Below are 55,676 nucleotides of genomic sequence, written 5' to 3'. Positions count from 1 at the left end.
AGGACGACGGGGGCTCGGCATGGGTCCAGCCTACCGAGGGCTACCGACGCTGCGCCGCCGTAGCGGGAGGATGCGGGACAGCGCCCACACCGCAGCACCCGCCGCAAGGAGCATCGCCAAGAGCCCGAGGCTCGTGAGGACGAGCGCTCCGAGCCCGCGACTGGGCAGAAGAAACCCGTAGGGCACCCAGCCGTCGGTCTGACCACGCAGCAAGACGACCACCAGCCAGACGATCGGGTAGGGCAACACGAGCCACAGGTTGCGCCACGGCAGGCGCGGCCGGTCGCGAACGAGCGTCCAGTCGAGCACCACGTAGAGCGGCAGCACGATGTGCAGGACGGCGCTCACCCACGGCGGTGCGGAGCCCGTGCCGGGGACGAAACCGTTGTAGACGACGGCCACCACGATGAGACAGGCGACCACGACGCCGCGCGCAACGGTCAGCCACGTCGGGACGACCCGGTTGCGGAGCAGAAGGATGCCGATGGCGCCGAGCACGAGCGCGCTCCACAGCGCCGTCTGGTTCGTGAAGTAGCCGAAGAAGTCGAAGGGGTTCGCGCTCCCCCGCTGCACGGAGCGAGCGTAGGTCCACCCCAGGACGGCGAGAACGCCAACGGCCATGCCGAGTCGCACACCGCCGATCTCGGTGAGGGAAAGAGGCGTGCGCGTGGGAGGCATCCGGTCAGCCTACGAGGGTCAGCCGTCTTCCCCGCGGGACCGCCACAGCCGGATCCCGTCACCGTCGCGCCAAAGAGCGACGTCACCGGACCTGTCGGTGCGGGCGATGATCGCGTGCTCCTCGCGGAGGAGGTCGAGGATCTCGTCCCGTGGGTGGCCGTAGGTGTTCTCTCCGACGGTCACGAGGGCGACGGCCGCGTCGAGCCCTTCGTAGAGGCTGTGGTTCTGATCGGCGCTGCCGTGGTGCGCGACTTTGACCACTGAATAGGTGCGGTCGATCGCGTGGGAAGCGAGCAGGGATCGTTGCGGCTGCGCCGACAGGTCGCCGAGGAAGATGGCGTCGGGGACGCGGCATCCGGTGATGTCGATGACGACGCTCGCGTCGTTCCCGGAGGGGTAGACCGGGTCGCGCGGCTTGGGCCACAGGGCGCGCCAGCGGCACTCCCCCAGGGCGCCGCTCTGGCCGGCGGACACCTCGAGCGCACGCGCACCGGCCACGGTGAAGCGGGCGATCACGGTGGCCGCTTCAGGATCGGGGATCGGACCGTGCAGGACGAGGTCGGCGCGGCCGACCATGACGTCTGCACCTCCGCGGTGATCCATGTCGAAATGCGTGAAGACGAGGACGTCGACACGGTCGATCGCGAATCGATCGAGGCACGCGCGGAGGGGCGCCGGCTCCGGCCCCGTGTCGATGAGCATGACCGCGTCGCCGGCCCGGACGAGGACCGCGTCGCCTTGGCCGACGTCGCATGCGACGATCGCCCACTCGTCCGGGGCACGGGTCCGGTCGATGAAGGTCCGGAACGGCCCCGCCCCCACCACGACGACGATGACCGCGACGAGCGCCCACCCCGCCCACCGCCGCAACCGATGCCGACGCGCCACGAGCACGATGCCGATCGCGGCTCCTGTCGCGGCGAGGGCGATAAGACCCGGCATCCCTTCCAGCCATCCGATGGATGCCCCGGGCAGCCGCGCGGACACGTCCGCCGTCCCCGCGATCCAGGCGGCGGGCAGCCAGGCGATCGCCGCGAGCCCCTGCGCGAGGACGGGAAATGGCAGCGCGAGGCATGCCACCAGCCCGAGGACGGTCGCGGCGGGCGCCGCGGGTCCTGCGAGCAGGTTCGCAAGCACGCCGACGAGAGGCACGGTCGGCTCGATCAGCACGAGCAGCGGGCCGCAGGCGAGCTGGGCCGCGAGCGGCACGGAGAGGGCGAGCGCGAGGGGCGCCGGCATCCATCGCGACATCCCGTCGGCGAGCGGCCCGGCGAACAGCAGGAGCGACCCGGTCGCCACCGCCGACAGGGCGAAGCCGAGGGAGGCCGCGAGCCAAGGGTCGAGCACCAGCAGCACGCACACCGACGCGGACAGGATGGACATGCCCGCGCCGATCCGCCCCAGCAGGACGCCCAGCATGGCGATCGCCGCCATCACGCCCGCTCGAACGACGCTGGGTTCGGGTGAGACGAGCACGATGAACGCGATGAGCGTCGCGAGTCCCGCCGTGACGCGGGTGCCGCGCCGCGCCCCGCAGAGGGCAGCGAAGCCGAATGCGATCCCGACGACGAGCGCGCAGTTCGCCCCGGAGACTGCGGTGAGGTGCGAAAGCGACGATGCCTTCATCTGCTGGTCGAGGTCGTCGGTGACCGCTGACGTGTCGCCGACGGCGAGCCCCGGGACGAGCCCCGCACCGGGGTCAGGGAGGCCGTCGACCGCGTTCACCAGGCCCGTCCGCAGCTGGGCCGCCGCGGCGAGCGGGCCCGTAGGCGGACGCTCGAGCTCGAGCGACAACGCCTCGACGACGAGGACTTCCCGGTCCCCGGCATCCGCTCGGAACGCGGTCCCCGTCACGACCGCACGCGCCCCCAGGTCGAGCCCGGGCGGCCTCTCCTGCGTCCGGACGAGGACGGGAGCCGAGACCGGAGTCGTGTCGGGGCCGATCGTGACGGCGCGGGTGATCGCGTCGAAGCGGAACCCGGTGGCGGACCGTTCGACCTTGCCGACGACATCGACCTCGAACGTGGCGCTACGCCCCCCGGTGATCGGCAGGTCTGCGACGGCGTCCCGCGCGGGCTGAGCGAGCGCGACATGGGATGCCGCGCCCCCGGCGACAGCGAAGGCCACCGCGATCAGTGCCGCCGTCGTCGGCCGGGACCCTCGCGCCGCGATCACCAGAGCAAGGACGGCAACCACCCACAGTGCGACAGCGAGAGCGGTTGCATGCTCGGGGAAGACGATCGCGGCGCCTGCACCGGCCCACGCCACGAGAGCGACCGGCAGCAACCGAAGGTCTCGACGCCGCGCGGTCCGCACACTCATGCCGCAAGCGTCGTCGAGACGTGCCGTGGCCGGCTGAGCTCGAGGACGATCCGAGGATCCGTGCGCTGTGCGAGACCTCGTGGAGAAAGCAAGGTCGCCGCTCAGACGGCAGTCAGCAAGCTTCTGGCCCGCGCTGAATACTCCTCATCGAGCGAACCAGCGCGGCTTCCGCGACAGCTCACCTGCGCTGACGCCGTACCACTCCAACAAAGACAGGTCATCCGACGACCATCTCTCAGAGCGGATCTCGTCGTAGACCTTCTCTGCCAGCGCGTTGAGGCCGAGTCGGTCAGCGGACTGCCAGGCCCCGCCCAGACTCGTGGCGCGCCCGGTGCCCGGCTGATCCCAATGGCCGTCGAGGTACCCAGCGATGACAGCCTCAGCGTCGGGATGTGCCTCGATCGTCGGGAGCAGTGTCCTGTCCAGATCGAACGTCAACATCTCCACCGATTTGTAGAGTCGGGAACGACGAGCGACCTGCGATAGCGACGAGGCCACCAGTACTTCGTCCTCAGTGCCAGCTCTCCACGCGAGTGACACCGCCCGGAACGCGACGTCGAACTCGGCGCCCGCGTCCACCCGATCGACGCTCAGGAACAGTTCCCAGCGCACGCCGCCTTGGGTTCTGAACCAGTCGGCTCCGTCCCTTTCGAAGTGTGCGGACGCGAGATGCGTCGCCATCACTTTCGAGATCTCATACTTCGATGAGCTCGACCCGGTTCGACGTTCCACAGTCGTCAACCTAGCCTCGATACCCCTCCAGTTGGGCCGAGCCGATTTCAGACTCTGCTGCGCGACGAAGCGGAGAGAACTGCCGTGCCGAGCCCGCCGCGACCAGAGTTGCGGCCGCGCCGCCGGAAAGATGCGGGCTGAAGAAATCACCGACAGCCTGGCCACGATCGTCGACAAACCGACCGCCATCCATCCATCCCCGGCCGCGCGGTCCGAACACTCACACCGTCACCAGGTCGCGGATAGACGCGAGCATCTTCTCCCCGATCCCCGGCACCGCCATGAGATCGTCGACGCTGGTGAAGCGGCCGTTCTCCTCGCGCCAGTCGAGGATCCGCTGCGCGATCGCCGGACCCACCCGCGGAAGCGTGTCGAGGGCGGCGAGGTCAGCGGTGTTGAGGTTCACACGACCGTCCCCCTCAGGGGCGGCCGAGGCGCCGGCATCCGTCTGCTCGGCTCCCTCGGCCGGGATGTGCAGCTGTTCACCGTCGCTCACCGGCCGCGCCAGGTTCACGCCCTCGCGGGAGGCCTTGTCCGAGAACCCGCCCGCGGCAGCGACGGCATCGACGACGCGGGCGCCCTGGTCGAGGCGATAGAGGCCGGGGGCGCGGACCTCACCGGAGACGTGGACGTAGACCGCGGCGGGCGCGACCGTCTCGGCCACGGCATCGGGGACCGTCTCGACGGCGGACTCGGCGCCGGTGCGCACGATCCCGATCGCGATGGTCACCGCGGCCACCACGACGACCAGGACGATCGCGGCTCCGATCCCCAACCGGCGTCGAGATCCCGGCACCGCCTCCGCACCCATGACCACGATCATCGCGGCGACGACCGCTGACGCCGGCCGCAGGCCGAGGACGGTGGAGGAACGATTGCCGAACGGTCGCCGTGGAGAAGGCGACCGTCCTCACCGAGTCAGGCGACGGTGAAGCTGACGACCTTCGGCGCCCGCACGACGGCGCGGGTGATCTCCTTGTCGCCGATGGCCCGACGCACCTTCTCGTCGGCGAGGGCGAGCTTCTCGAGCTCGTCGCCCGAGATCTTCGCCGGGACGGTGAGCGTGCCGCGCACCTTGCCGTTGACCTGCACGACCGCCGTCACCGACTCCTCGACGAGGAGCGTGGGGTCGGCCTGACGCCACGGCACGACGCCGACGAACGGCTTGTAGCCGAGGATCTCCCACATCTCCTCCGCGGTGTGCGGGGCGAAGAGGTCGAGGATCATCGCGACGGCCTCGGCGGCCTCGCGGACGGCGGGGTCGGCGGCGCCTGCGCCCGAGTCGATCGTCTTGCGCGTCGCGTTGACGAGCTCCATGAGACGCGCGACCACCACGTTGAACTTCGACTGCTCGACGAGCCCGACGACATCGGCCCACAGGCGGTGGGTCACGCGGCGGAGCGCGGTGTCCCCCTCGGCCCAGACGACGTCCGACGGGCTCGCGACGTCGGAGGCGACACGCAGTGCGCGCGACAGGAACTTCTGGGCACCGGTCGTCGAGACGTCCTCCCAGTTGATGTCGTCCTCGACAGGCCCGGCGAATGCGATAGCGACACGGACGGCATCCGCACCCGGGTCGTCCATGCTCGACGCGAACTCGACGAGGTTGCCCTTCGACTTCGACATCTTCGAGCCGTCGAGCAGGACCATGCCCTGGTTGATCAGGCTCGTGAACGGCTCGGTGAAGTCGACGAGGCCCATGTCGAACAGGACCTTCGTGATGAACCGGGCGTACAGCAGGTGGAGGATCGCGTGCTCGACGCCGCCGATGTACGAGTCGACCGGCGCCCACTTGGATGCCTCGGCGCTCGGGAACGGCTCCGTCGCCCAGTTCGGGGCCAGGAAGCGCAGGAAGTACCACGAGCTGTCGACGAACGTGTCCATCGTGTCGGCGTCGCGGAGAGCCGGCTCGCCGGTCTCGGGGTCGACCGTCGACATCCACTCCGTGGCGCCGCCCAGCGGCGACGTGCCCTTGGGCTTCAGGTCGAGACCCTTGGCGTCGGGGAGAATGACGGGCAGCTGCTCGTCGGGAACGGGGACGATCCGCCCGTCCTCGGTGTGGATCATCGGGATCGGTGTGCCCCAGAAGCGCTGGCGCGAGATCAGCCAGTCGCGCAGGCGATAGGTCTTCGCGGCGCGACCGGTCCCCGCAGACGTGAGCTCCTCGATCGCGCGGGCGATCGCGTTGCGCTTGGACAGGCCGTTGAGCGACCCGGAGTTGATGAGGCGTCCGTCGCCCGTCAGGGCGGTGCCCGTGCGGGCGGGGTCGATCGACTCGAGGTCATCGCCGATCGGCACGCCGTCCTCGTCGACCTCGATGACCGGGATGGCACCGGTGACCGGAGCGGTCGTGTCGACGACGACCTTCACGGGCAGGTCGAACGCGCGGGCGAAGTCGAGGTCGCGCTGGTCGTGCGCGGGGACGGCCATGACGGCACCGTGCCCGTAGTCGGCGAGGACGTAGTCCGCCGCCCAGATCGGCAGACGCTCGCCGTTGATCGGGTTGATCGCGAAGCGGTCGAGGAAGACACCGGTCTTGGGGCGATCAGCGGTCTGGCGCTCGATCTCGCTCGTTTTCTGCACCGTGTCGAGGTAAGCGCGGAAGCGCTGCTGGACCTCGGGCGAGGCGCCCTCGGCCAGTTCGGCGGCGAGGTCGGAGTCCGGCGCGACGACCATGAAGGTCGCGCCGTGCAGGGTGTCGGGGCGGGTGGAGAAGACGGTGATCTTCTCGGCGCGCCCCTCGATCTCGAAGTCGATGTCGGCGCCGATGGAGCGGCCGATCCAGTTGCGCTGCATCTGCAGCACCTTGTGGGGCCAGAAGCCCTCGAGCTGGTTCAGGTCATCGAGCAGACGGTCGGCGTACTCGGTGATCTTGAAGTACCACTGCGTCAGCTTCTTCTTGACGACCTCGTACCCGCAGCGCTCGCAGTGTCCGTCGACGACCTGCTCGTTCGCGAGCACGGTCTGGTCGTTGGGGCACCAGTTGACGGCGCTCTGCTTGCGGTAAGCGAGCCCGCGCTCGAACAGGCGCTGGAACAGCCACTGGTTCCAGCGGTAGTACTCGGGGTCGCTCGTGTGGAGCACGCGGCTCCAGTCGTACGACGACCCGAACGCGCGGAAGCTGACCTTGTGCTGGTCGATGTTGTTGTAGGTCCACTCGCGCGGGTCGGACCCGGCGCCGCCCTTGATCGCGGCGTTCTCGGCGGGCAGGCCGAAGGAGTCCCAGCCGATCGGGTTCAGCACGTTGTAGCCGCGGTGACGCCAGAAGCGTGCGACGGCGTCGACGTAGGCGTAGTTCTCGGCGTGGCCCATGTGCAGGTCGCCCGAGGGGTACGGGAACATTCCGAGGACGTACTTGCGCGGACGGGTGTCTTCGTCGCCGCCGGCCTTGAACGGGTCGGACTCCGCCCACCGGGCCTGCCACTTCGCCTGGATGGCGCGGGAGTCGAAGCCGGTCTGCTCGGGAGCCGATGCGTCGGAGGAGGTGCTGGATGACACGGTGAACCAATCGTGCAAAGTCGGGAGGGCGCGCGAAAACGCCTTTTCAGCCTAGCGGACCAGGACTTTCACCATCCCGGTGGCAGTTCCGCACCCAGCGCGCGAAGCGGCGCTCGGGCTTTGATCCCCACCTCCGCGACCTCGTCGGCCGCTATCGAGCCCCACGTGATACCGCCGCCGGCACCGACGTAGGCCCCGCCCGGATGGGTCACGATCGAGCGGATCACCATGGCGAAGTCGAGTCCCCCGTCCGAGCCGACCCACCCGAAGCACCCCGCGAAGACACCGCGCGGCGCGCCCTCCAGCCGGTGGAGGATCTGCATCGCCGAGAGCTTCGGCGCGCCCGTCATGCTCCCGGCCGGGAAAGCGGCATCCCACAGGTCGCCGACCGTCGTCCCCGGGCGCACCCGCCCCGCCACCGTGCTCACGAGCTGGTGCACCGCGGGGTAGGACTCGACCTCGAGCAGTCGCTCCGCCGCGACCGTCCCCGTCTGGCACACGCGCTGCAGGTCGTTGCGCATGAGGTCGACGATCATGACGTTCTCGGCCTGCTCCTTCTCACTCCCCCGCAGCTGGGCGGCGAGAGCCGCGTCCTCGACGACGTCGACAGAACGCGGTCGCGTGCCCTTGATGGGGCGCGTGCGGACGATCCCCTCCGAGACCGAGAGGAACTGCTCGGGTGACGCACTGACGAGCGCCCACCCGCCGCTGCGGATGAATCCGCCGTGGTGCGCCGGCGTCGCGGCTCTCAGCCGCAGGTACGTGTCGACCGGGTCGACGGATGCCTCCGTCTCGAACCGCGTGGTGAGGCACAGCTGGTACGCACGCCCCTCCCTGATCTCTTCGCGACACTGTTCGATGAGGGCGATGTACCCCGCAGGATCGTGCCGGGCGACGACCTCGACCACGGGCGGTTCCGCGGGGCTCGGGGCCTCTCCCGTCGCGATAGCCCGAGCGACCGACGCGGCCAGCCCGTCGAGGACGTCCTCCGCACCGAAGGCGACCATCCGCCGTGCAGCGTGATCGAACCCCAGCATCCGATCGACGCGGAGCCAGACCTCTGCGGGCCCGACGTCGTCCACGGCAGGCGCGCCGGCGCGGCGGGCCGCCGCGTCGTACCCCGACCAGCCGACCCAGCCGCCACGGAAGGGTCCCGCAGCGGCATCCGTCCCACCGGAGAGGCGGACCTCGCGGGGAGGAGACGAGGGGATGCCGGTGCCCACCCAGCTCCATCCGCTCAGAGCGTCCGGGCCGGCGTCCAGCCAGAACCCGTCCGAGGCATCGCCGACGACGGCGGCGAAAGCGACAGCGGGATCGAGCCAGCCGTCGAGAGCGCAGGAGGCGAGGTCGCTGGACACTCCCTCAGGGTAGACGGCGGATAATCTGAGGTCGTGAACGAGATCCTCGACTGGCTGCTCGATACCGTCCAGGCGGTCGACCCGGTCGTGCGCGTCATCGTCGCCGGACTCGCGATGATGCTCGAAACGAGCGTCCTGGTCGGGCTCATCGTCCCCGGTGACACGATCGTCATCGTGGCCGGCACGGCCGTCGACAACCTCGCCGAGGGCACCTGGCTCGTCCTGGCCATCCTCATCGGATCGCTCATCGGCGAGAGCATCGGATTCGCGCTCGGACGCTGGCTGGGACCGCGCATCCGGTTCTCGCGCGTCGGGAAGCTGATCGGCGAACGCAACTGGATGCGCGCGGAGCTCTATCTGCGTCGACGCGGCGGGCCCGCCATCTTCCTGTCGCGCTTCCTCCCGGTCCTCCACTCCCTCGTCCCGCTCACCGTGGGGATGAGCGGATTCGCGTACCGCAGGTTCCTCGCGTGGACCGTGCCCGCGTGCACGGTCTGGTCGGTCGCGTACGTCTCCGTCGCCGCGGCCGCCGCCGAGGGGTACCGCGAACTCTCCGACAGCCTCCACTACGCGGGCTACCTCTTCGTCGCCGTCATCGCGGCGTTCGTCCTGCTCGTCTACATCGCGAAGCGCGTCATCAGCGCCCGGGAGGCACGCCACCTCGAGCTCGACGATGCGCCGGAGGCTCGGGCCGACGACGTGAAAGACTGAATCGATGTCCTCCTCCCCCCGCGACGCCAAGGTGCTCTGGCTGGCACGCCTCGAATACCGGTTCCACGCCTGGCGCGAGAAGCGCGCCCGCGCGAGGGGACAGCGTCCCACCGTCGCCGCCTTCCCCGGTTACGGCAGCACCGAGTGGGTGCGCGTCCTCGGCCGCGTGCTGATCCCGCCGAAGGCGAAGCGTCGGGAGCGAGGCGACTACGCGGGCGTGCGGGGGTGGCGCAGCTTCGCTGCCGTGCCGATCGCCCACGCCACGGTCACCGTGGTGATCGACGGTGTGAGTCACGAGGTGACGGCGGATCGCGGCGGCGTCATCGACGCCGTCCTGCCCGCGACGCTCTCCGCCGGCTGGCAGACGATCACGATGAGCGTCGAGAAGGCCGACCCCGTCGACGCCCGCGTCTTCATCGTCGGAGACGACATCCGGTTCGGCGTCATCTCGGACGTCGATGACACGGTCATGGTCACCGCGCTCCCCCGGCCCTTCGTCGCCGCATGGAACTCCTTCGTCCTCAATGAGCACGCCCGCCAGCCCGTCCCCGGGATGGCTGTCCTGCTCGAGCGGCTTGCGCGCGAGAACCCCGGGTCGCCCATCCTGTACCTGTCGACCGGGGCGTGGAACGTCGCTCCGACGCTGGTCCGGTTCCAGCGTCGGCATCTCTTCCCGCTCGGGGCCATGCTCCTGACGGACTGGGGTCCGACCCACGACCGGTGGTTCCGCAGCGGCAAGGAGCACAAGAAGGAGAACCTGCGCCGGCTGGCGGACGAGTTCCCCGACATCGACTGGCTGCTGATCGGCGACGACGGTCAGCACGACGACGAGATCTACACCCAGTTCACGATCGAGCATCCAGAACAGGTAGCCGCTGTAGCGATCCGGCGACTGACCCCGGCAGAGGCAGTCCTCGCCGGTGGACGGACGGCCGTAGACGATCACAGCGCGGCCGGCGTGCCCTGGGTGACCGGCGACGACGGAGCGGAGCTGCTCGAGCGTCTGACCGACGTCGACATCGTCCGCGATGTCCCCACCTCCTCCTAGGCTGACAGCCATGTGCGGTCGCTTCGTCGTTGCCAACGTCGCCTCGGAACTCGTCGGCGTACTCCGTGTCGATGTCGAGAGCGACGATCTCCCCGCGCCGTCGTACAACATCGCCCCGACCTCGCGGGTGGGTATCGTCCTCGACTCGGCCAAGACCGACCCGCCCACACGGCGGCTGGAGCCGGCGCGCTGGGGCCTCGTCCCCTCGTGGGCGAAGGACGTGAAGGTCGGCGCGCGGGCGTTCAACGCGCGTTCGGAGGAGCTCGAGGACAAGCCGATGTTCCGGCAGGCCCTCATCAAGCGCCGCGCGATCGTGCCTGCCACCGGGTACTACGAGTGGCAGACGACCGACGAGGGCAAGACGCCGTACTTCATCCATCCCGCCGACGGGTCCCCGCTGCTGTTCGCGGGACTCTACGAGTGGTGGAAGGACCCGGCGAAGGCCGAGGACGACCCCACGCGCTGGGTGCTGTCCTTCACGATCATCACGCGCGACGCCGTCGCGCCGCTCGGATCGATCCATGACCGGATGCCGTTGTTCCTCGACGCCGACTTCGCCGACGCGTGGCTCGACACCGAGGTGGACAACGTCGGCGACCTCCTCGACGCCGCCGTCGACGCAGCCCCCCAGGTCGTCGCCGGCCTCACCGACCACGTCGTCTCCAGTGCCGTCGGCAACGTCCGCAACGATTCCCCCGAACTCATCCAGCCCCTCTGACCGGCCTGCAATGCCCACCCTGACGAGCGACGTCCTCGCGCGGACCGACTGGACCGAGCGGATGCGAGCGCATGCCGAGCGGGCCGATGCGCTGACCGCCGGGCGCCGCCGTCGCGCAGCGAGAGCCGAGACTCACCCGGTCGACGACTTCCTCTACACCTACTACTCGTACAAGCCGTCGCTCCTGCGCCGGTGGCACCCCGGCCGCGATGTCCGACTGGCGGATGCCGCCGACGCACCGCACATCGCATGGCGGTGGTACCGAGTCGATCGCGATGCGGTCATCGCCGACGCCGAGGCGTTCCTCACGGAGAAAGCGCCTCTGGTCCGAGCGATCCGCGGCATCCTGTCGAGCACGCTCGGGCGGACGGGCTCATACGGGTGCTTCGGCCTGCACGAATGGGCCATGGTCTACCGTGACGGCGAGACGCGGCATCCCGTGCCGCTGCGGCTCGGTGGGGATGGCACAGATGCCGTCGTCGAGGCCCACGACCTGCGGTGCACGCACATCGACGCATTCCGGTTCTTCACTCCTGAAGCGACGCCTCGCAATCGCTTCACGCCCACGCGCGAGACCCAGGCGCAGAACGAGCAGCCAGGTTGCCTGCACGCCGGAATGGATCTCTACAAATGGGCGGTGAAGCTCGGCCCGCTGGTTCCCGGCGAGTTGCTGCTGGATGCGTTCGTGCTCGCCCGCGACATCCGGGAACTCGACATGCGAGCCTCGCCGTACGACCTCAGCGACTGGGGCTACTCCCCCGTGCCCATCGAGACGCCGGCGGGCAAGGCCGAGTACGTCGCTGGGCAACGACGGTTCACCGAGCGGTCGCAGCCGATCCGCGCGCGGCTCCTCGCGCTGATCGACGTGGCGAGGGAGAACGAAAACGTCAAGACCCTCGACCCGCTGTCGTGGGAAGGTCACTCTTGAAGAAGCGAGAGGATGACACCAATGAGCACCAACGACACGCCCACCACGCCCGACCTGGAACGACTCGTCGGCGGCGAGCAGGATGGCCTCCCCCCGGCGCCAATGGGGGCACCAGACGATGTGGACACGATCGCACCCGAGGACCGCTTCCACGCACCCCGAGGTGGAGACCTCGAGGTGGACGATGCCTCGGACACATGAGGTCGTCACTGCATTGAGCGCCGCGCCGGGATCGTCTCGACGGCCTGTTTCGCGGCCCGAAGTCGCTGGTACCGGCCGAGGGGGGTTGACGAATCATCGAACGCGATGAAAGCCCCATCAACGCGGACGACGTAACCCACACGTCGCGCGTGGTCGTCGCAGACGTGCAATCCCGGCTCGGTTACCTTCCACTGGAGCGCGTCCTTCTGTGGTCCGAGGTACGTCGGCATCACGGTCCTCTGCTCTCGTTCTGATGGTGAGCCGGGGTCCGGGGCAACGTGCTGCCACTGTAATGCCACCCCGGAGACCGGCACAAGAAGATCGATGCGAGCTCGCGGACTCCCTACAATGGGATCAGCGTCCCTGGACCTAGGCCGCCTCGGGATACCCAGGTCTGGAGGAAACGTGCTCGGTTCCCACTCAGTGGACGATGACCCGATTTGTGCCGTCTTTCTGACGATGCTTCCGGTTCATCATGTGGGCGTCTCGACGCTGGGCGACCCGTTCGACGTCGAGACCGTGTGTGCGAGCGACGGCGCGGCTGCGGCTCTCGAAGACATTCAGCTGAGTTCCGGGGTCGGGCCAGGCTGGGACGCCCGAGTCGCGCGCACCCCCGTCCTTCTGCACGATCTCCGCGACGCGGCGACGACGGACTGGCCGATGCTCCAGTCCGTCGCCGCGCATCACGGTGTTCGCTCCCTGTACGCGTTCCCGATGACCGTCGGTGCGCTCGAGGTGGGAGTCGTCGATCTGTACGCCGACGGCCGAGGAGCACTGAAGCAGCGGGACGTTGCCCTTGCCTCCCTGATGGCGGATGCGGCCGCCCTCCGCATCTTCGAGCGGGTTCTGGCCGGCAACGCTGCCGACGCCGGTTTCGGTTCATCGTCTCGACGGATCGTCCATCAGGCAACCGGCATGGTCTGCGCGCAGTTGCGAGTGAACTCCGATGACGCGCTCGTGGTCATCCGCGCCCACGCGTTCGCATCTGGACGGTCAGTGACGGAGATCGCCGAGTCCATCATCAGTCGCGAGATCGATTTCACCGCCTGAGACCAACGTGATTCGGAGGAGGTTGGAGACATGAGCAGGGAACCGCGGGAAAAGCAGCTCATCGAGACGTTCGTGGAGATCGCGGACACCATGGTGGGTGGATATGACGTCGTCGATCTGCTGTATCGCCTGGTGTCACGGTGCTCGGAGATCTTCTCGGCGGCGGATGCCGGCATCCTTCTGCGCACCGGAGGGCAACCGCTCGAAGTCGTCGCCTCGACGACGGAGCGAAGCCAGCTCATCAGCCTCCTTCAGCTCACCGCGGATGAAGGTCCCTGCGTCGATGCCTACCGATCCGGCGAACCGGTGAGCGTCGACGACATCTCATCCATCCGGGAACGCTGGCCGCTCTTCGCTGAAAGCGCAGGGGCGCTGGGTTACAACTGGATGCACGCCGTGCCGTTGCGTCTCCGCAACGAGGTCATCGGCTCTCTCAACCTCTTCGGCGACGGTTCGGAGAGCCTCAGCCCCGAAGACTCTCTCGCAGCGCGCGGACTGGCGGATATCGCGACCATCGGCATCCTCCACGAGCAGGCATTCCGCGAGGCGGATGTCGCGCGCACGCAGCTGCAGCAGGCGCTCGACAGTCGAGTCGTGATCGAACAGGCGAAGGGCGTCCTGGCCCACACGCACAACATCGACATGGACGAGGCATTCCAGCGTCTGCGGGCGCACGCACGGACGAGTCAGCAGCGCCTCGCCGACGTCGCCCGCGACGTCGTGGCGCATGCCAGCGACCGGACGCGTGACCTCGAGGATTTGTGACCGGCGCGCGCGGGTCTACAGGAACCCGCGGAGTGCGCTCCGGACCTCGACGAGCACGTGACACCCGCACCTTCCAGAAACACAAAAACCCCGGCGAACCGGGGTATTTGGTGGACCTGAGGGGACTCGAACCCCTGACCCCCTGCATGCCATGCAGGTGCGCTACCAGCTGCGCCACAGGCCCTTGGTCGCCGCTCGCGGCAACTCATCCAGCTTACTACACGCGGAGGAGTGCTCTGAACACGCGGCGACGACGTCACTCGCTGCGCGTGGGCTCCGCGATCGTCACGGGGATGATCGGGCAGTCCTTCCACAGGCGCTCGAGGCCGTAGAACACGCGCTCCTCTTCGTGGAAGACGTGGACGACCAGGTCGCCGAAGTCGATCAGCACCCAGCGCGATTCGTCGCGTCCCTCCCGGCGCAGGCGCTTCTGGCCCGCCTCGAGCATCTTGTCCTCGACCTCGTCGGCGATGGCGGCGACGTTGCGCTCGCTGTTACCGGTGACGAGGAGGAAGGCGTCGATCAGCGGAAGCGGTCCCGACACGTCGAAGGCGACGAGATCGGTTCCCCCCTTGCTGTCGGCGGCGGCCGCGGCCACCTGGACCAGTTCGTGCGTGTGCTCTGCAGCAACCATTAAAAGACTCCGTTCACAACGGTGAAGATGAGCACCGTCGCGAGAGCCAGCCCGAGGGCACCGGCGCAGATCGCGAGGGTCATGATGAGCCGGCTTCCCTTTTCGGGAGCCGGGGGGCGGATGATCTCATCCGCACTCTTGATCGTACTGATCGCCGCCGATGCGGCGATCGGGGTCGGTGAGGATGCCGGCGGCAGTTCGCCGTCCATGAGGGCGGCGTCGGCATCCTTACCGTCGGATTCAGGGGACGTCCCCGTGGACCCGAAGCTCTCCGGCAACGCGTAGCTGCCGGTGATGATCAGTTCTCCCGTGCCGAGGATCGGGACCGAGAGCGATCCGGTCTCGGGCGTCTGCGACAGGATCAGCGCGTTAGGCGCCGACGACGAGCCGCTGCCGCCGCGCGTCAGCAGGTGGTCGAACGACGGCGGAACGTCGACGGGCGCCGCACCGTCTGCGAGGAGTTGCGCGCCGAGCTCGGGAGCGACGACCCGCGCGGGCTCCGGCGCGTCGGTGGGCTCGTCGGCTTCGGCGTCCGCGTCGGCGGGGGCCGCGTCGAGGGGAACTTCTGCGGAGTCGGCATCCGGCTCGACAGTGTGCTCCGGCGCGTCCGAGACGGGTTCCGCAGATTCGTCCACCGAGGTCGATCCCTCAGCGTCCTCCTGCGGCGTCTCGGCGTCGTCGGCGGAAGCATGGTCATCATCGTGGTCCCCATCGGCGGGGATCCCATCGACCGGCTCACCATCGTCCGTCTCGTCCTCAGCCGTCTCGTGCTCGGTCGCCGCGGCGTCGCTTGTCGAGACCTCGTCCGTTACGGGAGCGGACTCGACGACGTCGACCGTCCCGGTGCGCAGCTTCGCGAGATGCCGCGCCTGGCGTCGCGTCACGGGGTGGGCGTCAGGGTCGAGGTCCACGTCGTCCGCGAGAACGGCCGGAGTGCGCTCCGGGGCGACCTCGGACTCGTGCTCGACCTCGGCGAGAGCAGCCTCCACGGCAGCGGCGTCCGACGCGTCGGCATCCGCTTGCGCCTCTTCGGGCGTGATGATCGGCGTGGATGCCGTGTTGCGCAGCTCCCGCAGCTGCCGCCGTGTCAGGGGCGGGGTGCTCGGCTGGTCTGGTGTGCTCATGCCTTGCTCCGATACAGGTGATGCTTCGCAATGTATTGGACGACGCCGTCGGGCACGAGGTACCAAACGGGGTGCCCACGGCTCACGCGAGCGCGGCAGTCGGTGGACGAGATGGACAGTGCCGGGATCTCGAGGACGCTGACGTCGTCTGAGGGCAGCCCGTCGACGCTCAGCGTGTGGCCCGGACGGGAGACCGCCACGAAGTGCGCGAGGTCCCACAGTTCGTCGACGTCCCGCCAGCCGACGATCTGTGCGATCGCGTCCGCACCGGTGATGAAGAAGAGCTGCGCATCGGGCCGCTGCGCTTTGAGGTCACGCAACGTGTCGATCGTGTAGGTTGCCCCGGTGCGGTCGACGTCGACACGACTGACGGTGAACATGGGGTTGGATGCCGTGGCGATGACGGTCATCAGATAGCGGTGCTCAGCCGACGACACGCCGGACTTCTGCCAGGGCTGACCGGTCGGGACGAACACGACCTCGTCGAGGTCGAACGACTGCGCGACCTCGCTCGCCGCCACGAGGTGACCGTGGTGGATGGGGTCGAACGTGCCGCCCATCACACCGATACGCGGTGCCCGCGTGGTTGCCATGAACGCGGCCTCAGTGGTGGCCGTGGCCCGCCTGCTGCACGGGGTTCTTCGCGGCGTACGCCTCCGCCTTGTGGGCGTGACGGTTGGCCACGTTGCGGTACGACAGGCTCACGAGGCCCAGCAGCATGAACAGCGCGAAAGCCACGATGCCGTACCCGTAGGTCGTGGCCATGACGTTTCCACCGTGGTGCTCAGTCTCGGCTGCGGCGAGGACGATGGTCGTCGCGAAGTTCATTCGGGCTCCGTTCGAGGGGTCGGGTGCAGGAACAGTTTAGGCGGTCAGGACCGGATCTGCCCGGCGCCCCGCGCCAACCACTTCGTGGTCGTCAGTTCGGGCAGCCCCATGGGCCCTCGGGCGTGGAGCTTCTGGGTCGAGATCCCCACCTCGGCGCCGAAGCCGAACTCTCCCCCGTCGGTGAACCGGGTCGACGCGTTGACCATCACGACGGCGGCATCCACTTCGGCCAGGAACCGTTCGGCGACGTCGTCGTCGGTCGTGATGATCGATTCGGTGTGCTGCGTCGAGTAGCGCCGGATGTGAGCCAGCGCGTCGTCGAGGTCGTCGACGACGCGGATCGAGATGTCGAGGCTCATGTGCTCGGTGGCCCAGTCCTCGTCGGTCGCGGGTACGACATCCCGCCCGAAGGATGCCGCGGCGGCATCGCCGTGGACGGTCACGCCGCGTTCCTGCAGAGCCTCGATGACGGAGGGCAGGAGACGGGATGCCGCATCGCGGTGCACGAGGACGGTCTCCACCGCATTGCAGACACTCGGACGCTGCACCTTCGCGTTGACGACGATGTCGGTCGCCCAGTCCAGCGGTGCGGTCGCGTCGAGGACGATGTGCACGACGCCGGCGCCGGTTTCGATGACGGGGACGGAGGACTCGGTGACGACGGTCTCGATGAGCTGCGCGCTCCCCCGCGGCACGAGGACGTCGACGAGGCCGCGCGCCCGCATGAGGGCCCGCGCACCATCGCGTCCGAAGTCGTCGACGGTCTGGATCGCCTCGGGGTCGACGCCGGCGTCGGCGAGAGCGCCCCTCATCACCGAGATCAGCGCCGCATTGGTCGACTGCGCAGCACTCCCCCCTCGCAGCACCACCGCGTTCCCCGAACGGAGCGCGAGGGCGGCGATGTCGACGGTCACGTTGGGACGAGCCTCGTAGATCGACCCGATCACACCGAACGGCACGGAGACCTTCTGCAGGTGCAGCCCGTTGTCGAGAACGCGGTCGTCGAGGACGCGTCCGACGGGGTCGGGCAGCTGGGCGACGTCGCGCACCGCCGTCGCGAGGGCCGCGACCCGACTGCCGTCGAGGGTGAGCCGGTCGATGAGCCCCGTCGTGAGGCCGTCAGCTCGCCCGCGCGAGACGTCGTCCGCGTTCGCGGCGACGATCTCGTCGACGTTCGCATCGATGGCCTCCGCGATCGAACGCAGGAGAGCGGTCTTGGCGGCATCCGTCAGCAGTCCCAGCGACCGCGAGGCGGTCCGCGCCGAATGCATGCGCTCCTGGGGCGTGGCAGCGGTGATCGTCATCCGCCAAGTCTAGGGCGGCGGATGCCGGGCCTCAGCGTGTCAGGTGCCGTCGACCCGCACCGGAGCGGTAGTCACGGGAGCGGCGGGCTGGGGGTTCGGTGCGAACCAGGTGCCCACCTGTTCGCCCCGCAGCGCGTCGTGCACGAGGTCGGCGCTCGTGACGAGCACCGCGATCCCGGCGGATGCTGCCAGCCGAGCGGCCGAGGCCTTCGTCGCCGCTCCGCCCGTGCCGACACTGTTCACCACGACGGACCCGAACTGATAGCCCGACAGATCGTCGCCGTACGCGACGTCGATGATCGGGGTGGCGCCCGGCTCGTCCGGCGGGCGCGTGTAGAGAGTCTCGATGTCGCTCAGGAGCACGAGGGCGTCGGCGCCCACGAGCTGAGCCACGAGGGCCGCCAATCGGTCGTTGTCGCCGAAGCGGATCTCGTGGGTCGCGACGGTGTCGTTCTCGTTGACGATCGGGAGGATGCGCAGGCCCAGGAGGCGTTCCATGGCCCGTCGGGCGTTGGAACGGTGCGTCGGGTTCTCGAGGTCCCCCGCGGTCAGGAGCACCTGCCCGGCGACGATGTCGAAGGGCCGAAGGGCCTCCTGGTAGCGGTAGATCAGGACGTTCTGCCCGACGGCGGCCGCGGCCTGCTGCGTCGCGAGGTCGCTCGGACGGGCGTCGAGCAGCAGGAACGGCATCCCGGTCGCGATCGCACCCGAGGACACCAGGACGACCTCGGTCCCGCGGGCGTGCGCCTCGGCCAGGGCATCGACGATCGGCCCGATCTTCTCCGCGTTCTCACCACTGATGGACGACGAGCCCACCTTGACGACGACGCGGCGTGCGCCCGCGAGCCCGGCACGGTCCTGCAGCGTCACGACTCGTCCTCGTCCTCCCCGCGCGTCGCAGCGATCCGCTCGGACTCGAGCTCGGCGCGCGCCTCGGCCTTGGCATCCATCCGCTCGTGATAGCGATCACGGCGCTGCGAGGTCGTGCGACGGGGGTTCAGGTCGAGTCGGGGATCCGTGCCACGCGGCGCGGTCATGAGCTCGGCTGCGGACCCGAGCGAGGGGTGCCAGTCGAAGACGATCCCGTCGCCGGCGCCGATGACGACCGTCGACCCGGCCTGCGCACCGGCCTTGAAGAGGCCGTCCTCCACGCCGAGCTTCTCGAGGCGGTCGGCCAGGAAGCCGACGGCCTCTTCGTTCTGGAAGTCCGTCTGCTGCACCCACCGCACCGGCTTGTCGCCGAGGATGCGGTAGATGTTGCCGTAGGTGCCACCCTCGACGCGGATCTCGAAGTCCTTCTTCGTTCCCTGCGGGCGGATGACGACGCGCTCGGGAGCGGGCGCCGCGGCCAGCGCCGCACGGTGCTCCTCGACGATCTCACCGAGGGCGAACGTCAGCTGACGGAGGCCGTCGCGGCTGACCGTCGAGATGTCGAAGACACGGAATCCGCGCTGCTCGAGCTCAGGGCGAACGAGATCTGCGAGCTCCTTCGCCTCGGGCACGTCGAGCTTGTTCAGCGCGACGAGCTGCGGCCGTTCGAGCAGTGGAATCTGCCCCTCGGGAACGGGGTAGGCGGCGAGCTCGGCCAGGATCACGTCGAGGTCGCTGATGGGGTCGCGACCGGGCTCCAGCGTCGCGCAATCGAGCACGTGGACGAGGGCCGTGCAACGCTCGACGTGGCGGAGGAACTCGAGCCCGAGGCCCTTGCCCTCGCTCGCGCCTTCGATCAGCCCGGGGACGTCGGCCACGGTGTAGCGGGCATCGCCGGCCTGGACGACACCGAGGTTCGGGTGCAGCGTCGTGAACGGGTAGTCGGCGATCTTGGGCCGCGCCGCCGAGATGGCCGCGATGAGGCTCGACTTGCCGGCCGACGGGAACCCGACCAGAGCCACGTCAGCGACGGTCTTCAGCTCGAGCTGAACGTCGCCCTCCCACCCCGGGGTACCCAGGAGTGCGAATCCGGGCGCCTTGCGCTTCGGGTTCGCGAGCGCCGCGTTGCCGAGACCACCCTGGCCGCCGGGGGCGACGACGAAGCGGATGCCGGGCGTCGCCATGTCGACGAGGACCTCACCGGTCTCGTCCTTGACGACGGTTCCGACGGGCACCTGGAGCTCGAGCGGCTCGCCCTGGGCTCCGGAGCGGTGGTCTCCCATGCCGAAGCCGCCGTTACCGGCGGAACGGTGCGGCGAGTGGTGGTACGAGAGCAGGGTGGTGACCTGGGGGTCGGACACGAGGATGATGTCGCCGCCGTGCCCCCCGTTGCCGCCGTCAGGACCGGCGAGAGGCTTGAACTTCTCGCGCTTCACGGACACGCAGCCGTTGCCGCCCTTGCCTGCGCTCAAATGCAGCGTCACGCGATCGACGAACGTCACCATGCGGTGTCTCCTGACGGGGAAGCCGACCACGGTCGGCGGGGAAAAAGCGAGGGGCGGGCCGCAGCCCGCCCCTCGTCAAGGATTGTGTGTGGTCACTCAGCGACCGGCACGATGTTGACGACCTTGCGGCCGCCCTTCGTGCCGAACTCGACCGCACCGGCGGCCAGAGCGAACAGCGTGTCGTCGCCACCGCGGCCGACATCGGCGCCGGGGTGGAAGTGGGTGCCGCGCTGACGGACGATGATCTCGCCGGCGAGGACCTTCTGACCACCGAACCGCTTCACGCCGAGGCGCTGTGCGTTGGAGTCACGACCGTTACGGGTGGAGCTTGCGCCCTTTTTGTGTGCCATCTCTCGTGTCCTCTCGGCTACTTACTTGATGCCGGTGATCTTGACGCGCGTGAGGTCCTGGCGGTGGCCCTGGCGCTTCTTGTAGCCGGTCTTGTTCTTGAACTTCTGGATGATGATCTTCGGACCACGCTCTTCGCCGACGACCTCGGCGGTGACCTTGACCTTGGCGAGCTTGTCGGCGTCGGTCGTCACGGCGTCGCCGTCGACGAACAGGACGGCGGGGAGCTCGATCTTGTCGCCGATCTTGGCCGACTGACGGTCGAGGACGACGATCGTTCCGACCTGAACCTTCTCCTGACGGCCACCGGCGCGCACAACTGCGTAAACCACTTCACACCTTGTTTCTTCTGTGGAGCGCACGGCTCCGATTGTCTGATGAGACTGGAAGTCATGGTGCGGAAGCCAGGCTCTGCATCGCAACTGCCTGCGACACGTGACGCACCAAGGGACCAGAATACCCGATCCCCGCAGTGAGGGCAAAAGCGACCTCCGGCGCGTCGCGCGCGGTCCCGCCCGGGACGCGCCCGCCTAAGATCGGCGGATGACCGTTCTCGTCGACTCCGCGATGTGGCCCGCCCACGGCAGGCTGTGGGCCCACCTGGTCTCGGACAGCGACCTGGATGAGCTGCACGCCTTCGCGGCGACCCACGGCATCCCGCCGCGTGCATTCGATCGCGACCACTACGACGTCCCGGAGGACGCGATCGCGCGCCTGGTCGCCGGCGGCGCCGAGCAGGTCGGCGCGCACGAGCTCGTGCGCCGACTGATCGCCTCGGGACTGCGCGTCACCGCCCGCCAACGTCGGGGGCGGTGACGCGCCGGATCAGTCCTCCGGAGCCGTCTGGACGGGTGTGCCCGTGAGGGCGGCCGTCGTCACACGACGGCGCGCGCGGCCCTGACCCGGAGCCTTCGGCTCGGGGAGCGCCTCGAGGACCGAGTCGAGCAGACGATCGGCATCGGTCTTCGGCGCGGCATCCGCCTTCTTGCGACGGGGACGCTTGGCGCGCTCGGGCCGCTCGGCGACCTGCTCCTCCGCAGCGGCCGCGGCCGCCTCCTCGTGAGGCTGGATGGTGGATGCCGCGATCTGCGCGAGCGCGGACTTCACACCCTCCGTGATGACGTGGGTGTGGCCGGGTGCCGCGGCGGGGGCGTTTGCGCCCTGATTCTGCGACGAACCGCTGTTCTGGCGCGGACGGCGGTTGTTCCCGTTGTTGCCACCGTTGCCGTTGCCGCGGTCGCCACCCGAGGAACGGTGCTTGACGACGGGGTCGTGGTGGACGATGACGCCTCGACCAGCGCACACCTCGCACGCCTCGCTGAACGTCTCGAGCAGGCCGAGGCCGATCTTCTTGCGAGTCATCTGCACGAGGCCGAGCGAGGTGACCTCGGCGACCTGGTGCTTCGTCCGGTCGCGGCTCAGGCACTCGACGAGGCGGCGGAGGACGAGGTCGCGGTTGGACTCGAGCACCATGTCGATGAAGTCGACGACGATGATGCCGCCGATGTCGCGAAGGCGCAGCTGGCGGACGATCTCCTCCGCGGCCTCGAGGTTGTTCTTCGTGACCGTCTCTTCGAGGTTTCCGCCGGTGCCGACGAACTTGCCGGTGTTGACGTCGACGACCGTCATCGCCTCGGTGCGGTCGATGACGAGGGAACCACCGGAGGGCAGCCAGACCTTGCGATCCAGCGCCTTCTCGATCTGCTCGGTGACGCGGAAGACGTCGAACGGGTCCTGCTCGCCCTCGTACTTCTCGATGCGCTCGAGCAGGTCGGGAGCGACGCCCGTCAGGTACGACGTGATGGTCTCGTATGCCTCGTCGCCCTGGATGAGCATCTTGCGGAAGTCCTCGTTGAAGACATCGCGGACGATCTTGACCAGGAGGTCGGGCTCCGAGTGCAGGAGCGCCGGAGCCTGCCCGGTCTGCGCCTGCGTGCTGATGTGCTCCCACTGCGAGGTGAGCCGCTGGACGTCCCTCGTCAGCTGCTCCTCGGTCGCGCCCTCGGCGGCCGTGCGCACGATGACGCCGGACGACTCCGGGAGGACCTCCTTGAGGATCTTCTTCAGGCGAGCACGCTCGGTGTCGGGGAGCTTCCGCGAGATGCCGTTCATGGCGCCGCCGGGAACGTACACCAGGTAGCGACCCGGAAGGGAGATCTGGCTCGTCAGGCGGGCGCCCTTGTGGCCGACGGGGTCCTTCGTGACCTGCACGAGGACACGGTCGCCGGACTTGAGTGCCAGCTCGATCCGGCGGGGCTGGTTGCCGGTCTCGACGGCATCCCAGTCGACCTCACCGGAGTACAGCACGGCGTTGCGGCCGCGACCGATGTCGACGAAGGCCGCCTCCATGCTGGGGAGGACGTTCTGCACGCGACCGAGGTACACGTTGCCGATGAGCGACGCATCCTGGTTGCGGGCGACGTAGTGCTCGACGAGGACGTTGTCCTCGAGCACGCCGATCTGGATGCGACCGCCGCGCGAGCGGACGATCATGTCGCGATCGACGGACTCGCGGCGGGCGAGGAACTCGGCCTCGGTGACGACGGCGCGGCGACGACCGGCTTCGCGCCCGTCGCGACGGCGCTGCTTCTTGGCTTCGAGTCGCGTGGATCCCTTGATCCGCTGCGGCTCGGTGATGACCTCGACGGCGCGGCGGCGGGGCGCGACCGGCTCGTCGTTCTGCTCGACGGCGTTGCCACCGCGACGACGGTTGCGACGACGCGAGCTGCCGCCGGACTCGGCGGACGGCTCATCACGGTCGTCACGCCCACGGTCGTCCCGGCCGCGGTCGTCCCGGTCGCGCTCGTCGCGCGCCGCAGCCGGCAACGGCGGGACCTCGGGGGCGTAGAAGTGGAGGGCCGTCGACACGGCCGAGACGAACTGTTCGGGCAGGAGCCCGAGGCTGACCGCCGTCGGGATCGTCGGCTCGGCAGGCTGCTCCGGCTCGGTGGGCTGCTCCGGCTCAGCAGGCTGCTCCGGCTCGGCGGACTGCTCGGGCTCGGCAGGCTGCTCGGCTTCGACCGGCTGAGCGGCCTCCGTGGACGGAGCGTCTTCCACCGGCTCCTCGGAACCGGAGGACTGGACGTCCTGCTCGGGCTCGACCTGCTGCTCGAGCTGAGCTGCATCCTGATCGGACGACGCCACCTCGGCGGTCTGGTCGGCCGTGGCCGTCAGATCCCCATCGATCGCGTCGGTCGCTGTCGTGTCGTTCGTGTCATCTGCCATCTCTGGCCTACTCCCAGCCGACGGCCCCGCGTGCCGTCCGGCGAAAATCGGGCGGCGACGCTCCGGTCTCGGAGGTGCCGCGAACTCATTCGGTCTGCAGCCGATCCCCGCACACTCGGCGGGGTGATGCTGCGCGGGCGTGATCGCCCGAAGTCTTCTGGTGACATCTTGGCGGCGCGGCCGCGGGGACGTCGAGCCCCATTATCCCACTACCCGGACCCGAACCGTGACCGGAGCTCTCCGATATGCACGGCCGGCGCATCAGAAAGGTGATCAATCCCGATGGGATAATCGCCGACATGACCACGCGGACCCGCTCTCCCCGCCCGACCGTCTTCGCACTCTGGCTGATCTTCGCCGGCGTCGTGGGGTGGATCGCGGCGTTCGCACTGACCACCGAGAAGTTCTCGCTCCTGGAGAACCCCGGCTCGTCGGCATCCTGCGACATCAGCCTTCTCGTCCAGTGCGGGAAGAACCTCGACTCGGCCCAGGGGTCGGTGTTCGGGTTCCCGAACCCGATCCTCGGCCTCACCGGGTGGGTCGCTCCGATCGTTGTGGGTGCGGCGCTGCTGGCCGGGGCGCGCTTCGCGAAGTGGTTCTGGCTGCTGTTCGGGCTCGGCGTGACCGCTGCGTTCGCGTTCGTCCTCTGGCTCATCACGCAGAGCATCTTCGTGCTGGCCACCCTCTGCCCCTGGTGCATGGTGACGTGGTCGGTGACGATCCCGACGTTCTTCGCCGTCGCCGTCCACCTGGTCCGCGAAGGGGCGATCCCGGCATCCGCCGCCGTCCGACGACGCGCGGACGCGCTCATGCCCTGGACACCGCTCATGGCCATCGTGGCGTTCGCGGTGGTGGGCGTGATCGCTCAGGCGCGACTGGACTGGATCTCCGAGTTCACCCGCTGAGACGACGACGCGCCCGCCCCGGTGATCGGGACGGGCGCGTGACGACGTGTCGTCAGTCGAACCAAATCGCGAGCTCCCGGTTCGCGGACTCGGCGCTGTCGCTGCCGTGCACGAGGTTCTGCTGAACGGCGAGGCCCCAGTCGCGTCCGAAGTCCCCGCGGATCGTGCCGGGTGCGGCCGTCGTCGGGTCGGTGGTCCCCGCGAGCGAGCGGAAACCCTCGATGACGCGGTTGCCGGCGAGGCGGATCGCCACGGACGGGCCCGACATCATGAACTCGAGGAGCGGCTCGTAGAACGGCTTGCCCTCGTGCTCGGCGTAGTGCTGCTCGAGGCGCTCGCGATCGGGGTCGACCAGGCGGATGTCGACGAGCGAGTACCCCTTCGCCTCGATGCGGGCGAGGATCGCGCCGGTCAGTCCGCGCGCGACGCCGTCGGGCTTCACGAGGACGAGTGTCTGTTCGGTGGCCATGTCAGTCTCCGTTCTTCTCCGCCTCGGCGGCGAGTGTGGCGTTGCGCTCGTCGAGCGCGCCGCCCTTGATGGTGCCATACACGTACAACGCGCCGAAAACGGCGGCCGCGATCAGGACGGCCGGCACGAGGAACGCACCCAGCGCGACGACGACCTGCAGCAGTCCGCCGGCGATGACTCCCGCGCGATACCGGGTGAACGCACTGACGACGATCATCAGGATGCCGAGGGTGACACCGCCGACGATCCCCCACCACGGCTCGATCCCCTGCGGGAGCGCACGGAGCCCGTAGACCGACAGACCGGCGAGGAAGGCGACGATGGACTCGAAGCCGAGGATCACCGACAGGAGCGACTCCCGCGCGCCGCGCTGCCGGCGCGGACGGGGCGGACGCGACGACCTGCTCACGAGCGGTACCCCGACTTCCAGTCCTCCGCCTCGGCCAGGACGACCGCCTCGCCGGCGAGCACGACGCTGCCGGCGATGACCACCGCGCGGCGATCGGATTCCGCCGCCCACGCGCGTGCCGCCTCGGCCGCCTCGGCGAGGTCGCGGTGCACCGTCACGGGCGTCTCGGTCTGCTCGACGAGGTCGGCGACGGCATCCGGCTCCTCCGCCCGGTCGGACTCGGGGGCGGTCGCGAACACGTGCGCGACCGCGGGGGCGAGCGTCTGGACGATCCCGGCGACGTCCTTGTCGGCGAAGGCACCGAGCACGAGACCCCAGTCGTCGAAGTCGAACGAGTCCCCCAGGGCTGCGACCAGCGAGCGGGCACCGTGCGGGTTGTGCGCACTGTCGACGAGGACGGTGGGCGCGATGCCGACGAGCTGAAGACGTCCGGGCGAGGTCACGTTGCCGAGGCCGTCGGCGAGCACGTCGGCGGCGATGGGCTGCGACGCTCCCCCGATGAGCGACTCGACGGCCGCGATCGCCAGCGCGGCGTTGTGGCCCTGGTGCGCGCCGTACAGCGGCAGGTAGAGCTCGTCGTACGTGGCCGCGAGCCCGCGGACCGTCAGCAGCTGACCGCCGACGGCGAGCTTCTGGTCGAGCAGGCCGAACTGCTCCCCCTCGACGGCCAGGGACGCGCCCTGAGCCCGAGCCGCCGTCGTCAGCACGCTGAGCGCTGCGGTCTGCTGGGCCGCGGACACCACGGCGGCGTTCGGCTTGATGATGCCGGACTTCACGGTGGCGATCTCGCCGATCGTGTCGCCGAGCTTGTCGGCGTGGTCGATGTCGATCGGCGCGAACACCGCGACGTCGCCGTCGGCGGTGTTCGTCGAGTCCCACGCACCACCCATGCCCACTTCGATCACCGCGACGTCGACGGGGGCGTCGGCGAACGCGACGAAGCCGAGCACGGTGAGCAGCTCGAAGAAGGTCAGCGGAGGCTCGTCCGTGCCGTCGAGCTCTTCGTCGACGAGCGCGACGATGGGCGCGATCTCATCCCATGCGTCCGCGATCGCGGCATCGGCGATGGGCTCGCCGTCGACCATGATCCGTTCGGTGAAGCGCTGCAGGTGCGGGCTGGTGAAGAGCCCGGTCCGGAGCCCGTGGGCCCGGACGATCGACTCGGCGATGCGGCTCGTCGAGGTCTTGCCGTTCGTGCCCGTCACGTGGATGACGCGGTAGCTCCGCTGCGGGTCGCCGAGGAGTTCCAGCGCGCGACGGGTGCGCTCGACCCGGGGTTCGACCCAGCGCTCCCCCTGCCGTTCCAGGAGTGCCGCGTAGACGGCATCCGCTCGTGTCCGGTCGCTCATGAGGTCGCTCCGATCCGGCGCACGCCGATCGTGAAGGAGCCGGCATTCGCGTAGGTGCCGGCGGGGACGGATGCCGTGTGCTCGGGGCTCGAGCGCAAGGCCTCGCCGCGGAGGGCGGTGCCGTCGGCGGTGGCGACGAGGTCGGCGACCGAGAGGGTCTCCCCCGCGACGTCGGCGACGTCGAACGCCGCCGCGACCGCCTCGGCGTCGCCGTCGTCGTCGAAGGTGAGCTGCAGCGCGATGCGGTCGCTCACCTCGAACCCGGCGGCCTTGCGGGCGTCCTGCACGGCGCGGATGACGTCGCGCGCGAGACCCTCGGCCTCGAGCTCGGGCGTCGTCGTGGTGTCGAGCAGGACGAACCCGCCTCGCGGCAGGAGCGCGATCGCGGTGCCCTCGGCGACGCCGCCCGCCTCGAGCGTGAGGTCGTACTCCCCCGGTTCGAGCGCGATGCCGTCGACGACGACCACGCCGTCCTCCTCGGTCCACAGGCCCGCCTTGGCACCCTTGATGACGTGCTGGACCTGCTTGCCGAGGCGCGGACCCGCCGCACGCGCGTTGACGGCGAGGCGCTGGCTGATGCCGTACTGCTCGGCCAGGCCGTCGGTGAGCTCGACGACCTGAACGGCCTTGACGTTGAGCTCGTCGCGCACGATGTCCTCGAACTGCGCGAGCGCGTCGGCACCGCCCACCGCGACCGTGAGGTTCGCGAGCGGCAGACGCACGCGCTTGCCCTCCTTCTTGCGCAGCGCGTTCGCGACGGACGAGACCTCGCGGACGGTGTCCATCGCTTCGCGGATGTCGGATGCCGGGGCGAACTCGTCGGCGTCCTGCCAGTCCTCGAGGTGGACGCTCCGCCCCCCGGTGAGACCCTGCCAGATGCGTTCGGAGACGAGCGGGATGAGCGGAGCCGCGACGCGGGTGAGCGTCTCGAGCACCGTGTAGAGCGTGTCGAACGCCTCCGTCGTGGTCGGTTCGGCGGCATCCACCCCCACCCAGAACCGGTCGCGCGAGCGACGGATGTACCAGTTGGTCAGCGCCTCGGCGAACTCGCGGAGCTTCGCGGCCGCCATCGTCGAGTCGAGGGCCTCGAGGTCCGCGGCGACGTCGCGGACCAGGTCGCCCGTGAGCGCCAGGATGTGGCGGTCGAGGACGTTCGTGGAGTCCGTCCGTCGCGTCGCCTCGTAGCCGGCACCGTCTTGGCCGCCGGCCGCGTTCGCGTACGTCGAGAAGAAGTACCACGCGTTCCACAGCGGCAGCAGGAACTCGCGGACGCCCGAACGGATGCCCTCCTCGGTGACGACGAGGTTGCCGCCGCGCAGGACCGACGAGCTCATGAGGAACCAGCGCATCGCGTCGGAGCCGTCGCGGTCGAAGACCTCACTGACGTCCGGGTAGTTGCGCAGCGACTTCGACATCTTCTGACCGTCGCTGCCGAGCACGATGCCGTGGCAGGCGACGCCCGAGAACGCCGGGCGGTCGAAGAGCGCGCCCGACAGGACGTGCATGACGTAGAACCAGCCGCGGGTCTGCCCGATGTACTCGACGATGAAGTCGGCGGGGGCGTGCTCGTCGAACCACTCGTGGTTCTCGAACGGGTAGTGCACCTGCGCGTACGGCATCGAGCCGGAGTCGAACCACACGTCGAAGACGTCCTCGATGCGGCGCATCGTCGACTGCCCGGTCGGGTCGTCGGGGTTCGGACGGGTCAGGTCATCGATGAACGGCCGGTGCAGGTCGACCTCGCCCGCCTCGTTCACGGGCAGCCGGCCGAAGTCGCGCTCGAGGTCCGCGAGCGAGCCGTAGACGTCGACGCGGGGGTACTCGGGGTCGTCGCTCTTCCACACCGGGATCGGCGAACCCCAGAACCGGTTGCGGCTGATCGACCAGTCGCGGGCGCCCTCGAGCCACTTGCCGAACTGGCCGTGCTTGACGTTCTCGGGCGCCCACGTGATCTGCTCGTTGAGCTCGACGAGGCGGTCCTTGATCGAGGTGACCCGGACGAACCAGCTCGAGACAGCCTTGTAGATGAGGGGGTTCCGGCAGCGCCAGCAGTGCGGGTACGAGTGCTCGTACGACGCCTCGCGCAGGAGCCGGCCCTCGGCCTTCAGCAGGCGGATGAGCGGACGGTTGGCGTCCATCCACAGCTCGCCGGCGACGTCGGTCACCTGCGGCAGGAAGCGTCCTCCGTCGTCGAGGCTCATGATGAGCGGGATGCCGGCGGCCCCCGTCACGCGCTGGTCGTCCTCACCGTAGGCCGGGGCCTGGTGGACGATGCCCGTGCCGTCGGTCGTGGTGACGTAGTCGTCGACGAGGATGCGCCAGGCGTGCTGGGTGCCCCAGGTCTCCTCGTCGGCGTAGTAGTCGAAGAGCCGGTCGTACGCGACGTCGGCGAGGTCCGCACCGCGGACGGTCTGGTCGACCGCCTCGCGGGCCTCGTCGGCCGAGGCGTAGCCGAGGTCCTTCGCGTAGTTCGCGAGCAGGTCGGAGGCCAGCAGGTAGCGGTGCGACTGACCCTCGAGGGCGTCCTCGTGGACGTCGGCGGCTCCGGCAGGACCGCCCGGCAGGACGACGTACTCGATGTCGGGGCCGACGGCGAGCGCGAGGTTGGTCGGGAGGGTCCACGGGGTCGTCGTCCAGGCGAGGGCGCGGACCGCCGTGAGTCCCAGAGCCTCGGCCTTGGCGCCGACGAGCGGGAAGGTCACCGTCACGGACGGGTCCTGACGCATCTTGTAGACGTCGTCGTCCATGCGCAGCTCGTGGTTCGAGAGCGGGGTCTCGTCGCGCCAGCAGTACGGCAGCACGCGGTGGCCCTCGTAGGCGAGGTCCTTGTCGTACAGCTCCTTGAAGGCCCAGAGGACGGATTCCATGTACCCGGTGTCGAGCGTCTTGTAGCCGCGCTCGAAGTCGACCCACCGCGCCTGGCGGGTGACGTAGTTCTCCCACTCCTGCGTGTACTCGAGGACGGATGAGCGCGCCTTCGCGTTGAAGGCGGCGATCCCCATCTCCTCGATCTCGCTCTTCTCGGTGATCCCGAGCTGCTTCATCGCCTCGAGTTCGGCGGGCAGCCCGTGCGTGTCCCAGCCGAAGACGCGGTCGACCTTCTTGCCTCGCATCGTCTGGAAGCGCGGGAAGAGGTCCTTCGCGTAACCGGTGAGGAGGTGGCCGTAGTGCGGCAGGCCGTTGGCGAACGGCGGGCCGTCGTAGAACACCCACTCGTCGGCGCCTTCGCGCTGCGCGATCGACGCTCGGAACGTGTCGTCCTGCTCCCAGAACGCGAGGACGTCGCGCTCGAGGTCGGGGAACCGCGGGCTCGGGACGACGGCCGCGGGGGCGTCGGCGGCGGGGCCGAAGGCGGAAGGTCGGGGGTAGGTCATGTCGCTCCTGCAGGTCTGGTCCTGCGAGGACGATCCGAGGACCGCGGTACCACCCCGCTTGGTGCGACCCGGATCCGGGTGCACCCACTCACCTGCGGCGATGACGGGCCTGCCCCGCTCGGTTCTACTGGGCGGCGGACCGCTGTTCTTCCGAGAGCTCCCCGGTGATGGCCGGATCGGTGCTGATGCAGACGATCATACCGTCGGCATAGCCTGGCGTCATGGCCCGCTCCCGCATCCGTCCCGAGCCTCCCCGCATCCCGGATCCGGATCTCCCCCTGGAGTTCTCGTCCGCGATGCTCCACCGGTCGGGCGAGACGTCCGAGGCGCGCATCGACCTCGACCCCGGGACGACGGATGCCGCGCACACCCGCATCAGCGAGAGTCTCGTGGCCGCGGCATCCGTTCAGACGCTCGATCTGACCGGAGCGATCCTCACCGACGTCGTCCTCGACGCCGTGTCGACGGCCGAGCTGATCGCCCGGGAGGGGACGTGGCGGACGGTCGTCGTCCGCGGCGGGCGGATCGGGACCCTCGACCTGTCCCGCGCGCGCTGCGACGGTCTCGTTTTGGACGGCGTGCGGATCGACTACCTGACGGCGGGCGGTGCGACGCTCCGAGACGTCGAGGTGACCGGATGCCGCATCGGCACCCTCGATCTCCCCGGCGCCCGCGTGGAGCGGATGCGGTTCGCGGAGACGTCGGTGGACGAGATGGACGTCAGGGAGTGGCAGGCGGGCGACGTCGACCTGCGCGGCGCGGACGTGCTCTCCTTCACGGACGTCCGGATGCTGCGGGGCGTCACCCTGACCGCCGATCAGGCGACCTCGCATGCGCTCGCGCTCGCGGCATCCCTCGGCCTCGACGTGAGGACGGACGCGTGACCCTGCGGACGGCGCGGCTCGTCCTCCGCGACATGGGCGAGGACGACCTGCCGGCACTCCGGACGATCCTCACCGACCCGGTCGCGATGACCGCGTACGAGGGGCCTTTCGCCGAGAGCGAGTGCCGGGCGTGGCTCGAGCGCAACCTCCAGCGCTACGCGGAGGACGGGTTCGGGCTCTGGGCCGTCGAGCTCGCCGACGCCCCGGGCGAGATGATCGGGCAGTGCGGCATCACCCGGCAGCGCATCGACGACGACGAGGTCCTGGAGGTCGGGTACCTCTTCCGCCCGGCGCACTGGCAGCGGGGGTACGCGACCGAGGCCGCGGCGGCGTCCCGCGACTGGGCGTTCCGCGCGCTCGACGCCCCGGCCGTGTGGGCGAAGGTCCGCGACACGAACATCGCGTCGATGAACGTCGCCATCCGCCTCGGGATGACGGTCCGCCGCCGCTTCGTCACCCGCTACCGAGGCGTCGACATGCCGCACCTCGGATTCGCCGTGGACCGCTAGGAGGCCCAGTCCTCCGCACGGATGCCGACGGTCGCCGCCCCCTGCAGCAGGCGCGAGATCGGGCAGCGGTCGTGCGCGGCCGCGACGAGTTCGTCCGTCTCGCCGAGCGTGCGCCCCTCCGCGGAGACGAACGCCGTGACGTGGAACTCGTACCCGCCGCGCTCGGGGGAGTCGTGGAGCTCGACCTCGACGCGCACCCGCGTGCGCTGGGCGCCCTTCACGATCGCCTGCAGGGTGGCGTCGAGGCAGGTGGCCCAGGCGAGGGCGAGCAGCTGCTCGGGATTGCTCCGCGAGAGGTCCGCGTCGGGGCTCAGCGGGTTCGACACCGCGACCTCCAGGCCGCCCGTGACCCGGCTGACACCGGTCCCGCCGTCGTCGTTGATCGCCTCGGTCCGGTACCTGGTGCTCATGGCAGAACTATAGTTGGACGGCATCCAACAACGTCTTGAGGTCCTTTCGTGCTGTCCCCGTCCCCCGTCGAGCTCGCTCGTGCGGGCGTGGCGTACCCCGGCGGCGTGCAGGGTCTCGCCGACGTGGACCTGACCGTCGCCGAAAGCGAGATCCTCGGGATCATCGGCGAGAGCGGTGCGGGCAAGAGCACCCTCCTGAACCTGCTCACCGGCGAAGTCACGGCCACGTCAGGCTCCGTGGCGGTGCTGGGCTCCGACATCGGCCGCCTCGACCGCGCCGGTCTCCGCCGCCTGCGACGCGAGATCGGCGTCGTGTTCCAGGGGGTCCACCTGCTGTCGAACCGGACGGTCCGGCAGAACGTCGAGGTCGCCCTCTCGCTGCGACCCCGACGGGAGCGGACGGCGAGCGCCGTCGACGACGTGCTGCGCTTCGTGGGGCTTGATGACCGGGCCGATGCCTACCCCGCGCAGCTCAGCGGCGGGCAGCGCCAGCGGGTCGGGATCGCGCGGGCGCTGGTGAGTCGGCCCCGGTTGCTGCTGTGCGACGAGCCCACCTCCGCGCTCGACGCGGCGACCGCGGGCGAGGTCCTCGACCTGCTCCGCGACGCGCGGGACCGCTTCGGGACGACGATCGTCATCGTCACCCACGACCTCGACGTCGTCCGCAGCGTCTGCGATCGGGTCGCCCTGTTCGAGGACGGTCGGCTCGTCGACATCCTCGCGGTCGCGCCGTCGGCACGCGGCGGGCGCGAGACCTATCTCGATCGCGCACGGCGGGAGCTCGGCGCATGAGCGGCGCAGAGGACGTCTTCGCCTCCCTGGGAGCGTCGCTCGCCGAGCGCGGTGACGACCTCGTCGAGGCCCTCGGCGAGACCGGCTACATGCTCGGCGTCTCGCTCGCTGCCGCGGTGGTGTTCGGCCTGCCCCTCGGCGCCGCCGTCTACCTGACCCGTCCCGGCGGGATCCGCCCCCAGCGCCTCGTCTGGTCGGTCGCGAACTTCCTGATCAACGTCATCCGCTCCTTTCCGTTCCTGCTGCTCGTGGTCTTCCTCGTCCCCGTGACCCGGGCGGTCTACGGCACGACCTTCGGGACGCCCGCGGCGACGTTCTCGCTCTGCGTCGTCGCCGTGGCCGTCTACGGCCGGCTGGTGGAGCAGATTCTCCGCGAGGTGAGCCCCGGCATCCCCCGTGTCGCGCAGACCCTCGGCGCGACCGTCCCGCAGACGGTCTGGCGCTTCCTGCTGCCCGAAGCCCTGCCGGGTCTCGTCTACGCGCTGACCTCGGCGAGCATCAGTCTGCTCTCGTACTCGACGGTGCTCGGAGTCGTCGGTGGCGGCGGCATAGGCGACTTCGCGCTGCGGTACGGCTACCAGGAGTACGACGACGTGCTCATGTACTTCACGATCCTCGTCATCCTCGTCATCGTCCTCGTCATCCAGGCGGTCGGCCAGCGGATCTCGGTCCGCCTCGACCACCGCTGAGTCCGGCTCACCACCGGCATCCGTCCCCCATCCCACAAGGAGCACCATGTCCCCGCGCCGCCTCACCCTCGCCGCAGCCCTCACCGCCGCCGCCGTCGCCCTCCTCGCCGGCTGCGCCTCCCCCGCCGCGCAGGGCGGCGGCGACGTTCAGACCATCCGGGTCGGCGCCGTGACCTCGCCGATGACCGACATCGTCGAAGCCGCGGCCGACGAGATCGAGGACGGCTACAAGATCCAGCTCGTCGAGGTCGCCGACTACGTCACGATCAACAAGATGCTCGCCGCGGGCGACATCGACGCGAACTTCTCGCAGCACAAGCCCTACATGGAGGAGTTCAACGCCGCCAACGACGCGGACCTCACCGCCGTGCAGCCGATCTACAACTTCACGATCGCGTTCTACTCGAAGACCCTCGACGACATCGCCGACCTGCCGAAGGGCGCGACCGTCGCGATTCCGAACGACGCGTCGAACACCGGGCGAGCGCTGAAGATGCTCGCCGACGCGAAGATCATCACCCTCGCCGAGGGCGTCGACCCGTACGCCGCGACGCTCGACGACATCGCCGGGAACCCGAAGGACCTGCAGTTCCTCGAGCTGCAGATCAACCAGCTCAACACCGCCTACGACGAGGCGGACCTCGTCTTCCAGTGGCCCTCGCACATCGCCGCGCTCGGCCTCACCCCTCAGGACGACGGCCTGCTGACCGAGCTCGACGACCGTTTCGCCCTCCAGCTGGTCGTCCCCGGTGAGAACAAGGATGCCGCGTCCACGAAGGCCCTCATCGACGCCTTCACGAGCGACCCCGTGCGCGACATCATCGACGGCAACAAGACCATCGAGACCGCGTTCTGAGCCGGCACGCACCCCGGCGGTAGACTGGCGCCGCACCCACACTCAGGCACGCTCACACAGTGCCGCACATATCGCTCGAGGAGCATCACCATGACGAACGCGCAGATTCCCGACAAGCCCGCCCTGGAAGGCCTCGAGCAGAAGTGGGATGCGGCGTGGTCCGGCGCCGGCACGTACCTGTTCGATCGCGACGCGGCCAAGGCCAAGGGGCGCGCGGGCGTCTTCTCGATCGACACACCTCCCCCGACGGCATCCGGATCGCTCCACATCGGTCACGTGTTCAGCTACACGCACACGGACGTCAAGGTGCGCTACGAGCGCATGCGCGGCAAGACGGTGTTCTACCCGATGGGCTGGGACGACAACGGTCTGCCCACCGAACGCCGCGTGCAGAACTACTACGGCGTGCGCTGCGACACCTCGCTGCCCTACGACCCGGACTTCACGCCGCCCTTCCGCGGCGACGCGAAGAGCCTGAAGCCGGCTGACCAGGTCCCGATCAGCCGCCGCAACTTCATCGAGCTCTGCGAGGAGCTGACGATAGAGGACGAGAAGCAGTTCGAGGACCTGTTCCGCAAGCTCGGCATCTCGGTCGACTGGACGCAGACGTACCGGACCATCTCGGACGACACGATCCGCACGAGCCAGCTCGCGTTCCTGCGTAACCTCGACCGCGGTGAGGCGTACCAGGCCATGGCGCCCACCCTCTGGGACATCGACTTCCGCTCCGCCATCGCGCAGGCCGAGCTCGAGGACCGCGATCAGCAGGCCTCGTACCACCGGGTCGCCTTCCACAAGAGCGACGGCTCGGGCGACATCCACATCGAGACGACGCGTCCCGAGCTGCTGGCCGCCTGCGTCGCCCTCGTGGCGAACCCCGACGACGAGCGCTATCAGCCCTACTTCGGCTCGACCGTGCGCACGCCGCTGTTCGACGTCGAGGTGCCGGTCCTCCCCCACCCGCTCGCGGTGAAGGACAAGGGCACCGGCATCGCGATGATCTGCACGTTCGGCGACGTGACCGACATCATCTGGTGGCGCGAGCTCGACCTGCCGAACCGCACGATCCTCGGCCGCGACGGCCGCATCATCGACGAGGCCCCGGACGTGCTCGTGACGGATGCCGCCAAGGCGGCGTACGCGGAACTCGCCGGCAAGACGGTGTTCAGCGCCAAGAAGCGCATCGTCGAGCTGCTGCAGGAGTCCGGTGAGCTGCTCGAGGTCTCGAAGCCCTTCACCCACCCCGTGAAGTTCTACGAGAAGGGCGACCGCCCGCTCGAGATCGTCTCCACCCGCCAGTGGTACCTCCGCAACGGTGCCCGCGACGCGGAGCTCCGCGACAAGCTCATCGAGATGGGCCGCGGCATGGGCTGGCACCCGGACTTCATGCGCGTCCGTTACGAGAACTGGACGAACGGCCTCACCGGCGACTGGCTCGTCTCTCGCCAGCGCTTCTTCGGTGTGCCGATCCCGGTCTGGTACGGCCTCGACGAGAACGGCGAGCGGGACTACGACCGCGTGCTGACCCCGGATGTCTCCCGCCTCCCGGTCGACCCGACCACGGACGTGCCCGACGGCTACACCGAGGACCAGCGCGGCGCGCCCGGCGGCTTCGACGCCGAGCGCGACATCTTCGACACCTGGGCGACGTCCTCCCTCACCCCGCAGCTCGCGGGCGGGTGGGAGCGCGACCCCGAGCTCTGGGACCTCGTGGCTCCGTTCGACGTCCGCCCGCAGGGTCAGGACATCATCCGCACGTGGCTGTTCTCGACCATGGTGCGCTCGGTCCTCGAGGACGGCCGTGCGCCGTGGACGGATGCCGCCATCTCGGGCTTCATCGTCGACCCCGACCGCAAGAAGATGTCGAAGTCGAAGGGCAACGTCGTGACGCCTGCCGACATCCTCGACGCGCACGGCACCGACGCCGTCCGATACTGGGCGGCCTCGAGCCGGCTCGGCGCCGATGCGGCGTTCGACCCGCAGAACCCGACGCAGGTGAAGATCGGTCGTCGCCTGGCGATCAAGATTCTGAACGCGGCGAAGTTCGTGCTCTCGTTCCCCGTGCCCGAGGACGCCCGCATCACGCACGCGCTCGATGCGTCGATGCTCGCGACCCTCGATCAGGTCGTCCGGGATGCCACGAAAGCGTTCGACGCGTTCGACCACGCCCGCGCCCTCGAGATCACCGAGTCGTTCTTCTGGACGTTCTGCGACGACTACCTCGAGCTCGTGAAGGAGCGCGCCTATAACCAGGCCGACTCCGGTCAGGCATCGGCCGCGCTCGCCCTCCGTATGGCGCTGTCGACGCTGCTGCGCCTGCTGGCGCCCGTCCTGTCGTTCGCCGCCGAAGAGGCGTGGTCGTGGTTCGAGGAGGGGTCCGTGCACACCGCTGAGTGGCCTGTGCCCGTGGGCATCGAGGGCGACCCTGCCGTGCTCCGCACGGTCGGCGAGGCGCTCATCTCGGTGCGCCGCGCGAAGACCGAGGCGAAAGCCTCGCAGAAGACCCCCGTCGACTCGTTGACGATCACCGGCCCGGATGCGGCCCTCGACGCGATCCGCTCCGCCGAGGGCGACCTCGCCGCCGTCGGACGCATCGCGCAGGTGTCCTACGCCGCCGGGGACACCGTGTCGGTCGGCGACATCGTCCTCACCCCGCAGGAGGCCTGACGTGCAACTCGGAACCCGGTGGACCAGCGGCGACCAGCCGCCCGCAGCCGTGCCGCAGGTCCTGCGCGAGCAGATCGCGGCGGTCGACGCATCCGTGGATCAGGATCCGCTCGGTCAGCCGCGACCGCGGTGGACCCTCACCTGGCTGGAGGGCCGCCCGGTCGCGGAACTCGACACCGGCGTAGTCGTGCGCGTGGACCGCGAGGGTGAGGTCGTCGTCGGTCATCTCGACGACGACGGCATGTCCTGAGCCCGGCTCAGCCGCGGGGGTGATGCGCCAGGTGCGCGACGACGTCGGCACGCGTGTCGTCGATGCGCTCCTCAGCCGCCGATCGAACGAGCGCCTGATCGGCGCGACGCAGCATCCGTGCGGCGACCGCCGCTTGGACCGAGGTCGTCGCCGCCCACAGCGCGGCCTCGAGCCGTGTGGGCCGGACGGTGACGTCCAGCGTGGGGATCGTGATCGTGGTCATCGTCCGTCTCCGTCCTCGGGTAGTGCGAATGCGTCCACCCGGACGGTGAACGGCACGCGGTCGGGGTCTTCCTCGTGGCCGCGCGCGGAAGCGGCGACCTCGTCGACGATCTCGGACAGTCGCCGGATCATGTCCTTCGCCTGATCGGGCGTCAGACGGATGTTGGCGGTCGAGATGATCGCCGTGCCGTCGTCTCCCTTGTCGGGATCGGCGATGCTCTCTGTCACATGCCGCATGAGCTGCTGCTGACGACGGCCGAGGAACTCGTTCATGATGAGCTGGGTCGCCGAGCGACCAGCCGGTGAGGCCATCGCCTCAGGGCTGTCGAACGACACGGACTTGTCGGACCGCTCCCACCACCGCTCCCGGGCGGATCCCCGCTCCGGGATCTCGCGGATCAGGTCCTGCTTCGCGAGGGCTCGCAGGTGGTAGCTGGTGGCGCCCGAGGACTCCCCCGTGCGCTCGGCCAGCGAACTCGCCGTCTGCGGCCCGTACTGCGACAGGATGTCGAAGAGCTGCACGCGGAGCGGATGCGCCAGAGCGCGCAACGCTCCGGCATCAAGGGTGCGGTCCGCCCGCCGCATCGGTGTCTCGCTCATGTTACAAAGATATCTTTGCAAGCGAGTCTTTGCAAGCATTCCTTTGCATTCTCGATCGTGCGGGCGGCGCGCGCGGGCGACGTACGCTGGGACGATGACGGATGCCGCGACCAACCCGCTCCTCGCCCCCTCTCCCCTCCCCTTCGACCTGCCGGATTACCCGAACATCCGCCCGGAGCACTACCTCCCGGCGTTCGAGCAGGCCTTCGCCTCGCACCGCGCCGAGATCGACGCGATCGCGACGTCCTCCGACGCGCCGACGTTCGAGAACACGCTGGTCGCGCTCGAGCGGTCCGGCGAGCCCCTCGGGCGAGTCGCGCGCATCTTCTACACCGTGAGCTCCGCCCACGCGACGGCCGAGATCCAGGAGATCGACGAGCAGCTCGCCCCGCTCATGGCCGCTCACCACGACGCCGTGACGCTCGATGCGCGCCTGTACGGGCGGGTCGCCGACGTGCATGCCCGCCTCGACGACCTCGGCCTGGAGGGCGAGGACCGGTACCTCGTAGAGCGCACCTACCGAGAGATGACGGGCGCCGGCGCGGGCCTCGACGAGGCGGACAAGACGGTCCTGACGGAGCTGAACCAGCAGCTGTCCATGCTCACCACGACGTTCGAGAAGAACCTCCTCGCCGACACCAACGACCTCGCCGTGGTCTTCGACGAGGCCGCCGAGCTCGACGGACTCACCGAGGGCGAACTGTCGGCGGCGGCACGCAATGCCACCGAGCGGGGCCTCGAGGGCAAGTACGTCGTCACGCTCACCCTCTTCACGGGGCACCCGTACCTCTCGTCGCTCACCTCCCGGGCGAGCCGCGAACGCCTCATGGCGGCATCCCGATCCCGGGGGCGCCGAGGCAACGCCAACGACAACCGCGAGGTGCTCACCGAGATCGTGCGGCTGCGCTCCGAGCGTGCTCGGGTCCTCGGATACGACTCGCACGCGGCCTACGTCACCGCCGACGAGACCGCCGGCTCCCCCGAAGCGGTGCACGAGCTCCTGCGCCGACTCGCGGTCCCCGCCGCAGAGAACGCGCGCCGGGAGCAGGCAGCCCTGCAGGAGATCATCGACAGCGAAGGTGACGGGTTCCCCCTCGCCGCGCACGACTGGGCCTTCTACACGGAGCGCGTGCGAGCCGCACGGTACGACCTCGATCGGACGGCCCTGCGACCCTGGTTCGAAGCCGAACGCGTCCTCGTCGACGGCGTGTTCCGCGCTGCGACGGATCTCTACGGCATCACGTTCACCGAGCGTGCCGACCTTCCCGCGTATCACCCCGAGGCACGTGTCTTCGAGGTCCGCAACGAGGACGGCTCCCACCTCGGCCTGTACGTCCTCGATCTGTACACGCGCGATTCCAAGCGCGGCGGGGCGTGGATGAACTCGATCGTGTCGCAGTCCGCACTGCGCGGCACGGCGCCGATCGTCATCAACAATCTCAATGTGCCCCAGCCTGCTCCCGGCAGCCCCACGCTCCTGACCCTCGACGAGGTGACGACGCTGTTCCACGAGTTCGGCCATGCGCTGCACGGACTCTTCGCCACCGTCACGTATCCGCACTTCGCCGGCACCTCGGTGTTCCGCGACTTCGTGGAGTTCCCCAGCCAGGTCAACGAGATGTGGATCTTCTGGCCCGAGGTGCTCGCGTCCTACGCACGCCACGTCGACACCGACGAGCCGCTCCCCGCCGACGTCGTCCAGAAGCTCCGCGAGTCCGAGGCGTTCAATCAGGGCTTCGCGACGAGCGAGTACCTGGCCGCTTCCTGGATCGATCAGGCCTGGCACAGTCTGGATGGCGAGGACACCGCCGTCGCCATCGACGTCGACGCGTTCGAGGCCACGGCGCTGGCCGACATCGGTCTCGACAACCCTGCCGTTCCGACCCGGTACTCGTCGACCTACTTCGCGCACATCTTCTCGGGCGGCTACAGCGCGGGCTACTACTCCTACATCTGGAGCGAGGTCCTCGACGCCGACACGGTGGAGTGGTTCCGCGAGAACGGCGGCCTGACGCGCGAGAACGGCGATCGATTCCGCACCCGGCTGCTGGGCGTCGGCGGGTCGAAGGACCCGCTCGAGGCCTACCGCGACTTCCGCGGACGCGATGCGCGGATCGAGCCCCTGCTCCAGCGGCGCGGTCTCACCGGCTGAGCCCGGACGAAAAGGGCGCCGCCTCCCTCCGGAGGCGGCGCCCTTTTCGATATCGGATGCCGGTGGTCAGGCGCTCTTGCGCTTCTGCCGCAGGACGAGCGTGGGCGGTGCCCCCTCTTCGACGGCCGCCCGCGTGACGATCACCTTGTCGACGTCCTCCGCCGAGGGGATCTCGAACATGATCGGACCGAGCACGTCTTCGAGGATGGCCCGGAGTCCGCGAGCGCCGGTCTTGCGCGCGACGGCGAGGTCGGCGATCGCGCGGAGCGCCTCCTCCTCGAACTCGAGCTCGACGCCGTCGAGCTCGAACATGCGCTGGTACTGCTTCACGAAGGCGTTCTTGGGTCCGGTCAGGATCTCGATGAGCGCGCTCTGGTCCAGCGGCGACACCGTCGTCACGACCGGCAGACGGCCGATGAACTCGGGGATCAGACCGAACTTGTGGAGGTCCTCGGGGAGCACGTCGCGGAAGACGTCGAGCTCCTGCTCCTTGTCCTGCAGCGGAGCGCCGAAGCCGACACCGTGCTTGCCCACACGCGAGGAGATGATGTCCTCGAGGCCTGCGAAGGCGCCGGCGACGATGAACAGGACGTTCGTCGTATCGATCTGGATGAACTCCTGATGCGGGTGCTTGCGACCACCCTGCGGCGGCACGGAGGCGACGGTGCCCTCGAGGATCTTCAGGAGTGCCTGCTGCACGCCCTCGCCCGACACGTCGCGGGTGATCGACGGATTCTCGGCCTTGCGGGCGATCTTGTCGACCTCATCGATATAGATGATGCCGGTCTCAGCGCGCTTCACGTCGAAGTCAGCGGCCTGCAGGAGCTTGAGCAGGATGTTCTCGACGTCCTCGCCGACGTAGCCGGCCTCGGTGAGAGCCGTGGCATCCGCGACCGCGAAGGGGACGTTCAGACGCTTCGCGAGGGTCTGCGCGAGATACGTCTTGCCGCAACCGGTCGGACCCAGCAGCAGGATGTTGCTCTTGGCGATCTCGATCTCGTCTGCCCGCTGCTCTGCGGACTGGATCGTGCTGCGAGCGCGGACACGCTTGTAGTGGTTGTAGACGGCGACCGCAAGTGCCCGCTTGGCGGGGTCCTGCCCGACGACGTACTCCTCGAGGAAGCTGAAGATCTCGCGCGGCTTCGGGAGGTCGAAGTCCTTGACCTCGCCGTCACCGGACTCCGCCATCCGCTCTTCGATGATCTCGTTGCAGAGTTCGACGCACTCGTCGCAGATGTACACGCCTGGACCGGCGATCAGCTGCTGGACCTGCTTCTGGCTCTTGCCGCAGAAGGAACACTTGAACAGGTCGGCGCTCTCACCGATGCGTGCCATGGTGTTCCCCCTCAGGATTCAGGCCGGTGCAGTCGAGCCTAACCGCAGATCCGGACACCGGGCGGATTGCGACACGGGTGTGGACGACGATGCCCCGCCGACGGTTCGGCGGGGCATCGTCTGACAGACCTCAGGCCGTGATGGCCGCGGGCGTGCGCTTGCGGGACGTGAGCACCTGGTCGACGATCCCGTACTCCAGCGCTTCCTGCGCGGAGAGGATCTTGTCGCGATCGATGTCCTTGTTGACCTGCTCGACGGAGCGGTTCGTGTGGTGAGCCATCGTCTCTTCGAGCCAGGTCCGCATGCGGAGGATCTCCGCCGCCTGGATCTCGATGTCGGACGCCTGACCGTGACCGGACTCGCCGACGGCGGGCTGGTGCATCAGGATGCGGGCGTTCGGCAGGGCGAGCCGCTTGCCGGGCGCACCGGCCGCGAGCAGGACGGATGCCGCCGACGCCGCCTGGCCGAGGACGACCGTCGACACCTGGGGCGAGATGTACTGCATGGTGTCGTAGATCGCCGTCATCGCGGTGAACGAACCACCGGGCGAGTTGATGTACATGATGATGTCGCGGTCGGGGTCCATCGACTCGAGGACCAGCAGCTGCGCCATCACGTCGTCGGCGGATGCGTCGTCGACCTGTACGCCGAGGAAGATCACGCGGTCTTCGAACAGCTTGTTGTACGGGTCCTGGCGCTTGTAGCCGTAGGCGGTGCGCTCCTCGAACTGCGGCAGGATGTACCGGCTCGAGGGCATCATGTCGCTCTGCGCGCGACCGAAGATGGGGGTGTTCATGCGTTGTCCTCCGACGCTCAGTTCTCGGTCCCGCCGCCGCCGGTGACGTCGGCAGCGTGTTCGCGGATGTGGTCGACGAAGCCGTACTCGAGCGCTTCGTCGGCGGTGAACCAGCGGTCGCGGTCACCGTCGGCGTTGATCTGCTCGACCGACTTGCCGGTCTGGGCGGAGGTGATCTCCGCGAGACGGTTCTTCATCGACACGATGAGCTGCGCCTGCGTCTGGATGTCGCTGGACGTGCCGCCGAAGCCGCCGTGCGGCTGGTGCAGCAGGACGCGGGCGTTGGGCGTGATGTAACGCTTGCCCTTGGTGCCGCTGGTCAGCAGGAGCTGGCCCATCGAGGCGGCCATGCCGATGCCGACGGTGACGATGTCGTTGGGCACGAACTGCATCGTGTCGTAGATCGCCATACCCGCGGTGATCGAGCCACCCGGCGAGTTGATGTAGAGGTAGATGTCCTTCTCGGAATCCTCGGCCGCGAGCAGCAGGATCTTGGCGCAGATCTCGTTCGCGTTCTCGTCGCGCACCTCGGAACCGAGCCAGATGATTCGGTCCTTCAGCAGCCGGTCGAAGACACTGGTCGCCATAAGGGGTTCAGCCATGGATGCTCTCCTGGATTCGTGTTCGTGCTTCGAATCTAGTGGCGCGTTCCGAGCGTCTCGCCCGTGTTCGCCGTGGGCATACCACCGGCGGCATCCACCGCCTCCGGCGACGTGGACGATGCCCGGAAACGACGACGGGCGGCGGGGCCCGAAGGCACCCACCGCCCGTCGATGAGGGTCACTCGCTGTCGGCGGCCTTCTTCGTGGCGCGCTTGGCGGGAGCCTTCTTCGCGGGCTCCTCTGCGGCATCCGCGTCGGCCTTCTTGGCGGCGGGCTTGCGAGCCGGCGCCTTCTTGGCGGCGGGCTCGTCCGCGGCGGCGTCGGCGTCATCCGCCTTCTTCGCGGCGGGCTTCTTGGCCGGAGCCTTCTTCGCGGGGGCCTTCTTGGCGGCGGGCTTCTCGTCCGCGGCCTCGGTGGCCTCGTCTGCAGCCTCGTCGTCCTCGGCGGCGAAGCCGGTCAGGTCGACCTTCTTGCCGTTGGTGTCGACGACGGTCACCTTGCCGAGCGCGACGGCGAGGGCCTTGTTGCGGGCGACTTCACCGACCATCATCGGGATCTGGTTGCCCTCCTGCAGGGCGTTGACGAAGTCCTGCGGCGACATGCCGTACTGCGCCGACGACTGGATGAGGTACTGGGTGAGCTCCTCCTGGGAGACCTGCACCTCGTGCTTCTCAGCGATCTTGTCGAGGATCATCTGCGTGCGGAACTGCTTCTCGCTCGCTTCGGTGACCTCTGCGCGGTGGACGTCGTCCTCAAGGCGACCCTCACCCTCGAGGTGGGTGTGCACCTCGTCCTCGACGAGCTTGGCGGGAACGGGGATGTCCGCCTTCTCGATGAGGACCTCGATGAGCTTGTCGCGCGCGGCGGAGCCCTGCGTGAAGACGGCCTGCTCCGAGACGCGCTCGACGAGGCTCTCGCGGAGTTCGCCGATCGTGTCGAACTCGGAGGCGACCTGAGCGAAGTCGTCGTCGGCCTCGGGGAGCTCGCGCTCCTTGACGGCCTTGACGGACACGGCGACCTCGGCCTCTTCACCGGCGTGGTCGCCGCCGACGAGCTTCGAACGGAACGTGGTGTCCTCGCCGGCGGTGAGCGACTCGATGGCGTCGTCGATGCCCTCGAGGAGCTCGCCCGAGCCCACCTCGTAGGAGACGCCCTCGGCGCGGTCGATCTCGTTGCCCTCGATCGTGGCGACGAGGTCGAGCTCGACGAAGTCGCCGGCCTTGGCGGGACGGTCGACGGTCACGAGCGTGCCGAAGCGGCTGCGGAGCTTGTCGAGCTCGGCATCCACCGCAGCCTCATCGGTCTCGACGGCGTCGACCTCGATGGTGATGTCGTCGTAGGCGGGAAGCTCGAACTCGGGGCGGACGTCCACCTCGACCTCGACCTTGAGGTCGCCGGAGAAGTCCTTCGTGCTCGGCCACTCCACGATCTCGGCGGCGGGACGACCGACGATGCGGACGTCGTTCGCCGTCACGGCCTCGCGGTAGAAGACGTCGAGGCCTTCGCTGACCGCGTGCTCGAGGACGGCCTCGCGACCGACGCGCTGGTCGATGATCGGTGCCGGGACCTTGCCCTTGCGGAAACCGGGGATCTGCACGTCCTGCGCGATGTGCTCGTACGCGTGCGAGATGCTCGGCTTGAGCTCCTCGGGGGTGACCGTGATGTGGAGCTTCACCCGGGTGGGGCTGAGCTGCTCGACGGTGCTGGTGACCATGCCTGTCGTTCTCCTTGTCCGGCCGCGCACACGCGCGTCCGTTCGGTGATCTGGGTTCGTGGGGCCGTTGTCGGGGCGACAGGATTTGAACCTGCGGCCTCCCGCTCCCAAAGCGGGCGCTCTACCAAGCTGAGCTACGCCCCGGGCGCGCACGCTGGCGAGCGCCGAAAAACGGCCGTTGGTAAGTCTAGCCGACCATGTCCGCTACACTCGTCGAGGCGCTGTCCTCAGCGTCGACGGGGATGTAGCTCAATGGTAGAGCCTCAGTCTTCCAAACTGATTACGCGGGTTCGATTCCCGTCATCCCCTCCACGCATCGCCTGGCGGCTCACACCGAGCTGTAGGCGACGATCCCCCGCCGGACGGCGTCGAGCGCCTTCCGCGCGGTCACGGCGACGTCCGCGTCCGCGACGATCGAGAGCTGGTCGAGCAGATCGATCGTCTGCTTCGTCCAGCGCACGAAGTCGCCCGCGGCGAGGTCGGCCTCCGAGAGGACCAGATCCAACGAGCCGCCGCGCGCCCACGAGTTCATGGCCTGCGCCAGGCCCGTGGCGAGCGGTTCGGTTCCCGGCAGGTGATGCTCCTGCTCGAGGTCGTCGAGACGGCTCCAGAGCTCCTGCGTCTTGGTCAGGGCCTCGCGGAAAGGACCTCGCGGCAGGCGGTACTCCCCCGCCTCATCCCGACGGGGCTCGTACACGAGGCACGACGCGAGGGCAGCCAAGCCTGCGGCATCCAGATTCTTCCAGAGCCCGCGACGCAGCGACTCGGCGACCAGAAGATCGCGTTCGCCGTAGATACGTCGCATCGTGCGTCCGGCGGCGGTCAGCGCGGCCGCGCCGTCCTCGAAGGCGACGTAGTTCAGCTCGGCGAGGACATCGATGATGCGGTCGAAGATCCGCGCGACGGTGCCGGTGCGGGTCTCGATGTCGCGTCGCGTCCGGTCCGTCCGGCGCCGCAGCTTCCAGTACCGCTCCGCCCAGCGCGCATGGTTCTCGCGGTCCGGGCAGGAATGGCAGGGATGCCGCTGCATCCGATGTCGCAGGGACTGGATCTCGTTCTGCCGCTGCTGCCGGATGCGGGCGGGCGCGGTGCGGTCGGCACGGTTGAGCTTCTCGGCGTCGCTGAGGTCGCGACGGATGCCGGAGTACTCGGCGAAGTCGCCCCGGTCGCACGTCATGGACTTCTCGTAGCCGGCGAGGGATGCCTCGGCATCCTTCACCTGGCGGGCGAGGCCGACGACGGCGCGGTCCGCCTGGAACTGGGCGAACGAGGACTCGAGGATCTCGCGGGCCCGCTCACGACCGAACTGGTCGATCAGGTTGACGGCCATGTTGTAGGTCGGGCGGAAGCTCGAGTTCAACGGATAGGTGCGTCGCGACGCGAGGGCGGCGACAGCCTGCGGATCGAGGGACTCGGTCCACTGCACGACAGCATGGCCCTCGACGTCGATGCCGCGCCGGCCGGCCCGGCCGGTCAGCTGCGTGTACTCGCCGGAGGTGATGGCGACCCGCGCCTCGCCGTTGAACTTCTCGAGCTTCTCGAGGACGACCGTCCGCGCCGGCATGTTGATGCCGAGCGCGAGGGTCTCGGTCGCGAAGACCACCTTGACGAGCTTGCGACGGAAGAGCTCTTCGACGACCTCCTTGAAGGCCGGCAGCATGCCCGCGTGGTGCGCGGCGACGCCGCGCTCCAGGTTCTCGCGCCACTCCCAGTAGCCGAGGACGGCGAGGTCCTCGTCCTGCAGCGGACGAAGGCGGTCGTCGATGATCGCCCGGATCTCATCGCGCTCGGCCGTGTCGGTCAGCCGCACTCCCGATCGCCGGACCTGCTGGACGGCGGCATCGCAGCCGACGCGACTGAAGATGAAGAAGATGGCGGGCAGGAGGTTCGACCGGCCGAGGAGCTCCACGACCTGCGGGCGGTCCATCCGCTCGATGCGCGCCGCCGTCGACGGCCGCACGGGACGCTTGCCACCGCGGTGGGGGCGTCGGCGTTCCTGGTCGCCGCGGGACCGGTACTCGATCGCCCGGCGGTTGTTCTCGTACGTCGCGGCCTTCGGCGAACGGATGCGGGTGAGTTCCTGGTTCACCTGCGCGGTGGCCACACCGGAGCGGTCGTCGAAGAGCGGCAACAGGTCACCGCGGACCAGCACGTGCTGCTCGAGCGGGACGGGACGGGTCTCGGAGACGATGACGGCGGTGTCGCCCCGCACGGTGTCGAGCCAGTCGCCGAACTCCTCCGCGTTCGACACCGTCGCCGACAGCGAGACGAGCCGGACGGCAGGCGGCAGATGGAGGATGACCTCTTCCCACACCGGTCCGCGGAAGCGGTCGGCGAGGTAGTGGACCTCATCCATGACGACGTAGCGGAGACCCCGGAGCGCGGGCGAATCCGCGTACAGCATGTTCCGGAGCACCTCGGTGGTCATGACGACGACCCGGGCGTTCCCGTTGATGTTCGTGTCGCCGGTGAGCAGACCGACCTGGTCCTCGCCGTAGACCTCCTGCAGCTCGCGGAACTTCTGATTCGACAGGGCCTTCATGGGCGTCGTGTAGAACGCCTTGTCCCCCGGCTCCCGCATCGCCAGGTGGATCGCGAATTCGCCGACGATCGTCTTGCCGGCACCGGTCGGCGCCGCGACGAGGACGCTGCGACCGTCTTCGAGGGCCTGGCATCCCTCGACCTGGAACGGGTCGAGGTCGAACCGCTGCATCTCGGCGAACGACGCCGAGATCGGATGCCGACGGCCGGACTGCGCACGTGCGTATCGCGCCGCGAAGTCCGTCATGCGATCGGGCCGAGGAGTTCCGCCTCGCGCTTGCGCTTGCGGCGGTCGAACAGCATCGACAGGCCGGCCGCGGCGAAGAAGAGGACCGTGAGGATCGCGGCCAGGATGAGCATGCTGACGACGTCGGCGGAGGGGGTGGCGGCACCGGCGAACACGGTCGCGATCACGATCGCCACCCGCCAGCCCTTCATGATCTCGCGCCCCGTCATGACCCCCGCCAGGTTGAGCGCCACCAGGAACACGGGCGTCACGTAGGAGACGCCGACGACGATCAGGAGCTTGAAGACGAAGTCGTAGTAGTACTTGGCGTCGTAGAAGTTCGACGCCCCGTCGGGTGTGAAGCCCGCCATGAGCTCGACGAGATGAGGGAGGATGAGCCACCCCGTGAACGCTCCGGCGAAGAAGAGCGGTACGGCCGCCGCGACGAACCCGATCGTGTAGCGGACCTCTTTACGGGTCAGACCCGGCATGAGGAACGCCCAGATCTGCCACAACCAGACCGGTGCCGAGATCAAAAGGCCGACGGCGAACGCGATCCGGACGCGAAGATCGAAGGCGGAGGTCACCGTCGCGAACATGAGGGTGACGGCGTTCTCCTGACCGCGTTGCTCCGCCACCACGCGGATCGGCTCCGTGATCGCCCAGATGATCGCGTCGCCGAGCGCGAAGGACACGATCATCCCGACGACCAGTGCCACGGCGGCGATGATGAGCCGCTTGCGGAACTCGCGGAGATGGTCGCCGAGCGACATCCGCTTGTCCCGGAGAGGGGCGTCGTCGGTGGCGGCGGCGTCCCGGTCGGTGGTCGTCACCGCGTCAGGAGGAGGTGGGGCCCTGCGATGGGCCCTGCGCGGGCGGAGGCGTCAGGCCCGTCACCGACGTCGGAGCCTGCGGCTGCTGGTGCGCCGGTGTCTCGGCCGGACCGTCCTCTTCCTTCATCGCCTTCATCTCACCCTTGAACACGCGGGCGGACTGGCCGACGCTCTTCGCGAGGGCAGGCAGCTTCGCCGCTCCGAACAGAAGCAGGATCACCGCCAAGACGACGAGAAGGTGCCATCCTTGCAAGCCCATGAAAGCTCCTCGGGGTAGATGTGACCTCAGTCTAACCGCCCCAGGTGAACAGAGACCCTCAGGCGTACTGCGCGAGCCCGGCATCCGCCCAGGTGCGAGCAGCTTCTCGCGCCTCGGGGGGCGAGACGATCTCGACATCGCCGCCGAGCCGCGCCGCCAGCCGCTTGAGGCTGCGTTCGTCGCCGACGCGGAGGCTCACCGAGCGGAACTCGCCCTTGCCCCGGACCACGGCGCGCGCCGCGAACTCGCCGAGCAGAGGGACGACGTCCTTGCGGCAGCGGAGCTCGACCACGACATCGGTCTCACCCGGCTCGAACAGCCCCGGCAGAGGGTCGGCACCGTGCGTGCTCGGGATGTCGGTGAGGACGACGTCCGATACCCGGTCGAGATGGAAGGTACGGATCGCTTGCCGCAGATGGCACCACCCCTGGAGGTACCACTGGCCGTCGGCGATGTGGACTTTGACGGGGTCGACGGTGCGCGTCGTCGCGGGCGCATCCGGAGCCCGGTAGGAGAAGGACACCGCGACGCCTCGCTGCACGGCGTCCGCCACCGTCGTCCGCACGTCGTCGACGACGGGCGTCGCGACGATCACCTCGGCGGGAGCGCTCGATGCGCCGGCGGCGAGTTTGGCGAGCAGACCCTGGACGACCCCGCTGTCGCCCACGCCCGGAAGGCTGGCGGCGAGTTGGAGACCGGCGAGCAGTGCGGCCGCTTCGCGCGCGGTCAGTCTCGGCGTCCGCTCCAGCGCGACGGCATTGGTGATCGAGATGGTGTCCTGCTCGTCGAGGAGGTCCCAGTCGATGTCGAAGAGGTCGTTCGCCATCTGCCAGAAACCGCCGTCGCCGGGGAGCCCGATGACCGTCAGCTTCTCGACCATCGACCGCATCTCATCCGCCTCGACGTCGAAGTCCCGGGCCGCGTCCGCCACGGTGACCTCGCCCTTGGAGATGAGGTACGGGACGAGCTGCAGGATGAGGGACGCCCTATCGGTCGCCACCAGCGGCTGGGCGCTCATGCCCCGACCTCGGCATGGAGATCCCGTGCGCGACGCAGCCGCGACGCGACGAGCTCGGCGAGGTACGGCGGATCGATCACACGGACCTCGGGGCCGTACGAGGCGAGCTCGTCCGCGAAGACCTGGGCGTCGACGTAGGGCACGAGGCATCCCGTCTCATCTTCGGACAGCGCACGACGGTGGAGGCGGAGGAGCGCCTCGGTGCCGGGCTCGACCTGCAGCCGCGCCTGCTGGCGGGCGGCGACCGCATCCAGGCCGGCGATCGCCTTCTCGCCCGCTCCCTCTCGCAGGGACAGATCGAAGGACGCCCGCGTCACGACGACGTCCGAAGGGATGCGGGACAGGAGGAACGTGCGCTCGGCGTCCTGCAGGAGGTCGAAGCCGTACACGTGCCAGCGACCGTCGTACTCGACGAGGGCCCACGGCTGCACGCGGCGGCGGTGCGCGGCATCCGACCCGCCCTTGATGTAGTCGAACTCGACGACGCGACCCTGCTCGATCGCCCGCTGCAGCGGCGCGAAGGACGGCTCGCGCAAGCTGATGCGCGGCGCGTAGCCGATGATGGGCGCGTCGACCTCGATCCCCAGCGCCTGGATCTTCCGGAGTCCGCTGCGGGCGGATGCCGACATCGAGCTCTCGCCCCACACACCGCTCGCCAGGTTCAGGACCGCGATCTCGGCCGGGGTGAAGTCGATGTCGACGGGGAGCGAGTACTCCGAGGTGGGGACTCGGTAGCGCGCCTCACGCAGATCGTCGGGATCGGCGTAGTCGCCGATCGTCTCGATCGGCACTCCCAGGGAACGCAGACTGTCCTTGTCTCGTTCGAACATCTTCTCGAGTGCGTCTTTGGACGCCCCGGCCGCACCCTGCTCGCGATATCCGGACACGGACGAGAGGATCGTGTCCTTCGTCAGCCCCTGCTCGGTCGCGAGCAATGCGACCACGAGGTTGACGAGTCGTTCCTCGGGCGCGCTGCGGATCGCTTCGGTGGACACATCGCAATCCTAGGCGCGGGACCGGTGCTCGGCCCCGCGGGAGCTCACTGTGTCGCGGTCGGGGAATCGGTCGTCGGGTCGATCCCGAGGATGTCGATCACGTAGACGAGAGTCCCCGTCGGCGGCTCGTTCTGCGCCGACTGACCTTGGACCGTCGCCATGTCGGACGGAACGACCACGAGCACCTGCGAGCCGACCGTCTGACCCTCGATTGCCCGCGCGAAGCCCTCGGAGAACTGGTCCTTCGCGAACGTCACGGCTTCGCCGTTCTGCCACGTCGAATCGAACACCTCTCCGGTGTTCCAGGCGACACCCGTGTACTGCAGCCGGGCGCGGGAGTCGGCGGTGATCTTCTCACCGTCGCCCTTCTTGAGGGTCTTGATGACCAGACCCTTCGGCGGCGCGGCGTCGGGGACGATGATCCCCGGCGTGCCGTCGGGCGCGAGGACCACGGTCGGCACGTTGACACCGTCGACGTACTGCGGGACCCCGTTGGCCGCCGGCAGGAGGACGGTGTTCACGTCGATGACCAGGACGGCCGAAGCGCTCTCGGACAGCCCGGCCTGCTGCACGAACGTCGGGTTGATGTCCTTCGCGGGCATCGCCGCGACGATGCGGGCACCGGGCCGCGCGCAGTCGAGCGCCTTGCCGATCGTGGGGAACGACTGCTCGAGGACGTTCAGCGCGACCAGCTTGGTCGGCGCCGACACGAGCGTCTGACCGGTCTGACCGTTCAGCACCGTGATCCCGATCTGCAGATCCTGCATCCCCGACGTGATCGGAGTGCCCTTGCCCGTGGCGAGGTCGGTGTACGCGGTCTTCGACACGTAGACCGGATCGGTCGTCGACGCCGTCGGCAAGCCTTCGGCACCCGTCACATCGACGAGATCGAGCGACGATGCGGGCGCGGTGACACGCTCGCAACCGCTGTCGGAGGGTCCGGACGGGGCGCACCCGACGAGGGCCAGGGCAGTCAGGCCGAGTACGGCCACGGCAGCGGGGATCTGACGCATTCGTTCAGTCTACGGTCTCGCCGGAGCGATCCTCGGCGGCCTGACGGGCACCGCCCGCCGCGCGCTGCGCATCGCGCACGCGCTTGCGGAGGTTCTTGTCGGTGATCTCACGATCCCCCACGGCGCCCGGCGTCCACGCCTCGACATCCTCATCCGCGTACGACGGCTTCTTGAGGGCGCGCTTGCGGACGTCGGGCGGCATCGCTCCGGGGGCGAGGCGCCGTGCCGTGAGCAGGAACCCGGTGTGGGCGACCATCCGGTGATCGGGTCGGACCGCGAGCCCCTCGACGTGCCATCCGCGCACCATCGTCTCGGTCGCCTCGGGCTCGGTGAACAATCCCGAGTGGCGGATGTACTCCGCGACGCGGCTCAGCTGCGTCGCGGTCGCGATGTAGCAGAGGACCACGCCGCCGGGCGTGAGTGCGTCGGCGACGACGTCGATGCACTCCCACGGCGCGAGCATGTCGAGGACGACGCGGTCGACGCTGCCGGGCTCGGTCACCTGTGGGAGCTGCTCGGCGAGATCGCCCACGACGACGCGCCATGACTCGGGGTAGTGGCCGAAGAACGTCTCGACGTTCGCCTCGGCGACCTCCGAGAACTCCTCTCGCCGCTCGAACGACAGGAGCCGCCCGGACGGACCGATCGCCCGGAGGAGCCACATCGAGAGGGCGCCCGACCCGACGCCGGCCTCGACGACGGTGGCGCCCGGGAAGATGTCGGCGGAGGCGAGGATCTGCGCGGCATCCTTCGGGTAGACGATGGCGGCGCCGCGGGGCATCGACATCACGAAGTCGCGCAGCAGCGGGCGGAGCGCGAGGTATTCGTGGCCCCCGCTGTTGGCGACGACAGAGCCGTCGGGCTGCCCGATGATCGCCTCGTGCCGGAGCACGCCGTGGTGGGTGTGCAGCTCGCCGCCCTCGCGGAGGGTGACGGTGTGGAGACGTCCCTTGGGCCCCGTCAGCTGCACACGGTCACCGAGGCGGAACGGGCCACTCGGCCGCAGGTCGGCGCTCATGCGCGGACCCCCTGACGCACCTGTGCGAGGAGGTCGGCGACATCCGCCACCGTTCGTCCCTCGAGGGTCGGCCACAGGACGTGGGCACCGACCTCGTCGAGCGGGACCATGTGCGGGATGCCGACGGTCGCCGTGCCCGCGGCTATCGCCGAGCGCGTTCCGGTGATCGAGTCCTCGAACGCGACGGTGTCGGCAGGGTCCACGCCGAGCGCCTCGCACGCCTGCAGGTACGGGTCCGGGTGAGGCTTGGGGCGGGCGACGTCGTCGCCGCCGATGACGACGTCGAACGCGTCGAAGTCGATGAGGTCGGTGATGACCCGCGCCATCCGGCTCATCGACATCGTGACGAGAGCGGTCGAGATGCCGGCGTCCCGCAGGTCGCGCAGCAGTTCGCGGGCGCCCGGCCGGAAGGGGACACCCTCCTCGCGGAGCTGGCGCATGACCTCCTCGGTGAGGTGGGCGACGATCTCGTCGACCTCCATGCGCACGCCGGCGCCCTGGAGGATGCGGGCCGCGTCCTCGAGCCCGAGTCCCACCATCCCCAGTCCGTCGTCATGGGTCCAGGTGCCGCCGAAGCGTTCGACGAGCGGGGTCTCGGCAGCCATCCAGTACGGCTCGGTGTCGACGAGGGTGCCGTCCATGTCCCAGAGGACCGCGGCGGGAAGGGGGGAGATCACCGGTCAATGCTACGCGAGCGCATCCGCCCGCCTCGGGGGCAGCGGCGTATCGTGGGGGTACCGACAGAGAGGACGTCCGTGCAGGGACTGGGACAGCGGGTGCTCGTGATCGCCGTCGACGGCTGGAACGACGCCGGAGAGGCGGCCACCGCTGCGGCCTCGCAGCTGCGGACCTCCGGCACGTTCGAGAAGGTGTTCGGCGTCGACCCGGAGCTGTACTTCGACTACCAGTACACGCGGCCGCAGATGCAGGTGGATGCCGACGGCGCCCGTCGCCTGGTCTGGCCCGACGCGACGCTCTGGCGTCCGGCGACACCCCGCGAGGACGGTCCCGACCTGTGGCTCCTCACCGGCACGGAGCCCGCCCGCGCGTGGCAGGCGTTCTCCGCCGAGTTCATCGACGCGGCCCTCCGCGAGGACATCACCGGCATCGTCGCCCTCGGTTCCATGATGAGCGACGTCCCCCATACCCGGCCGATCTCCGTGTTCGCCGGTTCCGAGAACGAGGAGCTCCGCTCGTCGCTCGGGCTGGAGCGATCGACCTACGAAGGCCCCGTCGGCATCCTTTCGGCTCTCGCCGCCGCCGGCGAGGCGGCCGGTATCCCGACGGCCGGGCTCTGGGCGAGCATCCCCCACTACGTCGCCGGGCACACCCCGTCCCCCAAGGCGACGCTGGCGCTCCTCGACAAACTCGAGGAGATCACGGGTGCCTCGATCACCCGCGGCGCGCTGCCCGCGGAGGCCCTCGCGTGGGAGGCGTCGGTCGATGCCGCCGCCGCGGACGACGAGGAGATGACGGAGTACATCCGCCAGCTCGAGACCGCGCGCGACGCCTGGGACTCCCCCGAGGCATCCGGCGACGCGATCGCGCAGGAATTCGAGCGCTACCTCCGCCGGCGGGGCGACGGCCCGCGCGGGCCGAAGGACGACCCGCGCCGGTGACCGGCCCCGCTCAGTAGGCCTGCAGGACGCCGAAGGCGAGCAGGATGAGCAGCACGACGCCGAGGACGACCCGGTAGAGCACGAACGGCAGGAAGCTGCCGCGCTTGAGGTAGCGCATCAGGTAGGCGATGACCACGAGGCCGACGCCGAACGAGACCACCGTCGCGATCGCGGTCTCGCCGAGGGTGAACGGCGACTGACCGGGCTCGCGGATCGCCTGCAGGAGCTCGTACAGCCCGCTGCCGAAGACGGCGGGGACGGCGAGCAGGAACGCGACCTCGGCGGCGGCGGGACGCGTGTACCCCATGGCGAGCGCGGCCGTCGTGGTGGCCCCGGAGCGCGAGACGCCAGGGACGAGGGCCAACGACTGCGCGACGCCGAGGGTGAGCCCGTGCCCGATCGTGAGGTCCTTTTCGGTGCGGACGCGCTTTCCGAGCGCGTCGGCGATGCCGAGGATGATGCCGAAGACGATGAGGACGGTCGCCACGAGCCAGAGGTTCCGGAAGGTGTCGCGGATGACGTCCTGGAACAGGAAGCCGAGCACGCCGATCGGGATCGTGCCGATGATAACGATCCATCCCATACGGGCGTCGGGATCGTTGCGCGGAACACGCCCGGTGAGCGACTTCGCCCATGCGGCGACGATCCGCACGATGCGGTTCCAGAAGTAGACCAGGACCGCGAGCTCGGTGCCGATCTGCGTGATGGCGGTGAAGGTCGCACCAGGATCCTGCGCGTTGGGGAGGAACTCCCCCACGATGCGCAGATGCGCGCTCGAGGAGATCGGGAGGAACTCTGTCAGGCCCTGGACGATACCCAGGATGATGGCGTCGAGGATCGACATGGGGGCCTTTCAGTACGTGCGGATCAGATCGGTGAGCACACGCTGCCCGAAGACGAGGGCGTCGATCGGGACGCGTTCGTCGACACCGTGGAACATCCCGGTGAAGTCGAGGTCGGCGGGCAGTCGCAGCGGCGCGAACCCGAACCCGGCGATGCCGAGCTCGGCGAGGGCCTTGTTGTCGGTCCCTCCCCCCATAAGGTACGGGATGACCGGGATTCCGGGATCATGGCGCCCCAGCGCGCCGACCATCGCGTCGACGAGGTCTCCGGCGAACGGCACCTCAAGTCCGATGTCGCGGTGGACGACCTCGATGCGGATGTCGTCGCCGACGATCCGCTGCACCTGCGCGAGGACCTCGTCCTCGTGCCCCGGCAGGGTGCGGATGTCGATCGCGGCGGTCGCGGCATCCGGGATCACGTTGTGCTTGTACCCGGCGGTCAGCCCGGTGGGGTTGGTCGTGGTCCGGAAGGTGGAGCGCA

Annotated in this window: 57 protein-coding genes and 3 tRNA genes (2 of these 60 running past the window's edge); 19 read left to right on the top strand and 41 right to left on the bottom strand. The window is 69.2% G+C overall.

The annotated features are described in order from the left end of the window. The 7 genes from holA to AC4NN1_RS01085 all read right to left on the bottom strand — a co-directional run. Positions 1–21, bottom strand: the start of a protein-coding gene (gene holA / locus AC4NN1_RS01115) for a DNA polymerase III subunit delta (protein ID WP_018186613.1). It extends 1,014 nt beyond the left edge of the window; only the first 21 of its 1,035 coding nucleotides appear in the window; the start codon lies at positions 19–21; its stop codon lies beyond the left edge, outside the window. Positions 22–30: 9 nt separating this feature from the next. After that, positions 31–678, bottom strand: coding sequence for a Pr6Pr family membrane protein (locus AC4NN1_RS01110; RefSeq protein ID WP_336123572.1), 648 nt, complete (start codon positions 676–678; stop codon positions 31–33). Positions 679–696: 18 nt separating this feature from the next. Continuing rightward, the gene (locus tag AC4NN1_RS01105; RefSeq protein ID WP_491954333.1) at positions 697–3,000 is read right to left on the bottom strand and encodes a ComEC/Rec2 family competence protein; all 2,304 of its coding nucleotides are present in this window, start codon (positions 2,998–3,000) and stop codon (positions 697–699) included. 144 nt (positions 3,001–3,144) lie between these two features. Next, positions 3,145–3,921 carry a hypothetical protein gene (locus tag AC4NN1_RS01100; RefSeq protein WP_491954332.1) on the bottom strand — a complete coding sequence of 259 codons (777 nt, stop codon included), beginning with the start codon at positions 3,919–3,921 and terminating at the stop codon, positions 3,145–3,147. Positions 3,922–3,952: 31 nt separating this feature from the next. After that, the gene (locus tag AC4NN1_RS01095) at positions 3,953–4,543 is read right to left on the bottom strand and encodes a ComEA family DNA-binding protein (RefSeq protein WP_491954331.1); all 591 of its coding nucleotides are present in this window, start codon (positions 4,541–4,543) and stop codon (positions 3,953–3,955) included. 107 nt (positions 4,544–4,650) lie between these two features. After that, the gene (gene leuS, locus AC4NN1_RS01090; protein WP_491954330.1) at positions 4,651–7,230 is read right to left on the bottom strand and encodes a leucine--tRNA ligase; all 2,580 of its coding nucleotides are present in this window, start codon (positions 7,228–7,230) and stop codon (positions 4,651–4,653) included. 68 nt (positions 7,231–7,298) lie between these two features. After that, positions 7,299–8,588, bottom strand: coding sequence for an anthranilate synthase component I family protein (locus tag AC4NN1_RS01085; RefSeq protein ID WP_336123567.1), 1,290 nt, complete (start codon positions 8,586–8,588; stop codon positions 7,299–7,301). Positions 8,589–8,621: 33 nt separating this feature from the next. Between AC4NN1_RS01085 and AC4NN1_RS01080 the strand changes: the two genes are divergently transcribed. The 5 genes from AC4NN1_RS01080 to AC4NN1_RS01060 are packed head-to-tail and all read left to right on the top strand — an operon-like array spanning position 8,622 to position 12,194. Continuing rightward, positions 8,622–9,299 (top strand): DedA family protein, encoded by a 678-nt coding sequence (locus AC4NN1_RS01080; RefSeq protein WP_491954329.1) that lies wholly within the window; start codon positions 8,622–8,624, stop codon positions 9,297–9,299. A gap of 4 nt (positions 9,300–9,303) precedes the next feature. Next, entirely contained in the window at positions 9,304–10,347 is a 1,044-nt protein-coding gene (locus tag AC4NN1_RS01075) for an App1 family protein phosphatidate phosphatase (protein WP_491954328.1), read from the top strand. A gap of 10 nt (positions 10,348–10,357) precedes the next feature. Then, positions 10,358–11,065 (top strand): SOS response-associated peptidase, encoded by a 708-nt coding sequence (locus AC4NN1_RS01070; protein ID WP_018186605.1) that lies wholly within the window; start codon positions 10,358–10,360, stop codon positions 11,063–11,065. A 10-nt stretch (positions 11,066–11,075) separates the two neighbouring features. Beyond that, positions 11,076–11,993, top strand: a complete 918-nt coding sequence (locus AC4NN1_RS01065; protein ID WP_491954327.1) for a 3-methyladenine DNA glycosylase — start codon at positions 11,076–11,078, stop codon at positions 11,991–11,993. A 21-nt stretch (positions 11,994–12,014) separates the two neighbouring features. Further along, the gene (locus AC4NN1_RS01060; RefSeq protein WP_491954326.1) at positions 12,015–12,194 is read left to right on the top strand and encodes a hypothetical protein; all 180 of its coding nucleotides are present in this window, start codon (positions 12,015–12,017) and stop codon (positions 12,192–12,194) included. Positions 12,195–12,199: 5 nt separating this feature from the next. On the opposite strand, the gene AC4NN1_RS01055 is transcribed toward AC4NN1_RS01060, so the two are convergent. Further along, on the bottom strand, positions 12,200–12,424 hold the full coding sequence (locus AC4NN1_RS01055; RefSeq protein ID WP_491954325.1) for a hypothetical protein: 225 nt from the start codon (positions 12,422–12,424) through the stop codon (positions 12,200–12,202). A 118-nt stretch (positions 12,425–12,542) separates the two neighbouring features. On the opposite strand from AC4NN1_RS01055, the gene AC4NN1_RS01050 reads away from it, so the two are divergent. Together AC4NN1_RS01050 and AC4NN1_RS01045 are read left to right on the top strand one after the other, a co-directional pair. Continuing rightward, positions 12,543–13,244: a GAF and ANTAR domain-containing protein gene (locus tag AC4NN1_RS01050; protein ID WP_491954324.1), complete on the top strand. Its 702-nt coding sequence runs from the start codon at positions 12,543–12,545 to the stop codon at positions 13,242–13,244. A gap of 30 nt (positions 13,245–13,274) precedes the next feature. Further along, positions 13,275–14,009, top strand: coding sequence for an ANTAR domain-containing protein (locus tag AC4NN1_RS01045; RefSeq protein ID WP_491954323.1), 735 nt, complete (start codon positions 13,275–13,277; stop codon positions 14,007–14,009). Between the two features lie 108 nt (positions 14,010–14,117). Here AC4NN1_RS01045 and AC4NN1_RS01040 read toward each other — a convergent pair. From AC4NN1_RS01040 to rplU, 10 genes are all read right to left on the bottom strand, one after another. Then, a tRNA-Ala gene (locus tag AC4NN1_RS01040) sits at positions 14,118–14,193 on the bottom strand. A gap of 72 nt (positions 14,194–14,265) precedes the next feature. Continuing rightward, positions 14,266–14,643, bottom strand: coding sequence for a ribosome silencing factor (rsfS, locus tag AC4NN1_RS01035; RefSeq protein WP_020097446.1), 378 nt, complete (start codon positions 14,641–14,643; stop codon positions 14,266–14,268). After that, complete coding sequence (locus tag AC4NN1_RS01030) at positions 14,643–15,767, bottom strand: hypothetical protein (RefSeq protein WP_491954322.1); 1,125 nt, start codon at positions 15,765–15,767, stop codon at positions 14,643–14,645. Before AC4NN1_RS01030 ends, rsfS begins: the two co-directional genes overlap by 1 nt. Continuing rightward, positions 15,764–16,360: a nicotinate-nucleotide adenylyltransferase gene (nadD, locus tag AC4NN1_RS01025; protein WP_491954321.1), complete on the bottom strand. Its 597-nt coding sequence runs from the start codon at positions 16,358–16,360 to the stop codon at positions 15,764–15,766. The genes AC4NN1_RS01030 and nadD overlap by 4 nt, the downstream gene beginning before the upstream one ends. A 10-nt stretch (positions 16,361–16,370) precedes the next feature. Beyond that, positions 16,371–16,595 carry a hypothetical protein gene (locus tag AC4NN1_RS01020; protein WP_018186597.1) on the bottom strand — a complete coding sequence of 75 codons (225 nt, stop codon included), beginning with the start codon at positions 16,593–16,595 and terminating at the stop codon, positions 16,371–16,373. 44 nt (positions 16,596–16,639) lie between these two features. Continuing rightward, positions 16,640–17,899 (bottom strand): glutamate-5-semialdehyde dehydrogenase, encoded by a 1,260-nt coding sequence (locus AC4NN1_RS01015; protein WP_491954320.1) that lies wholly within the window; start codon positions 17,897–17,899, stop codon positions 16,640–16,642. Positions 17,900–17,938: 39 nt separating this feature from the next. Beyond that, complete coding sequence (gene proB / locus AC4NN1_RS01010) at positions 17,939–18,769, bottom strand: glutamate 5-kinase (RefSeq protein WP_336123536.1); 831 nt, start codon at positions 18,767–18,769, stop codon at positions 17,939–17,941. Next, a complete protein-coding gene (obgE, locus tag AC4NN1_RS01005; RefSeq protein WP_018186594.1) occupies positions 18,766–20,274 on the bottom strand; it encodes a GTPase ObgE in 1,509 nt (502 codons plus the stop codon). The genes proB and obgE overlap by 4 nt, the downstream gene beginning before the upstream one ends. 92 nt (positions 20,275–20,366) lie before the next feature. Then, on the bottom strand, positions 20,367–20,624 hold the full coding sequence (gene rpmA / locus AC4NN1_RS01000) for a 50S ribosomal protein L27 (RefSeq protein ID WP_018186593.1): 258 nt from the start codon (positions 20,622–20,624) through the stop codon (positions 20,367–20,369). 21 nt (positions 20,625–20,645) lie between these two features. Continuing rightward, positions 20,646–20,954: a 50S ribosomal protein L21 gene (gene rplU, locus AC4NN1_RS00995; RefSeq protein ID WP_026302840.1), complete on the bottom strand. Its 309-nt coding sequence runs from the start codon at positions 20,952–20,954 to the stop codon at positions 20,646–20,648. Positions 20,955–21,165: 211 nt separating this feature from the next. Here rplU and AC4NN1_RS00990 point away from each other — a divergent pair, with 211 nt between their 5' ends. Next, positions 21,166–21,438 (top strand): DUF4031 domain-containing protein, encoded by a 273-nt coding sequence (locus tag AC4NN1_RS00990; protein WP_018186591.1) that lies wholly within the window; start codon positions 21,166–21,168, stop codon positions 21,436–21,438. Positions 21,439–21,447: 9 nt separating this feature from the next. On the opposite strand, the gene AC4NN1_RS00985 is transcribed toward AC4NN1_RS00990, so the two are convergent. Next, positions 21,448–23,847, bottom strand: a complete 2,400-nt coding sequence (locus AC4NN1_RS00985; protein ID WP_336123535.1) for an Rne/Rng family ribonuclease — start codon at positions 23,845–23,847, stop codon at positions 21,448–21,450. A 299-nt stretch (positions 23,848–24,146) separates the two neighbouring features. Here AC4NN1_RS00985 and AC4NN1_RS00980 point away from each other — a divergent pair, with 299 nt between their 5' ends. After that, positions 24,147–24,752, top strand: a complete 606-nt coding sequence (locus AC4NN1_RS00980; RefSeq protein WP_491954319.1) for a vitamin K epoxide reductase family protein — start codon at positions 24,147–24,149, stop codon at positions 24,750–24,752. 52 nt (positions 24,753–24,804) lie between these two features. On the opposite strand, the gene ndk is transcribed toward AC4NN1_RS00980, so the two are convergent. From ndk to ileS, 4 genes are read right to left on the bottom strand one after another with little or no spacing between them, the layout of a single operon-like run. Beyond that, a complete protein-coding gene (gene ndk, locus AC4NN1_RS00975; RefSeq protein WP_018186588.1) occupies positions 24,805–25,221 on the bottom strand; it encodes a nucleoside-diphosphate kinase in 417 nt (138 codons plus the stop codon). 1 nt (position 25,222) lies between these two features. Continuing rightward, entirely contained in the window at positions 25,223–25,630 is a 408-nt protein-coding gene (locus AC4NN1_RS00970) for a DUF4233 domain-containing protein (protein WP_018186587.1), read from the bottom strand. Continuing rightward, a complete protein-coding gene (locus tag AC4NN1_RS00965) occupies positions 25,627–26,979 on the bottom strand; it encodes a bifunctional folylpolyglutamate synthase/dihydrofolate synthase (protein WP_491954318.1) in 1,353 nt (450 codons plus the stop codon). Before AC4NN1_RS00965 ends, AC4NN1_RS00970 begins: the two co-directional genes overlap by 4 nt. Next, a complete protein-coding gene (gene ileS / locus AC4NN1_RS00960; RefSeq protein WP_491954317.1) occupies positions 26,976–30,353 on the bottom strand; it encodes an isoleucine--tRNA ligase in 3,378 nt (1,125 codons plus the stop codon). Before ileS ends, AC4NN1_RS00965 begins: the two co-directional genes overlap by 4 nt. 221 nt (positions 30,354–30,574) lie before the next feature. Here ileS and AC4NN1_RS00955 point away from each other — a divergent pair, with 221 nt between their 5' ends. Together AC4NN1_RS00955 and AC4NN1_RS00950 are read left to right on the top strand one after the other, a co-directional pair. Beyond that, positions 30,575–31,237: a hypothetical protein gene (locus tag AC4NN1_RS00955; protein ID WP_491954316.1), complete on the top strand. Its 663-nt coding sequence runs from the start codon at positions 30,575–30,577 to the stop codon at positions 31,235–31,237. Next, positions 31,234–31,746, top strand: a complete 513-nt coding sequence (locus tag AC4NN1_RS00950) for a GNAT family N-acetyltransferase (RefSeq protein ID WP_020097458.1) — start codon at positions 31,234–31,236, stop codon at positions 31,744–31,746. The genes AC4NN1_RS00955 and AC4NN1_RS00950 overlap by 4 nt, the downstream gene beginning before the upstream one ends. Here the strand turns inward: AC4NN1_RS00950 and AC4NN1_RS00945 are convergent. After that, a complete protein-coding gene (locus AC4NN1_RS00945; RefSeq protein ID WP_018186581.1) occupies positions 31,743–32,156 on the bottom strand; it encodes an OsmC family protein in 414 nt (137 codons plus the stop codon). The two genes, AC4NN1_RS00950 and AC4NN1_RS00945, sit on opposite strands and share 4 nt — an antisense overlap. Positions 32,157–32,204: 48 nt before the next feature. Between AC4NN1_RS00945 and AC4NN1_RS00940 the strand changes: the two genes are divergently transcribed. The 5 genes from AC4NN1_RS00940 to AC4NN1_RS00920 all read left to right on the top strand — a co-directional run bounded on the left by AC4NN1_RS00940 (position 32,205) and on the right by AC4NN1_RS00920 (position 37,410). Further along, positions 32,205–32,948: a methionine ABC transporter ATP-binding protein gene (locus AC4NN1_RS00940; protein ID WP_491954315.1), complete on the top strand. Its 744-nt coding sequence runs from the start codon at positions 32,205–32,207 to the stop codon at positions 32,946–32,948. Then, the gene (locus AC4NN1_RS00935) at positions 32,945–33,637 is read left to right on the top strand and encodes a methionine ABC transporter permease (RefSeq protein WP_311870520.1); all 693 of its coding nucleotides are present in this window, start codon (positions 32,945–32,947) and stop codon (positions 33,635–33,637) included. Before AC4NN1_RS00940 ends, AC4NN1_RS00935 begins: the two co-directional genes overlap by 4 nt. A 46-nt stretch (positions 33,638–33,683) precedes the next feature. Beyond that, on the top strand, positions 33,684–34,493 hold the full coding sequence (locus AC4NN1_RS00930) for a MetQ/NlpA family ABC transporter substrate-binding protein (protein WP_491954314.1): 810 nt from the start codon (positions 33,684–33,686) through the stop codon (positions 34,491–34,493). 90 nt (positions 34,494–34,583) lie between these two features. Further along, positions 34,584–37,160: a valine--tRNA ligase gene (gene valS / locus AC4NN1_RS00925; RefSeq protein ID WP_491954313.1), complete on the top strand. Its 2,577-nt coding sequence runs from the start codon at positions 34,584–34,586 to the stop codon at positions 37,158–37,160. 1 nt (position 37,161) lies between these two features. After that, positions 37,162–37,410, top strand: a complete 249-nt coding sequence (locus AC4NN1_RS00920) for a hypothetical protein (RefSeq protein WP_018186575.1) — start codon at positions 37,162–37,164, stop codon at positions 37,408–37,410. Between the two features lie 7 nt (positions 37,411–37,417). On the opposite strand, the gene AC4NN1_RS00915 is transcribed toward AC4NN1_RS00920, so the two are convergent. Both AC4NN1_RS00915 and AC4NN1_RS00910 read right to left on the bottom strand, forming a co-directional pair. Then, positions 37,418–37,633: a hypothetical protein gene (locus tag AC4NN1_RS00915; protein WP_018186574.1), complete on the bottom strand. Its 216-nt coding sequence runs from the start codon at positions 37,631–37,633 to the stop codon at positions 37,418–37,420. Then, positions 37,630–38,232 (bottom strand): winged helix-turn-helix domain-containing protein, encoded by a 603-nt coding sequence (locus AC4NN1_RS00910; RefSeq protein ID WP_026302839.1) that lies wholly within the window; start codon positions 38,230–38,232, stop codon positions 37,630–37,632. The genes AC4NN1_RS00915 and AC4NN1_RS00910 overlap by 4 nt, the downstream gene beginning before the upstream one ends. 94 nt (positions 38,233–38,326) lie before the next feature. On the opposite strand from AC4NN1_RS00910, the gene AC4NN1_RS00905 reads away from it, so the two are divergent. Continuing rightward, positions 38,327–40,384: a M3 family metallopeptidase gene (locus tag AC4NN1_RS00905; RefSeq protein ID WP_491954312.1), complete on the top strand. Its 2,058-nt coding sequence runs from the start codon at positions 38,327–38,329 to the stop codon at positions 40,382–40,384. 66 nt (positions 40,385–40,450) lie between these two features. Here the strand turns inward: AC4NN1_RS00905 and clpX are convergent, their stop codons facing one another. The 5 genes from clpX to AC4NN1_RS00880 form a co-directional block, all read right to left on the bottom strand. Further along, positions 40,451–41,719 carry an ATP-dependent Clp protease ATP-binding subunit ClpX gene (clpX, locus tag AC4NN1_RS00900; protein WP_311870529.1) on the bottom strand — a complete coding sequence of 423 codons (1,269 nt, stop codon included), beginning with the start codon at positions 41,717–41,719 and terminating at the stop codon, positions 40,451–40,453. 130 nt (positions 41,720–41,849) lie between these two features. Then, positions 41,850–42,515 (bottom strand): ATP-dependent Clp protease proteolytic subunit, encoded by a 666-nt coding sequence (locus tag AC4NN1_RS00895; protein WP_018186570.1) that lies wholly within the window; start codon positions 42,513–42,515, stop codon positions 41,850–41,852. A gap of 17 nt (positions 42,516–42,532) precedes the next feature. After that, positions 42,533–43,366 (bottom strand): ATP-dependent Clp protease proteolytic subunit, encoded by an 834-nt coding sequence (locus AC4NN1_RS00890; protein WP_491954311.1) that lies wholly within the window; start codon positions 43,364–43,366, stop codon positions 42,533–42,535. After that, positions 43,296–44,831, bottom strand: a complete 1,536-nt coding sequence (gene tig, locus AC4NN1_RS00885; RefSeq protein WP_491954310.1) for a trigger factor — start codon at positions 44,829–44,831, stop codon at positions 43,296–43,298. The genes AC4NN1_RS00890 and tig overlap by 71 nt, the downstream gene beginning before the upstream one ends. Positions 44,832–44,901: 70 nt before the next feature. After that, positions 44,902–44,975: transfer RNA gene (locus AC4NN1_RS00880), tRNA-Pro, on the bottom strand. A gap of 94 nt (positions 44,976–45,069) precedes the next feature. Between AC4NN1_RS00880 and AC4NN1_RS00875 the strand changes: the two genes are divergently transcribed. After that, positions 45,070–45,143: transfer RNA gene (locus AC4NN1_RS00875), tRNA-Gly, on the top strand. Between the two features lie 16 nt (positions 45,144–45,159). Here AC4NN1_RS00875 and AC4NN1_RS00870 read toward each other — a convergent pair. The 8 genes from AC4NN1_RS00870 to AC4NN1_RS00835 form a co-directional block, all read right to left on the bottom strand. After that, on the bottom strand, positions 45,160–47,619 hold the full coding sequence (locus AC4NN1_RS00870; protein WP_491954309.1) for a DEAD/DEAH box helicase: 2,460 nt from the start codon (positions 47,617–47,619) through the stop codon (positions 45,160–45,162). Continuing rightward, positions 47,616–48,371: a twin-arginine translocase subunit TatC gene (gene tatC / locus AC4NN1_RS00865; RefSeq protein ID WP_026302837.1), complete on the bottom strand. Its 756-nt coding sequence runs from the start codon at positions 48,369–48,371 to the stop codon at positions 47,616–47,618. The genes AC4NN1_RS00870 and tatC overlap by 4 nt, the downstream gene beginning before the upstream one ends. Before the next feature lie 64 nt (positions 48,372–48,435). Beyond that, a complete protein-coding gene (tatA, locus tag AC4NN1_RS00860) occupies positions 48,436–48,690 on the bottom strand; it encodes a twin-arginine translocase TatA/TatE family subunit (RefSeq protein WP_018186565.1) in 255 nt (84 codons plus the stop codon). 58 nt (positions 48,691–48,748) lie between these two features. Further along, entirely contained in the window at positions 48,749–49,708 is a 960-nt protein-coding gene (locus AC4NN1_RS00855) for a helix-turn-helix transcriptional regulator (RefSeq protein ID WP_311870535.1), read from the bottom strand. Further along, the gene (locus AC4NN1_RS00850; protein WP_020097470.1) at positions 49,705–50,703 is read right to left on the bottom strand and encodes a helix-turn-helix transcriptional regulator; all 999 of its coding nucleotides are present in this window, start codon (positions 50,701–50,703) and stop codon (positions 49,705–49,707) included. The genes AC4NN1_RS00855 and AC4NN1_RS00850 overlap by 4 nt, the downstream gene beginning before the upstream one ends. Before the next feature lie 44 nt (positions 50,704–50,747). Further along, entirely contained in the window at positions 50,748–51,716 is a 969-nt protein-coding gene (locus AC4NN1_RS00845) for an FKBP-type peptidyl-prolyl cis-trans isomerase (protein ID WP_491954308.1), read from the bottom strand. A gap of 4 nt (positions 51,717–51,720) precedes the next feature. Beyond that, positions 51,721–52,734: a tRNA (adenine-N1)-methyltransferase gene (locus tag AC4NN1_RS00840; protein ID WP_018186561.1), complete on the bottom strand. Its 1,014-nt coding sequence runs from the start codon at positions 52,732–52,734 to the stop codon at positions 51,721–51,723. Continuing rightward, a complete protein-coding gene (locus tag AC4NN1_RS00835) occupies positions 52,731–53,411 on the bottom strand; it encodes an HAD family hydrolase (protein ID WP_491954307.1) in 681 nt (226 codons plus the stop codon). Before AC4NN1_RS00835 ends, AC4NN1_RS00840 begins: the two co-directional genes overlap by 4 nt. A gap of 78 nt (positions 53,412–53,489) precedes the next feature. Between AC4NN1_RS00835 and AC4NN1_RS00830 the strand changes: the two genes are divergently transcribed. Beyond that, positions 53,490–54,353 (top strand): PAC2 family protein, encoded by an 864-nt coding sequence (locus tag AC4NN1_RS00830; RefSeq protein WP_018186559.1) that lies wholly within the window; start codon positions 53,490–53,492, stop codon positions 54,351–54,353. Between the two features lie 10 nt (positions 54,354–54,363). On the opposite strand, the gene AC4NN1_RS00825 is transcribed toward AC4NN1_RS00830, so the two are convergent. Together AC4NN1_RS00825 and AC4NN1_RS00820 are read right to left on the bottom strand one after the other, a co-directional pair. Continuing rightward, positions 54,364–55,197, bottom strand: coding sequence for an undecaprenyl-diphosphate phosphatase (locus AC4NN1_RS00825; RefSeq protein ID WP_018186558.1), 834 nt, complete (start codon positions 55,195–55,197; stop codon positions 54,364–54,366). Positions 55,198–55,206: 9 nt separating this feature from the next. After that, positions 55,207–55,676: the final stretch of a M20/M25/M40 family metallo-hydrolase gene (locus AC4NN1_RS00820; RefSeq protein ID WP_311856418.1), read on the bottom strand. Its footprint extends 829 nt past the window's final position; only the last 470 of its 1,299 coding nucleotides appear in the window; its start codon lies beyond the right edge, outside the window; it ends in the stop codon at positions 55,207–55,209.

The sequence above is a fragment of the Microbacterium sp. MDV22-iso44 genome, assembly GCF_058629135.1.
Note: the sequence above shows the minus strand (reverse complement) of the source record. Positions and strands in the feature narration are given on the sequence as shown.

Coding starts and splice junctions, on each gene's coding strand:
- AC4NN1_RS01110 (WP_336123572.1), bottom strand. CDS start 678: ATGCCTCCCACGCGCACGCCTCTTTCCCTCACCGAGATCGGCGGTGTG.
- AC4NN1_RS01105 (WP_491954333.1), bottom strand. CDS start 3,000: ATGAGTGTGCGGACCGCGCGGCGTCGAGACCTTCGGTTGCTGCCGGTC.
- AC4NN1_RS01100 (WP_491954332.1), bottom strand. CDS start 3,921: ATGGCGGTCGGTTTGTCGACGATCGTGGCCAGGCTGTCGGTGATTTCT.
- AC4NN1_RS01095 (WP_491954331.1), bottom strand. CDS start 4,543: ATGGGTGCGGAGGCGGTGCCGGGATCTCGACGCCGGTTGGGGATCGGA.
- AC4NN1_RS01075 (WP_491954328.1), top strand. CDS start 9,304: ATGTCCTCCTCCCCCCGCGACGCCAAGGTGCTCTGGCTGGCACGCCTC.
- AC4NN1_RS01070 (WP_018186605.1), top strand. CDS start 10,358: ATGTGCGGTCGCTTCGTCGTTGCCAACGTCGCCTCGGAACTCGTCGGC.
- AC4NN1_RS01065 (WP_491954327.1), top strand. CDS start 11,076: ATGCCCACCCTGACGAGCGACGTCCTCGCGCGGACCGACTGGACCGAG.
- AC4NN1_RS01060 (WP_491954326.1), top strand. CDS start 12,015: ATGAGCACCAACGACACGCCCACCACGCCCGACCTGGAACGACTCGTC.
- AC4NN1_RS01055 (WP_491954325.1), bottom strand. CDS start 12,424: ATGCCGACGTACCTCGGACCACAGAAGGACGCGCTCCAGTGGAAGGTA.
- AC4NN1_RS01050 (WP_491954324.1), top strand. CDS start 12,543: ATGGGATCAGCGTCCCTGGACCTAGGCCGCCTCGGGATACCCAGGTCT.
- AC4NN1_RS01045 (WP_491954323.1), top strand. CDS start 13,275: ATGAGCAGGGAACCGCGGGAAAAGCAGCTCATCGAGACGTTCGTGGAG.
- rsfS (WP_020097446.1), bottom strand. CDS start 14,643: ATGGTTGCTGCAGAGCACACGCACGAACTGGTCCAGGTGGCCGCGGCC.
- AC4NN1_RS01030 (WP_491954322.1), bottom strand. CDS start 15,767: ATGAGCACACCAGACCAGCCGAGCACCCCGCCCCTGACACGGCGGCAG.
- nadD (WP_491954321.1), bottom strand. CDS start 16,360: ATGGCAACCACGCGGGCACCGCGTATCGGTGTGATGGGCGGCACGTTC.
- AC4NN1_RS01020 (WP_018186597.1), bottom strand. CDS start 16,595: ATGAACTTCGCGACGACCATCGTCCTCGCCGCAGCCGAGACTGAGCAC.
- AC4NN1_RS01015 (WP_491954320.1), bottom strand. CDS start 17,899: ATGACGATCACCGCTGCCACGCCCCAGGAGCGCATGCATTCGGCGCGG.
- obgE (WP_018186594.1), bottom strand. CDS start 20,274: ATGGTGACGTTCGTCGATCGCGTGACGCTGCATTTGAGCGCAGGCAAG.
- rpmA (WP_018186593.1), bottom strand. CDS start 20,624: ATGGCACACAAAAAGGGCGCAAGCTCCACCCGTAACGGTCGTGACTCC.
- AC4NN1_RS00990 (WP_018186591.1), top strand. CDS start 21,166: ATGACCGTTCTCGTCGACTCCGCGATGTGGCCCGCCCACGGCAGGCTG.
- AC4NN1_RS00985 (WP_336123535.1), bottom strand. CDS start 23,847: ATGGCAGATGACACGAACGACACGACAGCGACCGACGCGATCGATGGG.
- AC4NN1_RS00980 (WP_491954319.1), top strand. CDS start 24,147: ATGACCACGCGGACCCGCTCTCCCCGCCCGACCGTCTTCGCACTCTGG.
- ndk (WP_018186588.1), bottom strand. CDS start 25,221: ATGGCCACCGAACAGACACTCGTCCTCGTGAAGCCCGACGGCGTCGCG.
- AC4NN1_RS00965 (WP_491954318.1), bottom strand. CDS start 26,979: ATGAGCGACCGGACACGAGCGGATGCCGTCTACGCGGCACTCCTGGAA.
- ileS (WP_491954317.1), bottom strand. CDS start 30,353: ATGACCTACCCCCGACCTTCCGCCTTCGGCCCCGCCGCCGACGCCCCC.
- AC4NN1_RS00955 (WP_491954316.1), top strand. CDS start 30,575: ATGGCCCGCTCCCGCATCCGTCCCGAGCCTCCCCGCATCCCGGATCCG.
- AC4NN1_RS00945 (WP_018186581.1), bottom strand. CDS start 32,156: ATGAGCACCAGGTACCGGACCGAGGCGATCAACGACGACGGCGGGACC.
- AC4NN1_RS00935 (WP_311870520.1), top strand. CDS start 32,945: ATGAGCGGCGCAGAGGACGTCTTCGCCTCCCTGGGAGCGTCGCTCGCC.
- AC4NN1_RS00930 (WP_491954314.1), top strand. CDS start 33,684: ATGTCCCCGCGCCGCCTCACCCTCGCCGCAGCCCTCACCGCCGCCGCC.
- valS (WP_491954313.1), top strand. CDS start 34,584: ATGACGAACGCGCAGATTCCCGACAAGCCCGCCCTGGAAGGCCTCGAG.
- AC4NN1_RS00915 (WP_018186574.1), bottom strand. CDS start 37,633: ATGACCACGATCACGATCCCCACGCTGGACGTCACCGTCCGGCCCACA.
- AC4NN1_RS00910 (WP_026302839.1), bottom strand. CDS start 38,232: ATGAGCGAGACACCGATGCGGCGGGCGGACCGCACCCTTGATGCCGGA.
- AC4NN1_RS00905 (WP_491954312.1), top strand. CDS start 38,327: ATGACGGATGCCGCGACCAACCCGCTCCTCGCCCCCTCTCCCCTCCCC.
- clpX (WP_311870529.1), bottom strand. CDS start 41,719: ATGGCACGCATCGGTGAGAGCGCCGACCTGTTCAAGTGTTCCTTCTGC.
- AC4NN1_RS00895 (WP_018186570.1), bottom strand. CDS start 42,515: ATGAACACCCCCATCTTCGGTCGCGCGCAGAGCGACATGATGCCCTCG.
- AC4NN1_RS00890 (WP_491954311.1), bottom strand. CDS start 43,366: ATGCCGCAGAGGAGCCCGCGAAGAAGGCTCCCGCCAAGCGCGCCACGA.
- tig (WP_491954310.1), bottom strand. CDS start 44,831: ATGGTCACCAGCACCGTCGAGCAGCTCAGCCCCACCCGGGTGAAGCTC.
- AC4NN1_RS00870 (WP_491954309.1), bottom strand. CDS start 47,619: ATGACGGACTTCGCGGCGCGATACGCACGTGCGCAGTCCGGCCGTCGG.
- tatC (WP_026302837.1), bottom strand. CDS start 48,371: ATGTCGCTCGGCGACCATCTCCGCGAGTTCCGCAAGCGGCTCATCATC.
- tatA (WP_018186565.1), bottom strand. CDS start 48,690: ATGGGCTTGCAAGGATGGCACCTTCTCGTCGTCTTGGCGGTGATCCTG.
- AC4NN1_RS00855 (WP_311870535.1), bottom strand. CDS start 49,708: ATGAGCGCCCAGCCGCTGGTGGCGACCGATAGGGCGTCCCTCATCCTG.
- AC4NN1_RS00845 (WP_491954308.1), bottom strand. CDS start 51,716: ATGCGTCAGATCCCCGCTGCCGTGGCCGTACTCGGCCTGACTGCCCTG.
- AC4NN1_RS00840 (WP_018186561.1), bottom strand. CDS start 52,734: ATGAGCGCCGACCTGCGGCCGAGTGGCCCGTTCCGCCTCGGTGACCGT.
- AC4NN1_RS00825 (WP_018186558.1), bottom strand. CDS start 55,197: ATGTCGATCCTCGACGCCATCATCCTGGGTATCGTCCAGGGCCTGACA.